We start from the raw sequence: 47222 nt of genomic DNA on the forward strand, positions 1-47222 counted from the left end.
TAAAATAATATGTGCTGTTAAATCTAATGACAGCTTATTGGCAAGAGGAACTAATCAAATCAGGGGGCTGTAGACAGAGTTAAATAGTTCCTTGAAACGCTTGCTTACAGTAGTTAAAATAAGACATATCAATCGTTTAATCCGTATTATATATGTAATATTTCTTCGGTATTTTCTACCTCTACCAGTGTATTTTTTTCTTCGGTATTTTTAAGTTCAAGCGCTAGTGCATTTTTCCATTAACTACAAATAGATTTAAAAGTAGTAGACAGAACTATTTTTGAATGGTATAATTCAATTCTGGATCCAGCAAGTACGATGTAGGTTTGGAATCTTACTATCCTTGTAAAAAGCAAAAATACCAAAAAAATATTACGAAGGAGTTATCAATTTATGAAGAACAAAAAATATTTAAAACCAGCTGTAGCAATAGCTATGGCACTTTCTCTTGCGGCTTCGCCAACTTATTTAGGTATGACATCATCAGAAGTATCTGCAGCTACAAAGCAAGCATCAGCACCAGTTATTAGTGGAGAAGTCTTTGAAGATAGTAGTGTTCTTTCTGGTTCAACGACAGATAAATCTGCAACTACTGTAATTGTTACTTTTTCAAATGAAATTCAGCGGTTTGTGGGAGTAGTAAATGGAAAATTCTCAGTTAATATACCACCTGGCATTCTTGTCGCTGGAAATAAAATTTCTGTTAGAACAGCAAATAACAATTATAAAGAAAGTCTTACAACGGATGTAATCATCAAAGCTACTCCAAAAAATGAACCCGTAACACCTGCTACTCCAGCTCTAGCGCCTCAAATAGCTGGAAATGTTGATACAAGTAGTACTGTTCTTTCTGGTGTAACAACAGATGTATTGGCAATTACTGCAATTGTTACTTTTCCAAATGGAGACGTGCACATGGTAGGCGTACAAAATGGGAAGTTCTCAGTCAATTTACCAGCTGGCCTTGTCGCTGGAGGTAAAATTTCTGTTAAAACAGCAAATCATAAATTTGAGGAAAGTATTGCAACGGATGTAATCATTCAAGCTGCTTCAAATAATCAACCAGTAACGCCTGTTACTCCAGTTACTCCGGTAAAACCAGTAACACCTGCTACTCCAGCTCTAGCGCCTCAAATAGTTGGAAATGTTGATACAAGCAGTACTATTCTTTCTGGCGTAACGACAGATGTATTGGCAATTACTGCAATTGTTACTTTTCCAAATGGAGACGTGCACATGGTAGGCGTACAAAATGGGAAGTTCTCAGCCAATTTACCAGCTAGCCTTCTTGTCGCTGGAGGTAAAATTTCTGTTAAAACAGCAAATCATAAATTTGAGGAAAGTATTGCAACGGATGTAATCATTCAAGCTGCTAAATAATAACTCTCAAAATAATCAACTAGATCCAACACCAGTAGAATCTGTTATTCTAGCAGAACAAATTTTAGTGCTAACTAATACTTGGTATCACTCCCATACTGTGGAGCAATACCAAGTATTTTCTTAGTGTCAGCTGTAAATCTTAACCCCATTTGTGATAAAAAAAAAAACGGCAAAATAGTATGGAATCATACTATTTTGCCGTTTTCAGTTGCGTGAGATGTACTATTTATCAGAGTTTGTAATTATATAGGAGTTCCATTTGTAGCTCTCTTTACAAATTTTAAAATGAAGCTTAAAATAAAAGAACGAACATATGTTTTTTGGAAATGTTACCACGCAGCCCAATTTGAAACAAAAAATTAAAAAACACTACCTGATTTGCCAAAGTGCTATATATCGTGACAAAAAAGGAGCTATTTGGTTAGAGGTCCATTATCGCTTTATCCGACGGTCTTCATCATTACATATCGTTTGCTAATTCCGTCACTTTCACATGTTTCTTAAAGTTCTTCGCTAGTTTTTCATTGTAATTCGTGTTTTGATCCGTCCAGTATGTGCCTCGCTGCGTTGGCCAGCCAGATGTATTGGCGATATACGTCAGCATTTTGATGCCTTCTAAGCCTTCTTTTTGCGCGCGATCGTAGGCTCTTGTCATATTGGAAATGGCAATCTCGATATTCTTCTCGGGTTTTAACAGCTCTTCTTTGGTCAGTTCTTCTGGTGCCAAACCGCCGCGATGCAACTGGAATAACCCAAAGGAAGTCCCTGCATCTCCCACCGTTTTAGGATCGAATTTGCTTTCAGTTTCGGCAATCGATAGTGGTATCCAAGCTGGTATGTCATGTTTTTTTGCCGTTTCCTTGATCATATCCATTATAGCGACACGCTGCTGCTGTTGCTCATAGAAGTGAAACACAAGCGCGCCAGCCGCCAATATGCCTAATATAAAAATAAAAGTTTCTCTTTTCATAGCCTTAACCTCTCTATCCTTGTTGATTAATACATCGTTTGGTCTGGTTGCCAAATTTGCAGAATAAATAAGATTGCAAACACGAGGACAAGCACCATACTGACTACCATGTTTCTCATTTTCATAGCTGTCACTCCGCTTTCTCAAAAATAAGGTAAAATGTGATCCAATCGTCTTCAAGCTCCACTCCATAGTCAAATTCATGCTGCTCCATCAAGGTTTGTACGATAGCAAGACCAAGTCCCGTTCCTGAAAAATTCTTATTACGCGAGGCTTCCCTTACGTAAAACGGCTTCCAAATGTGCTCTAACGTCTCATGATTGCGAATCGACGTCTCATTTTTTATGGCAAAATACAGCTTGCCATCCCGTTCGGCCCATTCCACTTTGATTTTCTTCGTTGTAGCATATTTCATCGCATTCGTAATTAAGTTATTAAATACCATTTCCAGTTTGACACGATCTGCTAAAATTACTGTTTTTGGACTCGTTTCCGATTTCATTCGAATGTCCATGCCCATCGTCTCTTGATAATTCGCAAGCAAATCATCAAAAAGCGTCCGAACCTCGATTTTTTCAAGGTGTAGCGGGTCCGATTCCATTTTAGAAAAGCGCAAAAGTTCTTCGATAATCACTGATATTTGATTCGTCTGCTTCACAATGGTCTCCATATAGGTGCCATCATCTAAGCCGTCCTGAATACCGATACTATACGCCTTAATCAGTGCCAGTGGTGTTTTTAACTCATGCGTCAAATCCGCCATAAAATATTTCAAGTCTTTATTCCGGCGTAACAAAGCATGGTGCGCCTTTTTCAAATCATCACTCATCACATTAATGCTCGTCGCCAAATCTTCTAACTCATCTTGTGTTTCCACGGTTACTTTTTCAAATTCTAGTTTCGAAATCTGATCGGCAACAATTTTCAGTTCTTCTAGCGGTTTCGTAATTTTTCGTGATAAAAAACCAGTGAGCGCAACAACTAGAATCGAGCCGAGTAGCATGAGCATCAAGTTAAACTCATTAATAATTTTCGCCGTATCACTGTAATCTGCAATCGAAACCCCTGCAACAACAAGCAATCCGTCTTTCTCGTTCAAGCTGACTAAAAAACTCGACTTCTGCTTTCCTTGATCGTACAACTTCGTTAAAATCGCGCCGTTTTTCAATTCATCTAACGTATCCCCTGTCACCCAAAAGCGATTCAGCGCGATTTGCTTCCTAGCCAAATCAAGCGACAACATCTCATTTAGATCATTCTCGTTGTTATTCATATTTTCCGACACAATCGTAACATCATATTTCGCTTCCAGCTTTTCCGAATCATTCTCAATCTGATCTTTATCCCAATGCTCGACTTCTTTCATTGCCTGCGTCACTTTTTGCTTCATTTCATAATGATAATATTTAGGTAGAAAAAATTGGTTGACTAAGATAGACAGAGCAAATACCCCAATAACAACCGCGGAAATGCGCCATGTCAACTTACGGCCAAGCTTACTCATAGCCAACCTCAATACTATAACCCATGCCGCGGTGTGTTTTCACCAAACCATCGCCAATTTTCTCGCGAAGCCTGCGAATATGCGTGTCTACGGTACGTTCTTCCCCTTCATAGTCCATACCCCAAACAATATCGAGAAGCTGCGTCCGGTTTAAAATCGCGCCTTTATTTTGAGATAATACCCGCATCAATTCATATTCTGTTTTTGTTGCATTAATATCCACACCTGCTTTGAAAAGTTTCTTCGCATATGTATCAATCTTAATATCTGCAACTTGAAAGCAATTCTGAAAACCAGTTAAGTTCTTCGCTCGCGCCAGCAGTGCTTTAGGGAAAAATGGTTTTTTTACATAATCATCTGCACCAGCTTCCAGCGCGTAACACTCGTCCTCGCCTTCACTTTTTGCAGTCAACATCATCACCTTCACAGCACTGGATGCCTTGATTTCCTTACAGACATCCACACCATCCACACCCGGCATCATCCAATCGAGCACGGCCAAATCCAATTTTTTTCGATAAAATATATCCAAAGCTTCCTCGCCGTTTTCCGCCTGAAAAACCGTGAAACCTTCTTTTTCAAAATAAGCGCATAAAATTTTTAACATATCTTTTTGGTCATCTGCAATTAACACATTCATGATTCATCACCCTAGTGGTTCATTTTTTTCCATCATACCATAGATTTATGACGCGAAATTGACAAAATGAAAACCTTTAGAATTTCTTTAAAAACGGCAAAATCCCTCTAAGCCGTCTGGATAGGCTAGAGGGATTTTGATGCTTATTTAATTGGCAACAATATTCACCAATTTACCTGGTACAGCAATAACTTTACGGACCGTTTTACCGGCAATTTCTTCGCTTATTTTTTCGCTCCCGTATGCGATTGCTTCCAGTTCTTCTTTCTTCAAATCTTTGGCTACCGTGACTTTCGCTCGAACTTTTCCATTTACTTGTAGCACGATTTCTACTTCGTCTTCTACTAGTTTGGAAGCATCGAATGTTGGCCAAGCTTCGTATGTGATTGTTTCTGTGTGACCAAGCCGGTTCCAAAGCTCTTCTGCCAAATGTGGTGCGATTGGCGAAAGGAGCTGCACAAAGCCTTCTGCATAATTTTTTGGCAGTGTTGTTGCTTTATACGCATCATTTATGAAAATCATCAATTGAGAGATCCCCGTATTGAAACGCAGGTTTTCATAGTGTTCTGTCACCATTTTCACCATTTGGTGGTAGGATTTCTCAAGATCTACATTGGCTTCATCTGTAATTTTAGCGTTCACTTTTCCTGTTTCTTCTTCTATGAACAAGCGCCAAACGCGATCGAGGAACTTGCGAGCTCCTTCCAAACCGTTTGCATTCCATGGAATAGAAGCTTCGAGCGGTCCCATGAACATTTCGTAAAGACGCAATGTGTCAGCACCGTACTGCTCTACCACGTCATCTGGATTGACCACATTACCGCGAGATTTACTCATTTTCTCGTTATTATCGCCCAAAATCATCCCTTGGTTAAACAGTTTTTGGAACGGTTCTTTCGTTGGTACTACACCAATATCATATAGGAATTTATGCCAGAAGCGCGCGTAAAGCAGGTGCAATACGGCATGCTCAGCGCCACCGATATAGACATCCACTGGCAACCATTTTTCAAGTTTCTCTTTATCTGCCAAAACCTCGTTATTTGTAGGATCAATATAACGCAAGAAATACCAGCTTGATCCAGCCCATTGCGGCATTGTATTGGTTTCACGGACACCTTTACGGCCGTTCGCATCCACCACGTTTACCCAGTCAGTCAAATTCGCAAGTGGTGATTCGCCAGTTCCTGATGGCTTAATTTCTGTTGCTTCTGGAAGGAGTAGCGGCAATTCTTGTTCTGGAATCGTTGTCGTTTCCCCATCTTCCCAATGGATAACTGGAATTGGTTCGCCCCAATAACGTTGACGGCTAAACAACCAATCGCGCAGACGGAAACTGATTTTACGTGTGCCCGCTTTATTTTCTTCCAACCAATCAATGATTTTACTAATCGCATCATCTTTACTCAGACCGTTGAGGAATTCGGAATTAATATGATCCCCGTCGCCTGTATACGCTTCTTCTTCCACATTTCCACCTGCAAGCACAGCTTTGATCCGCAATTCAAACTGCTTAGCAAACGCGTAATCGCGCTCATCATGCGCCGGAACAGCCATAATCGCACCCGTTCCGTACTGAATCAAAACATAATCGGCAATCCAAATTGGCATCTCTTCACCGTTCACCGGATTAATCGCATAAGCACCTGTGAAAACGCCCGTCTTATCTTTCGCAAGATCCGTGCGCTCTAGCTCACTTTTTAGCTCGACTTGTTTCTGATACGCCGTCACCGCTTCTTTTTGGTCAGCCGTCACAATTTTATCAACCAAGTCGTGCTCTGGCGCCAAAACAGCATATGTTGCTCCGAAAAGTGTATCTGGACGCGTCGTAAATACCGTAAAGCTCGCATCCCTATCCTTCACCGCAAACGCAACTTCTGCTCCTTCCGAGCGGCCAATCCAGTTGCGCTGCATGTCTTTAATGTTCTCCGGCCAATCCACCAAATCCAAATCATCTAGCAAACGATCCGCATACGCCGTGATTTTCAGCATCCATTGGCGCATCGGTTTACGAAAGACAGGATGTCCGCCACGTTCACTTTTGCCATCGATGACTTCTTCGTTCGCGAGTACCGTACCAAGCGCTGGACACCAGTTTACCGCAACTTCGGCCTCATATGCCAATCCTTTTTCGTAAAGCTTCGTGAAAATCCATTGCGTCCATTTATAGTAACTCGGATCAGTCGTATTAATTTCGCGATCCCAATCATAAGAGAAACCTAGTGACTTGATTTGACGCGTGAAATTCTCAATATTATGCGCTGTAAATTCAGCAGGATCATTCCCAGTGTCAATCGCGTACTGCTCTGCTGGCAGACCAAATGCATCCCAACCAATCGGGTGAAGCACGTTAAACCCTTGCATCCGCTTCATTCGCGAAATGATATCCGTCGCCGTATAGCCTTCAGGATGCCCAACATGGAGACCTGAGCCTGATGGATAAGGGAACATATCAAGTGCATAAAAATTCGACTTATCCGCGTCCTCCGTCGTTTTGAAAACCTTCTCATCTTCCCATTTCTTCTGCCATTTCGGCTCCGTTTCTTTGTGATTAAATGTCATCATCCATACTCCCTTTCTATATTTGCTGCACAAAAAAATCCCACAGCAAAAAAAATGCTATGGGACGAGAGTTAAAAAACCCCCGCGGTACCACCCAAATTAGTGTCTCCACTCAACTCAAGCATTCCTTAACGCGAAATACACGGCGGTATCAAACCGCAATCTATGCTCACGAGGCAAGTTCGTATGTATTCGCGTGTGACTCGCACCAACCGTCACCTCTCTAAACGCCAATCCACCCATACTACTACTCCTCTTCACTTTGTTCATCAAGCTTCTATTGTAGCGCATAAAACCCGCTTTGACAACCCTCTAAATTGGAGCCTTATCTAGCGCGGTCAACCAAATCATCTCGACTTTATCATTCCAAAAGCCAAAGCGCAATTCGATATTATTATCCTTGTCCTCATACACAAGTTCCTGTTCATAGCGATCCGACCGCGTTAAATTACGATATGCTGAACCATACGTACTCGCCACTTTATCCACCGAATCCCCGAACTTAATACCGCGACTCGTCGTTAACTTATCGCTACCAAACTCGATATGGATAACACGGTTCTTGTCGGCTTTTTCCATTGAAACCCAGTACGTTGCCTTGTCCTGCTTCTTAGGAACGAGCATTTTGATTTCTTCTTCTAGCCCCTTGTTCGACGCTTTTTGCAGGTTAAAATCTTTTTTTTTGTGTTTCGCTCGAGAGGATTTGATCAATTTTAATACCATTCACCGCTTCCGAAGAAAGGTCTGTGGAAGCCACCTGTTTGTGGATTTCGTGATACGGACTGCCCGTCACAAAAAAAGTCTGCCTCAAAAAAATCGCCATTAACCCCGCCAGCAAAATAAGTGCTGCGACCCCGATCCAATGTTTTTTCAAATTAAATTTACCATAAAAAGCCGTGATAACCATCAAACAAATAACTGCCAACACAAGATACAGAATTATCATTTTTCCACTTCTTTCCCTTTTTTAAAGCCATGTACAATTGTTTTAAAAATAGCATAGATACTATAATAAATCAATTGCTAAGGATAGCTCGCGCAAAAGCCTCACTCCTTATTTTTGAAGCGGTTGGTATTTCATGAGTGGATAGAGCAAGAACCCTAGTAAAAACAGGCCTACACTAAGCACGAATACATGCCAGTCTCCCATACCACTTTTGATGATCCAACAGGAATAAGTCAAAGCAAGTGCTGCGATAAAAGCGTCGAAACAACGCTTAAGAACGCTATTCCCTTCATACGTTGCGCCAGTAATCGTTAGTTTTAACTGGAATAATGGCGAGATGAAATATTGAACGAGAAAAGCAAGCGTCGATACTTTGACAACAAAATCATAAGCCGCCGCGATATTTCCTGAGAGTGTAGAAAGAATAAATAATTGCGATGCGCAACATGTCAAAATTAACACAAGAACCGGCGTCCCATTTTTATTTGTTTTAGCTAAGAACGGAAGGAAAAGTCCGTTTTTGGCAGCTTGGTACGGCGCTTCTGAACTCATCATAATCCAGCCGATTGCGGAACCAAAAAGGCATACTAGCGCGAGCAAAGCCATCACTGCGGAGCCACCACTTCCGGTGACAACATTGAGTGCATCTGCTAGCGGGCTCGCTGAATGTAGTAATTTCGATTTTGGAATGAGACCAAGTGCCAGAATGGTAATCGTTGTGTACAGACAAACGGAGATCACAAGCCCCGAAATGGTTGCTGCACGAACCGTTTTCCCCGATTTTGCGCGTCCAGCAAACATCATGCTGATTCAATACCGATAAACGCCCATAACGTCACGATTGCTGCGCTGTTCACTTGCGATAGTAAGCCATGTTCTAAGCCACTAGTATCCACAACTGGGTGGTACCACTCGCCCATCACCGAAGACTGGAAGGCAAATAAGCCTACGACAATGAATAGAAAGAAGCCGATGATTTTTGCCGCTGTTGCGATGAAGTTGATCCGCCCAGCTCCACTCACACCTTGAATGATAATCAAGCATACACCCCATAGAAGCAAAGAGCACACTAAAAATGTCAATAATTGACCTACGCCTAAACTGTAAGAACCCATCGTAAATACTATTGTTTTGCTGTTTAGCACTGGGAAGAAGACCGATAAGTAGCCTGCGAACGAGGTGATAATGGATACGTTTCCTGCCCAGTTTGCCACCCAGTAGCTCCATACAGCGATAAATCCAGCGAGCCGTTTTAGCTTTGGATTTCCGAATAATTCGAACGCATGGCTTTGCGCACCACTTGTTAAGTCTGGTCGTCGCACAGCCAAATTTCCGAATACAAGCGCAATCATTAATACGCCCGTCCCTGTCAAGATCCACGCCAACATGATGCCTAGCGGACTCGCCACTTCTGCCATTTGTCGCGGCAGCATAAAGATACCTGATCCAATCATATTCCCTACTACTAACGATGTTAACACGAGATAGCCCATTTTTTTTGTTCGTTTTGCTCATTGTTCTCTGCCTCCAAGTCGATTTAACACATTACCAAGTTAAAGTATTTTTATATCATAGCACAATGATAACTCCTCCGCAACCCTGAAAAATATGATAAAATAGCAGAGATGATTATTTCAAGTTTGAAGGAGTTTGACAAAAATGAACCCATTTCCATATACGAACGATAATAAACGATACCATACGTGGAATTACTGTTTGCGTGACCACTTTGGCTATAAGGTTTTTAAAGTGGCGCTAGACGGTGGTTTTGATTGTCCAAACCGCGATGGTACGGTGGCGCATGGCGGTTGTACTTTTTGCAGCGCGGCGGGGTCTGGTGATTTTGCAGGGGATCGGGTGGATGATTTGCAAACCCAATTTCACGCTATCAAGGACCGGATGCACACGAAATGGAAGGACGGCAAGTATATGGCTTATTTTCAAGCGTTCACGAACACGCATGCCCCAGTTGCCGAACTACGCGAAAAATATGAATCCGTACTGACTGAACCAGGTGTCGTCGGGCTCTCGATTGCCACACGCCCTGATTGCCTTCCTGACGACGTTGTGGACTATTTAGCTGAGTTAAACGAGCGAATCTACCTCTGGGTCGAACTAGGCCTTCAAAGCGCGCACAACGAGACAGGCGTGCTAATCAATCGGGCACACGATTACGATTGTTACGTGGAAGGCGTCGAAAAATTACATGCGCGCGGCATTCGTGTTTGTACGCACATTATCAATGGCCTACCTCGCGAAACACCAGAAATGATGATGCAAACCGTCCAAAAAGTCGTCGAAAGTGGCGTTGCAGGCATCAAAATCCACTTATTGCATTTGCTAAAAGGAACACCAATGGTCCAGCAATACAAAAACGGTGAACTGAAATTTTTAACAAAAGACGATTATGTCAACCTTGTTTGTGACCAATTGGAAATACTACCTCCTGAGATGGTGATTCATCGTATTACAGGAGATGGCGCGATTGAAGATCTGATCGGCCCAATTTGGAGCTTAAATAAATGGGAAGTTTTGAATTCGATTGACGCCGAACTCGTCAGACGTGATAGTTGGCAAGGAAAATTCTACAGCACTGTGAAGGTTGGTAACGAAGCATGAACTTAAGAGGCATTTTACCATTCAGTCACGACCTGTTAACTCGTATTATTTTGCCTGGTGATACCGTCATCGATGCCACTGTTGGTAACGGTCATGATACAACCTTTTTAGCGAATTTAGTTGGCGTAAACGGTCACGTATTCGGTTTTGATATCCAGCAAGAAGCCATTGACACCACGACAGAATTACTCACGGAGAAACGTGTCGCCAATCAAGTCACACTTCTATGCGAGAATCACGCAAAAATGACGGAGCTCCTGCCTAATCAAACGATCAAAGCAGCCATCTTCAACCTTGGCTATCTTCCAGGCGGCGACAAAACAATCACAACACTCGCTGACTCTACCATAAAAGCCATTGAAGGCGCCCTATCTATGCTTACCATCGGCGGCATTGTGATTCTAGTCATTTATCACGGACACCCCGAAGGCCAAACAGAGAAATCAGCCGTGCTAAACTATGCTGAAGCGCTTCCTCAAGAACAGTTTCACGTCTTAGAATACCGCTTCATCAACCAGCGCAACAATCCCCCCTTTGTAATCGCTATTGAAAAACGAAAAACAAAGCCAGTTTCCGCGAACTAATAACGGAAGCTGGTTTTTGTTTGAAATAATATTTCACTAATTGTATACTTAATTTAAAATATAAAGAAAGTACGGTGATTCACATGTTTGGTATCTCGATTTATTTATCCAGCAATCATGACTTTGAAACAACGATCCAACAAGCATCCAAAAACAGCTTTTCGCTCATTTTTAGTTCTTTACATATCCCCGAAGAAAATCCTGCAAACTATCGCCACCTACTCACAAGATTAGGCGCTGCGGCAAAAATGCACGAGATGCCATTAATCCTCGATATTTCTGCTGAATCACTGGCACACATTAGCCTCACGATTGACAATGCCGACCAACTAACCGATTTAGGCGTCACCGGTCTACGCGTCGATTACGGCCTCACCACAGACGAAATCGCAAAACTAGCAAAAAAAATCAAAGTCTACCTCAACGCCAGCACAATTGACCAACCCTTTTTAGAAGCACTTGTACAAGCTGGCGTTAATATCTCACAAGTCGAGGCCTTCCATAACTACTACCCAAAACCGCACACAGGTCTCGATGTTTCCTTTTTTCAGAAAACCAATGATTTTCTACACCATCACGGCTTAAAAATTGCAGCTTTCGTGCCTGGCGACGGTGAAAAACGCCAACCCTTATTCGAAGGCTTGCCGACACTCGAAAAACACCGCTACAGCCACCCATTCGCTTCTGCGCTTGAACTTGCAGCACTCGGCGTCGATCACATCTACATCGGCGATCCATCGCTTCAAACACAAACTGCCGAGCAATTCGCTACTTTCACCAAAAACGACATGCTCTTACTTGACTGCAAACTAGCATCAAACCTAGATCCATCCATCCAAAAACACCTGCTAACCCCAGACAATAACCGAATGGACCCAGCACGCGATCTCATTCGCCTAGAAAAATCTCGCCCAGCCCTGGCGAAGCTTGACATCGCACCCACCTCATCCAACGTCCGTCCCATCGGTAGCATTCTCATCGACAACAACCTATTCGGACGTTATCGAGGCGAAGTCACCATAGCCATTCGCGACTTGCCTAGCGAACCAAAAACAAATAATATCGGTCATATCGCTCCAGAGTCCATTGCTCTACTCCCCTTCATAAAACCTGGGCAGGCGTTTCAATTAAGACTGCGTAACTAATCGATATAACAAAGAAGATTCCGCTCAATTTAACAAGAGCAGAATCTTCTTTAACTTCATAATCCTTTATAATGTCAAAATTCACTGTACTGTTAATGATTTTTCAACATCTACGGCTGGCCCTCCACCGAAACGAGTAACCTTACTTGAACCAAACGGAGACATCACATTTTTTGTATCTAAAATTAAAGAGCTGTTTGCGAGTATCTGCTCCTTATCAAAAAGGTCATGACATGTCAACATGATAACCAAGTCATAGGATGCAAAACGATTGTAATCAAGCGGAATCGTTTCCCGTGTTACGCCGTTATAATCCCGGTACCTCGTTGCTAATGGATCACAAAAATCCACACTAGCGCCTGCTTTTACAAGATTTTCATAAACAGAAATACTCGGTGATTCACGAAGATCATCAATATTCTCCTTATAAGCCATACCTAGTAATAAGACACGCGAACCGCTCAACGCCTTTTGTATACCATTCAAAGTTTTCATCGCCTTATGAACAACATGCTCTGGCATTTGATGATTTGTTTCCTGTGCTAACTCAATAAAACGACTGAAAAAATTCACTTCTTTCGCTTTCCAAGATAGATAAATTGGATCTAGCGGGATACAGTGTCCCCCAATTCCTGGGCCTGGGTTAAATCGCATAAATCCAAACGGTTTCGTGCTAGATGCTTCAATTGTTTCCCAAACATCAATATCTAACTTTTCGCATAATAATGACATTTCATTAATAAAAGCTATATTGATACTACGAAACGTATTTTCAAGCAGCTTACTCATTTCTGCGACTTCTGTCGACGCTACTGGTACGACATGATCAATAACCTGTTCATATAAAGCCGTCCCAACTTGCATCGAAATTGGTGTCATACCACCTAATACTTTTGGCGTATTTTCTGTTTGGTATGTTTTGTTCCCTGGGTCAACTCGCTCTGGTGAATAACAAACGTAGAAGTCTTCATCTAACTTCCAACCGTCTTTCTCAATCGGTGCATAAAGCAATTCCTTAGAAGTACCCGGATATGTCGTGCTCTCCAACACTACAACCGTATTAGGTGTCATATTCGCTCGAATCATATCCACAGCGTTCACAATATACGAAATATCTGGTTCATACGATTTGGTCAAAGGTGTTGGTACACATATAATGATTGCATCTGCTTTTGCTAAGCTTTTAGAATCTGTAGTTGCAACAAGCTGCTCCTTTACAATCAATGTTGATAGACGCTCCGATGTGATATCCATAATATCGGATTGCCCTTGATTCACGAGCGTCACTTTCGACTCACTTGGATCAAAGCCAATGACTTGAAACCCAGCTTCGGCAAAAGAAATAGCCAATGGTAAACCGACATAGCCAAGTCCCATAACCGCAATAACTGCTTCCTTTTTATTCAAATCATTCTTTATTTTCTCAAATTTTTTCATCTCATTACCCCTTTTTATATGCCTTAACGCGTTCCCCATTTATCTACACGCAATGTTGCCAGCGCAGTTAAACGAACAATGTGAATAGTGAAAAAATGAATAAGCCCATAGATAGGCGCCATTAAATAACAAAGTGGATACTTAAACATATAATGCACATTCCTTGCATAAGCAGATAAACAAGCCAAAATTAAGTAAAATACCCAATCAACCCATGTTAAATCCCAGAAGTGCCAAATAATATTATAACCAACAGCAGCTAGAAAAATAAATCCATAGAACGATCTCAACGAAAGACCATAAAAAGACAATCGGGTGTGTGAAAATCATACGCATTGATATAAATGTCTCTCTAAAAAAAGATTTACTCCATCGTGTTTGTTGTTTTAAAAAGACACGCATCGAATCTGGAACATCCGTAATACATTCTGCTGTTGACTGATAAATCGTGATCCCCTTCTCAATCGCATAGTTTGTTAGACAACGATCATCTCCAACAGATGCTGGCACTCCAAGAACTTTTTGGTTCAAATATCGCTGCAGATTATCCATGACGACCTCGCGTCGGTAGCAACTAATTGGACCCGAGCAAACAAGAATATGTCCAGTCACTGACTGTGAGGCACGCTCCACGCGAAATGCATTATCATAACGCATGTCCAAAAGACGCGTTAACAAATTGGTATCACGATTACGCGCATTAATATGACCCGTCGCAGCCATCACTTTTTCATCAGCAAATGGTCGCATTAATTCATACAATGTATTTGGGAAAATCTCTCCATCGGAATCCATTGTGAAAAATATATCCCCAGTGGAGTGCTCAAAAGCATAGGCTTGTGCATGACGCTTCCCTTGGTTCTTTTCCATCTCGTGAATGATAATATTCTTCGTATTTGGCAAATTAGCTTCTGCTACGTATTTCCGCAAAGCAATCACTGCGTCTTTTGATTTACTACCGTCATCCACAAAAAAGATTTCATGTATTGGGTAGGTTTGTTTTTGAATCGTCTCCATCAACCGAAGAATTGCATCACTCGACTCATTATAAGCTGGAATAACAACCGTGACTTTCAAATTTGGCGGCTCATTTTTCTTTGGCTTGTAAAACATAGACAGTGTCATTTTAATAATAAGATAAATAACCATGCCCCAGCCATAAATACTAAATGACGTCGAGATATTCCCTGTTCTCCAAAAACCAATCATCTCTAGCATCGCTACGCAAAGGATAAAGCCAAATAGCGAAATAATAAATGATGATTTCTTCGTCCCCTCTTCAAACATTATGCCAACCCCCTTAATTAATAAAAAAACCGCAATATTATATTTAAAAAAATTCAATTAACCCGCTATTCAAAAAATAACATTATCTAACTCAATAAAATTCAATCCCTACATTTCCTGATACATTACCATCAGATTCAACTTGGTTCTTTGTATATTAGATTGAAATATCTTCTCAATTACTCAAACATGTTCTCAATTATACATACTGAGTCATCTATATTCAATAGTTTCTGAAATGTTTCACCTTTTATACATATTTGGCTTTTTTGATGGGGTTATGGGAGTTCAAATCCAAGTAATAATCTAGTTTTATATAAAATTAATTTTCTGAAAAATAAAAAATGAGACTGGGACATAAAAGAATCTTAAGATCCCCCTTATGTCCCAGTCTCATTTCCCATTCGTTAATTCTATCAATTGTTGCATAAAATCATGATAAAAATCAGGCGTATAATGCACATAAAACGCGCCCCACGGGTGATCCCGATCCAACATATACTCTTTTTGCGTCATATCTAAAATTTGAACAGAAAAATAGTCTTCCACGTACTGATCTAATTGATCCCAAAGCGCGTTTAAGCCCGCAATATCTACCGTCGGATATTTACGACTTTCTCGCCACTCATTCAGTGAACTGCCATCTGCAAACCGATCTGCAAATCGTGCTTTTACTAAAATAATCTTACAAAAAGGAACCTCCTCCTGTAAAAATTGAAAAAATGCATCCACATGCTGCGTCCAAGCTTTCCAATATTTCTCGTAATCCACGTCCAAAGTCCACTTTTCCTTGGCTAACTGGAGCACCGGCGTATCTTTAAATTTAGGATTATACGTAAAGTAGCCTTCCGCAACTTCTACAACTCCCAAATAGATGTCCGCATAGGCGTCCAACAACAGATATTCCGGCTTTCTTGTTTGAATCAAAGATAAAAACTCTTTCGTGTGCTCCGTTTTAAAATGCCAACTCGTAAAAGCATTCATTTCCGCCGTCGCTTCATCTTCAACCATTGGCATCTCCGGTGACATCAGACTCAGAAAACTGCACTGATGCTGATGCAGAACACATTCGAACACATCTTTATAGTACGGATTAAATGTCGTATTAAAATTATCTCTGGATAAGCATGAGCCTACAATCGCAATTTTTTTAGGTATAATGTTACTCGTCCCCTTCTTTATTCAGTTAGTGCGCTTATTTGATCTACAATCTTATGCAGATTATCTGAGGAAAGTAACAGCTCATTAATACATGTAATTTGTTCTATCATCGTATTTCGCGAAATATCGGCATGCTTGTGTACCGATGAATCAAACACGTTATGAATCTCAACCGAATCAGACGGAATTTGTGAGTACAAATTATAGTTAAAAGAAATGAGCGGATATCCAAAAATAATCCGTTTTTTCGTTGTCTCTTGATTCGCAAGTTTGATAAGATCATTCAAAATACTTCTTTTACGGAAATCACGTAAAAAATGCAGATCATTCTCTTGGTTGTATTGCTCGATACTAATAATTGGGTCCACCGTCACAGAATTGTAATCACCGAGTAAACTGTGGTATAGTGCACCAGTTCCACCTTTTGATCCACCGTATAAAACCACATCCTCTTTCGCAATGTGCTGCGAATACATGACATACTGAATCGCTTCTTGAATATCAGATTCCATGTTGTGGTAGTTAAACGTATTGATATAGTGACTGCCGTATGATAAATTCAAATCCATAATACGCATGATGATTGTATTTTTAACTAAATGCTTCTGCATACTCGGAAATGATGATGTAAAACAGCGGTGTGCAATATTCGCGCTATGATATTGTTCCTTCCCAGGCATTGGCGAAAAAATGACAACCAAACGCCTAGGTGCAAGCTTGTTCTCCCTATCCTCAGGTATTTGATCGAGCGAATAAAACAGGTCGCCATGCTGAACCAGGTCTTTTCGTTGCCAAATCGTATGCACATCTTTACGACGAATAAAATACGAAGATTGACCAGTATGCATATATAAAATATAATCGTGCGCTAAAACCGCTTTATACATATCTAAAATTGGTTGCGTCTCCCGTGACAATTCCAACATGTTTTTATTGGAAAATGTTTTAACGACCAATTTTGTTTTCTCATAATCACATTGAAAGTTATAAATGTCTGTAAATTCAATATCTTTATTTGTTGTCAAATAAGTTCACAGCCTCTCTTGCAAAAATAATTCGTGCATTAATTTTTCATTTGTAAATACGTTATCCTTGTTTAGCAAATTGTTCTGAATCGCTTTACAATAACTAAAAATGTTCGGATCCTCTTCTAAAATCGCCTGAGTGAGACTTTCCGTTGTATATGATTTGCCTTCCAACAAACAAGTCGTTTTCATATCAAAGTACCAGCCAACCTTCTTTTGATAGTTTTCTGAATCCTCTTGAAGAATAATAATTTTTTTATTGAGATGTGCATAATCAAAAATAGCAGAAGAATAATCAGAAATTAAGACATCGACTAAAATAAATAGTTCTTGAATATCTACCAGCTCATTAAAGAGACAATGAATCCGAGGATCTAATGATTTATACAGCCTACGAAGCGAGGTTTCAAGTGGATGCAATTTCACAATAACCTCATATTCTGGCGGCAAGTTTTCAATCAACTTCTTCAAGTCAATGCCGGTAACCTCTTCTCGCTCTTGCTTTCGCCACGTAGGGCAGAAAAGAATGAATTTTTTAGTCGCATCTAATGGTCGGTTGAAATACTTCAAATGCAGCCGCGCTTTTTCTCCATGCCTACTCCTATTTTGAATCAAATAAGCATTTCGAGGTGCTCCCATCTCCAGAATTTCTAATTTCGGATTTTCTTTTAATAAAAATGCAGATGCAAACAATTCCGTATTAAAAGCCGAAGAAGTTAGTAGATAATCCCATTTTTTCATCCTTGGCAGAAACGCACTTAATTCTTGTTGGCGATGTTTTAGATCCTCAAGATCGGCCACCATCTTCTTAAGCGGTAAACCATGCCAAGTTTGTATAATGACTTGATTTGCCCCTTTTCCAGCCTTATCTAACGGGTTTCCATTAACAATGATATATTTACACATCCGGAATTTTTGCAGATAGTTTGCGCTTCCCAACCTTAGCGCCTCCATACCAAAATGCCTAATTTCCATGTCCACCAACTGATTCACCGAACTGACGAATATTTTGGCATCCGGAATGTTTTGCTTTAGCCAAAGCGCCATATATTTTGGATCACCAGAAAAAGATTTCCCATGAAACGATTCGATAAAATACATATTGTCATTCACGAATGTTGTTCGCTGATACCGCTCTTTCCAAGCCTCGATACGATCCAGCATAGAATGAAGCATATTTTTAACAGAATGACTCGTCAAAAATTTCCCGATAACCGGCTTATCTTTTAAGTAACCATAAAGTTGATAAGCCATCGGAATCTGATGAACCGGACTCGTCAAGACTTCTGTCCAAACATCATCGACACTTTTTGTTGCGATGAAATGCTTCTGTTTTTGGCGTTTAAAGGTCGCTAATTGCTGCATATAGAGCGAAACATAGTTTTGAGGCTTCGCAATGACTGGTAACGCTTGACGATAGTTGATCCGCTCCGTAGATGCGATAAAATTCAGAACACGCGGCGCATCAGCTTGTATATCTTTCGTAATCCATTGAATATTATTAGGGTTACCATATACTTCTCTTAATACTCTGTCTTCTCCTGGAAATAAAATGGCTCGCTTCCCTTCTGCCAGCGCCTCTAATATGGAGTACCCGAACGTTTCATAACGGGATGTCGAAAAATAAATATAGTCTACCGGTGTCCCTTGATTAAAAAACACGTTGGCATGCAGTGAATAATTATTAATCAAATTCCTGTATAACATCTCCGACGGGCCATATCCTTGAATATACAGCTTGATATGCGTTGCCTTGTGGTAATGTACGAGGTAGTCTAAAAGCCGTATTGCATATGAGATATCTTTCACATCATCTTCAAAACGAGATAAAACAAACAAATTACTCGTAGGCTTTTGCGCTGTATTTTGTGGTAATGTCACATGATGTGTGCTAACGTGATGCACAAGCAAAGCATCGTATTTATATTTCATATGGAATTGTGTTTTGATAGATTCTGTCGCGACTCTTACATAGTCTAATGCGTGTAAATCGGTTACCAAATTATCAGGAAGTAAACTAAGCGGTGCATGTATTTCCCCTATGACCATCACGTGCGGACAATAATGCTTAATGAGTTGTGCCAAAGGAAAAAAGGTCTCCCGAGTAATTATATATAAATCAATCGTTTCATCTTTACCTAAATCTTGAATAGGCTTGAAGATCACCTGAGAGCTTAGTTCTTCCTGGTGGCGAAGACTTAAAATATCCGTAGGTGAAAAAGAGCGCGCGTTATAAATCACAATCGTGATCCCTTCTTGATTAAATTCCTTCGTTAAATTTAAATTACTCCGACTCGTACCACCTGGCGAAAAAACATTAAATCCGATAATCCCAACCTTCATCTCGATGACTCCTCATTTTCCAAAAAAATCTCTCTCCACTTTTTCATCATGTTTACCCTTATAGAAGAGGAATACCGCGCGTTAGGCCTCGATACTGCCGGCAAGCTGTTGTTTAATGTATGTCGTAGAAATATTTTTCGTTCGTTCCAGATAGCATACATTACAATAAGGCGTGAGGAAGTCAAACTGACCCTTCCAATCATCACCCATTACAAAAATATCAATTTGATTCGTTTGAATATCCGCAATCTTCTGATCCCAAGTTGTTTCAGGAATAACCTTGTCCACATGTTTGATTGCTTCGAGTAAATACTTACGTTGCTCATAGTTGTGAAATGCCTTCTTGTCCTTTAGCAGATTAAACTCGTCTGTTGATAATACGACTGTTAAGTGATCTCCTAGCTCCTTGGCACGCTCCAAAAGGCGAATATGTCCCCAATGGAGTAAATCAAACGTACCGTATGTGATAATTTTTTTCACGCATCATCTCTTCCTCTCCATACTTATGATAGTTCAACAAGTGCGTTTGTGGACCGCATCAACTTCAGTACATGAACAATAAAATAACAAAAATACTACAACAACTCGGCAACCATAAAATTCGTGCACTGCCATTTGCTCTTCGTCATAAATGATTCCCGCAAACCTTAGACGCTTTACTTGAACAAGTTGACATCTCACCTTTCACTCCATTATTACATTAAAGTGAGGTACGTTCCTCATTATACATACCAATTCATCGATACACAATAGCATTCTGAATCTTTCACTTTTTATACATATTTTTATGATTTTTGTGTAAATTACCTAGTTTTCAACCCATTTACTAGTTCATTTTTTTATTAAAACCGATTTTTGAATCTTATAGTCACTTATTTGGAATAAATCACTCTTTTTTCGTCACGATATAGAACAGCATGAAAAAGTATCCAACAACTATTTTCGATTCTATAAACCTATTTATTTCTTGTTTCATGAACGTGCAAAGATAATTTATCACCTATGCTCTACATTTTTAGGGCAACCTTAAAAAAAACGGGATAAAAAACTGAATATTCTTTCTTTTATGTTTAAAGAATTAATTATTACAAAGTAATGGCACAAAAATATAAGGCCCTCTCTGTGCTTTATTTTGAGCCAATCTTTCTGTTATCACTTACCGCTTCCCCACAAAACACCTATCTCCTTAATTGATTATACAGCCAAGTTTATATGTATTCAAGCCTTCAAACAATAATTCACAATATCTTCACAAAAAAGAGATAAAACGCTGAAATTGATCAAATATAAGCGTCCAAAAATTAACATTCTCTACATTTTTGCATCAAATCAGAAACTATTAGAACAGTACTTTCCCTTTATTTAGCCTGTTCCCCATTTTGCATTATTTAGCGTGCATAATGCATATATTCTAACAGGAATTAGCCATGTTGCATGGATAATAATATACATAGGTGATAATAAAAAACAAAGCCCCAACTAAAATACTCATGTAATGTATCTAGATGAAATAATAGTGACACTAAGAAAAACAACCATAAGATCAGTTCGCACGTTAACCAAAACAAGAAAATCGGTCTTTTCCAAACAAAGCGGTAGGCCCTAATACTTTCTACAAAAAACGATTTTGACCATCTAGTTTGCTGCTTAAAAAATTGTTTAGGATTCTCAGGCGCATCTGTTAAACATTGCGCTGTAGCCTGATAAACAATACGCCCTCCACCTTCATGTGCCATATTCGTCAATCTACGATCATCACCAATTGAATTTTTTCTTGCCGAAAGTTGTTTTTGTGAAATCATCTAAATTAGCCATGATAAAATCTCGTCTAAATACAGATAAAGCACCTGAATAAACTAAAACATCACCCGACAAACTTTGTGCACCACGCCCCACATAAAAGGCTCGAGCGTAGAGAGCATCTTGATATAATGTCAGGATGTTCTTATTTCCATTGCAAACCCTTACATGCCCAGTAACACCCCAAATATTATCTCTCGCAAATGGTTTCATAATTTCTTTAATTGTTGTTTTGAAAAAGTAACTATCACAAAGTCACCTGTCGCGTGTTTGAATCCCCATTTCTGCGCTTCTCGCTTTCCTTGATTTTTTAACAGTCATAACAGATTTAATGCGCGTATTATGATTTACATAATTAGCGATTTCTTGTGCGGCTCGGTAACCATCTTCCGTAGGACTAACCATCATCTATAAAGATAATTTCGTGAACCGTATACTCTTAAGCATTCCACAATTTGTATAGACAATGATGCATATATAAAAACATCAAGCTACTACAAATGGAAATAATCGCTAAAAACAGTAGCCGTGACCAATTTGTCTCCTCTTTTCGATATTTATATTCTTTATTTATGACCTGCTCTTTCGCCTCTACAGAAATCATTCTGCTTCCTCTTTTCGAGAAACAGAATATTAAGAAAATATATTTTTATAAGACTGTTTCAACTTTTTTGCAATAAATTTCATAATCTTATTTTCTTGACTCTACTTCTATTATTGATTATACAGTCAAGACTCTGCGTATTCAAGCTTCTATAGAAAAGTTCATTATATACACATAAAAACTCCTTTCAATCATACCGTATGCGTTTACATCATTTTATATATAATAATCATTACATAGTATATCAGAAAAAAAGCACCAGATCAAAAGGTCTGGTGCTTTAACTTATCATTTATTATTTCCCAAAATCATACTTATTTTCCACATAAACATCGTACCATATCATAAAAATAACAACCGTCCAAATTTTACGGCTATAATCTTGTTTGCCAGCACAATGGTCTTCTAGCAATTGCAAGACGTATTTCTTGTTAATTAAATGATCCGTTGGTGAATCACGAATAATAGCTTTCACCCATTGATTCATTTCGTCTTTCAACCAGTGACGGATTGGCACAGGAAATCCAAGTTTGCGACGATTTAAAACATGCTCTGGTACGAAGGCTTCTGCTGCTTTACGCAAGACGTATTTCGTCGTACCATTTGTCGTTTTCAGTGATGCCGGAATATCTTTTGCAACACGGAATACTTCTTTATCCAAGAACGGCACACGGACTTCCAGTGAGTTTGCCATCGTCATACGATCGGCTTTCAATAGAATATCTCCACGCATCCACGTATGAATATCAATGTATTGCATGCGTTCTACTGGATTGTAGCCCACTGTTTCCGCGTATAACGGATCCGTAATTTTTGTGTAATCATGGCCAGTTTGATATTTTGGCAACAAGATTTTTTTCTCCGCTTCTGTAAACATCTTCGCATTACCAATATAACGTTCTTCCATCGGTGTTGTTCCGCGCTCTAGGAAACTTTTACCGCGCATTCCCTCAGGCATAACATTCGCGACACCACGAAGCATCGATTTTAAAGCACTCGGCATTTTGTTAAACATCGAAAGTGAGTTTGGTTCATTGTAAATGTTATATCCACCGAAAAGTTCATCCGCACCTTCTCCTGATAAAGCAACCGTCACGTGTTTACGCGCTTCACGAGATAGGAAATAAAGCGGAATCGCAGCTGGATCTGCCAACGGATCATCCATATGCCAAACGATTTTCGGTAATTCATCCATGTATTCTTGCGGTGTAATGATGTAACTAATGTTTTCTACGCCTAATTTTTCGGCTGTTTCCTTCGCAACATCGACTTCGCTAAAACCGTCGCGCTCAAAGCCAACGGAAAACGTTTTGATCGCTGGATGGTATTCTTTTGCAATCGCCGCAATAATCGATGAGTCAATCCCCCCGGAAAGGAAGGAACCAACAGGCACGTCACTGCGCATGTGCATTTTCACAGAATCATACATCACATCGCGAATTTCTTTAATGAATGTATCCTCAGATTTAGCAACCGGCTGGAATTTTGCCTTCCAGTACTGGCTAATCTGCATTGATCCACCGATTTTCTTCGTGAAATAATGACCTGGCTCCAAGCGTTTAATACCTTGTGTCAATGAGTCCGGTTCTGGAACGAACTGGAAAGTCATATAATTTTGCAATGAAACCTCGTCTAGTTTCGTCGATGTCAACGCATGCAAGATTGATTTCTTCTCGGAGCCCATATAAAGCTTACCATCTTCTTCTGCATAGAAAAACGGCTTGATACCGAATGGATCGCGGGCAGCGTAAATTTTCTCTTCTTGCTTATCCCAAATAACAAAGCCAAACATACCACGTAATTGCTCTGCTGTTTTTTCTTTATACTTGGCATATGTAGCAATAATAACTTCTGTATCACTGCTCGTTTCGAAAGTCATACCTTCTTTCACAAGGCTTTCGCGCAGCTCCACATAGTTATAAATTTCACCGTTAAAAATTATCCAATAACGTTCATTTTCATACGTCAGCGGCTGATGACCGTTTTCTACATCAATAATACTTAGGCGACGGAAACCAAATTGAACATGCTCATCCGTAAAATAACCCTCATCATCAGGTCCACGGTGCGTGATCATGTCATTCATTTGTTTAAAAGTTTCCTTTTCCTCACCAGTAATCTCAGCAATGCGGTCATGTACGCATCCAATAAATCCACACATCGTCACATTTCTCCTCTATTTTAAACTATTTATGTCCTCTTTTTCAACAACGTCTATCATATCATAAATAGGGTTTGTTTGAACAGCATCGCGCAAAAAAAGAGCCAGAAAATCACGTGTTCCCTTGTGACCTTCTAAGCCTCTTCATAAAAAAACAATGTTTTCACTTTCACCATGATCCCATCGTGAAAGCCAAAAGCGACACCAAAATGCTCATATGCTAGGCAAAGCCGATTACCAGCGCGGGAATGTACAATTGTACACGTAGCACTGAACCCAGCCTTTAACAACACAGATGGGTGTTTGACGGCGCTCTAGGAGATATTAATTGTCTGTATGCTTCAATACTGGACGGTCATGTAGTGGTTGAATTTTGCGATTATTACCATCGTAGTATTTATTGAATTCTGCAATTTGTTCTTTGGAAACTTCTACTGGAGTAGACATGACATACCATTCCACGTTTTCAGATAATGGTGGTGTAGTCAAAGATCCTAGATAGTGATAATATGATTTGTTTGTTGGAAGTAAAGCTGCCACATCAATTGGCTCACTAACTGTTGTTTTTTCACCTTTTTTGACATTGTTTAAAATGCTTTGGAAGGCTGGATTTGCTTTACCTTCTTTAAAGAAAACGCCAATAACTGCTAGACGGCTATCTTGATTTTCATTTACAAAGTGGGCTTCGATTGGATAATGTTTCCCATCCACTGTATGCTCACTTTCTGCATGGAAATGGAATTGATTTAATTCAAATTTGCGCCCGTTGATAGTCGCTTGTCCACCGTCATCCACTTGAATACTATGGCCATTGTCTACTTCATCGGTCACTTTTTGATTGTAGTTTAATTCAATAGTCCCTGTGTCCTTCATTGGCTCTGTTTTTGCTGTTTCAATATTGATTGGGGACTGCGTATCGCCTGCTTCAAATTGCCACGATTTTTGATCATGGTAGTCTAAATGATCCTCATGTTTTGCTGTTGTCTCTGTTTTTGCTGTTTTTTCCTCTTTTTTTGTGTCGCTTGTATCGCTATTGCCACAACCTGCTACAAGAACAAGTGATGCCGCGATTGCTGAAGCTGCTAATAATTTTGTTTTCATGTTGAAAACTCCTTTCGTTAAGTAACTTAATTATTATATTACATAATGATTCATAAGTGTGTGTATTTTTTGTGACAAAATTATGGATTTTATATGAAAATATATAAATTTCGAGAAAAAACCTGACAAGATTGCTTATCCTGTCAGGTTTTCTCGATTATATATTAGTTCACTTTTGCAAATTCTAAAAGAAATTCTTTCATTTGTGCAGCCTTATCCACTCGTTCCCACGGTAAATCAAGATCTAATCTACCAAAATGACCAAATGCTGCCGTTTGGCGATAAATTGGGCGGCGCAAATCAAGCATCTGAATAATGCCTGCTGGACGTAAATCGAAAAATTGATTCACAGCGTTGATCAAATCTTGTTCACTGTAGTCACTCGTGCCATATGTGTCAATCGAAATTGAAACGGGGTGAGCAACACCGATCGCATAGGCCAACTGGACTTCCACTTTTTTCGCTAGCCCTGCTGCAACGATGTTTTTAGCGACGTAACGCGCGGCATAAGCGCCTGAACGGTCGACTTTAGTTGGGTCTTTACCGGAGAACGCACCGCCGCCATGACGGGCATAACCGCCATAGGTGTCCACGATAATTTTGCGTCCTGTTAATCCTGCATCTCCTTGAGGGCCACCGATAACAAAGCGTCCTGTTGGATTGATAAAGTATTTTGTTTCAGCGTCAAGAAGTCGTGTATCAATTACCTCTTCAATGACCAATTTATGCATGTCTGCTGCAATCTGCTCTTGTGCAATATCTGGATGGTGTTGTGTTGAAATTACGATTGTATCGATTCGAATTGGTTCGTTATTCTCATCATATTCCACCGTCACTTGTGTTTTCGCATCAGGACGTAAGTATGTCAATGTGTTATTCTTGCGTAACTCAGCAATTTTACGTGCGAGTGCATGTGCAAGTGAGATCGGCAGTGGCATTAATTCTTCCGTTTCATCTGTTGCAAAACCAAACATTAAGCCTTGGTCCCCCGCTCCAATCGCATCAATTGCTTCATCCGTGTGCCCGATGCCGCGTGATTCTAGTGCCACGTCTACACCTTGAGCGATATCCGGTGACTGCTCATCAATCGCGGTTAATACAGCACAAGTTTCTGCATCAAAACCATATTTTGCACGCGTGTAGCCAATTTCTTTAATCGTATCCCGCACAATTTTCGGAATATCTACATAGGTCGATGTTGAAATTTCTCCTGCTACTAGCACGAGCCCCGTTGTTACCGTTGTTTCACATGCCACACGAGCATCAGCATCTTTTGTTAAAATTGCATCCAAAATCGCATCGGAAATCTGATCCGCGATTTTATCCGGATGTCCATCAGAAACAGATTCTGACGTAAATAAATGACGGTTTCTTGCCATTCTTTATTTCCTCCTTTATTCTTCTCCATCGCGAAGTGGTTTGTAAAAATGCGAACAGCAAGTATTTCCATTCCAGTCTCGTTCACTCATTTTATAGACATCTAAATGATGCCAACAAAAAGCCTTCTCCCTATTTTGCCAATTGCGCGCGGAATAGAGAGAAGGCTATTATTTACAATACCTTCGCTCTCATCGATCAGGAAATCAATTCCTGCCACAGGTTAGCACCTTACAATACATGTAGGTTGCCGGGTTTCAAAGGGCCAGTCCCTCTACCGCTCTGGATAAGAGTTTAATTTAGTTTTCACATCATTGTAACATGTTTCATTAATCTTGTCACGCACAAAAATTACGAGTTGCACCCTCGTCCTTTTTTGCGAATATCACATGTCCGATTATCCGCAACGACTCGGTAGCCTAATCGTCCCGCAGGCTTAAAAATTGGAATGTACATAATCAACCCAATCAATCCGGTTAGTGGGAAACGTAACAACATTCGGCGAATTGCAAAGAACCCTTTTTTTGCGCTACCGGTTGGTGTAATCAAATGAATCTCGCGTAGCAATTCTTCTTGTGTAAAACCTGTGTCCTGTGTTTCTTGGAGCGGCTTCCACTCGATGACTTTCATCCAGTCTAATTTTTCAAACAGTCGTTTCGTGGCTTTACAAAATCGGCAATTTTCGTCATATAAAACAATGTCTTTCATTTAGATATGCCTCCTCAAATTATATTTCCTGCTTACCATTCTTGCAAAACTATGTTAAAATGAATTTTATACGTCAGGAGTTTCCTAGATTGTATGAATGCTCGGTTCACCAAAGGAGAAGAAACTATGATATTTTCAACGTTAACTTTGATTATTTTTGCGATTTTTATTATCGCTGTGTGCATTTTTGAATTTGTCTTAAAATGGCGCTGGTTCAAGTACTTTTTAGCAACGCTGGGCCTTGTCGCAAGTGGGATTATATTCTTTATTAGTTTTTATGGTGGCGGAGTTTCACAGGCAGAGATTGCCATATCCATCTTCATCGCGACGCTTGGCGAATATATCTTTTCATTGATTATTAGCATTGTCGCTTGGGTTCGCCGTATGTCGAATAAGAACAAAGAAGCATAACATTTATGAAAAGTTGAGTCTCTCCTATTTGTGAGGCTCAGCTTTTTTAGTTGCTGGAGTTCAGCGATACTAATTCATATGTAATAATGGTTGTATCGTTTTCCCAGATCAGCTTTTGTGGTACAGCAATACCGTTTGTTTCACTTTCTTTCGTTGTCCGGACTTCGATTGGCACATCAATTGGATAAATTCGATACCCATCCTTCACAAGCTCGAAAAAATTATCAGATAGACGTTTTTCCTTTCCCTTCGTTACGATCATCGTGTTTACTTCTAGTGGCATTCCCATGCATATTACCTCCAATTATTTATTTTTAGTTGCTCCAAAGCTCGCTTTATAACAACTTGCATGCCTTTATCGCGCATAAAAAAGCTAAAACATTCCTGCCTGACAATATCAGCTAAATTACCTGAAATAAGCGTTGGGCCTAGCGTTTCCATATAGTCGATTTGATTTACAAATGTCGTAACGTTTGCTAAATAGACCCGTTTTGTAAAAATACGCTCGGTAGTCTTCACTTTATATTGCGCTATAATATATAATTTGTCTAATTTGGCGCCGGTTTCTTCCATTGTTTCGCGTCGCGCTGCTTCCTCATTCGTTTCATTAGGCTCACCTTTGCCACCAGGAAACTCGATACCGCGCGTTTTATGCGTCGTAAATAGCCAGACATCATGAAATTTAGCGATGACGAGAACATCGTCTGCTTCTTCTGTCGCATCAAACTGGATCGATACCGTATTACCGAGCGAATCTTGATACGTATACATGCCACTCCTCTTTCTTTTTTTCAAATTTGTGGTACGATGAAGATATCTAATTTTACGATGAAGGTGATTTTAAAATGAAGAAGATCATGTTGGGCGGTATTCAGCTATATCGCAAATATATTTCACCACTGAAGCCTGGGACTTGCCGCTTCTATCCTACCTGCTCGCAATATGGGATGGAAGCTATCACAGAACATGGTGCGTTAAAAGGCGGTTGGCTAACAATTAGAAGAATTTCTAAATGTCACCCCTTCCATAAAGGCGGTGTCGATCTAGTCCCAATGAAGTGCGACCATGAGGGGCACCATTATCACCATTATAATGAAAAATAAGAGTAGGTGCAAGGAAGGTGTGCTTGTAACTGCTCTTATTCTTTCATGAAAAAATAATAAATACTTGTGTTTTCATCCTATATACGGTATTATGAATTTCTGATGTTAAATCGTAATGGCTACGATTTATTATTTTTAAGCATCAAATAAGAACGATTTCGATTTAGGAGGGTTACCTTTCATGAAGAAAATAGCCATTTTACTTAGTTCTATCCTGCTTGTTTCTATTTTTATGGTCGGGTGTGGCAACAGCGACGCGCAGACGAAAGATAAGGACAAGTTGACCGTTTATACGACGGTGTATCCATTACAATACTTAGCGGCACAGATTGGTGGCAATTATGTCGATGCGCATTCCGTGTATCCGGCTGGATCTGACGCCCACAGTTTTGACCCTTCACAAAAAGACATGATGAATATTGCAGATAGTGACCTGTTTTTCTATATTGGGCTTGGTATGGAAGGTTTTGTTGATAAGGCGAAACAATCGCTAAAAAATGAAAACGTGAAGTTTGCCGTGACCACCGATGGCTTGAAATTACCGGCTACGACTCATGAAGAGGACGAAGATCACGACCATGAAGAGGACGAAGACGGACATGATCACGGTGATGTGAATCCGCACGTTTGGCTTGATCCGAACTATATGGTAACGATGGCAGGTGTTGTCAAAGATAATTTAAGCAAAGAACTCCCAGAACAAAAAGCAACATTTGAAAAGAATTATGAACAGGTTGTATCGCAATTAAAAACGCTGAACAGTGACTATAAAACAATGGCCGCAAGCGCAAAGCATAAAGACTTTGTAACGGCGCATGCAGCCTACGGTTATTGGGAAAATGAGTACGGCTTGAAACAAATCCCGATCGCAGGTATTTCGACGAGTGACGAGCCTTCTCAAAAGAAATTAACCACGCTTGTGAACACGATTAAGAAAGACAACATTCCGTATATTTTATTGGAGCAGAATACGAATTCCAAAATTGCGGACGTGATTCAAAAAGAAACCAACACGAAAACGATGAAATTGCATAATTTAGAGACATTGACACAGAAGGATATGGATGCAAATCGTGATTATATGTCGATCATGAAAGACAATTTAGCTGCGTTAGACAAAGCACTGAATTATTGAGAAGAAGGCCAAGCGCTACATTATGCTTGGCCTTCTTTAATGTAATCTTTCTTTTAAACGATGGCGTTGCACTTTTTGCGAGGCCGTTTTTGGGAGCTTTTCTAAAAAGTAGAACTGTTGTGGTATTTTGAATTTGGCGAGGCGCTGTTCACAGAAAGTCAACAGTGACTGGCTCTCTATTCCAGTTTTTGTCACAACAAACGCGACTGGTACCTCGCCCCATTTTTCACTTGGTGTAGCAACGACTGCGACTTCAGCAACACTCGGATGTTCTAGCAAAACATGCTCGATTTCTGTCGGATACACATTTTCACCACCCGAAATAATCAAGTCGGAGCGCCTTTCGAGAACAAAAAGGAATCCATCTTCGTCGATGTAGCCGATGTCACCTGTTTGGAACCAGCCATCCGCGTCAAACGCCCCTTCTGTCGCCTTTTCGTTATGCAAATATCCCGCCATGATCGAGGGGCCTTTTAGCAAAATTTCATCGTGCTCGCCGATTTTGACTTCAGCGGGAAATAGGGCTTTTCCAGCGGAACCGATTTTTTGCAATGCTTCTTCTGGTGGTAGTGTCACGATTTGAGAAGCTGTTTCCGTCATGCCAAATGACTGCACAAGCGGGATTCCATTTTCAAAGCAGGCCTCCAGTAGCGATTGACTAGCAGGTCCACCGCCGAGTAACATACAGCGAAAATGAGGATGGTACGGCTCTTGAAAAACGTCCAACAAACGCTCAACCATCGTCGTAACCACTGAAATCATCGTAACTTCGCCGTTTCTCAGGAGCGCATCGGTGCGTCTGGCGTCAAAGTGTTCCTCCAAGTAAACTGGAATCCCATAAATCACCGAGCGCATCAAAATCGAAAGACCGCTAATATGGAAAATTGGCACCGCGCAAAGCCAGCTATCCGAAGCTTCCAGTCCAAGATTCAGCATCGAACCTGTCGCACTCCACCAATGGTTGCCAAACGTCTGCATCACGCCTTTAGGCTTCCCTGTCGTGCCTGAGGTGTACATAACCGAAGCAACCTCATCCATCGCAAAATTGGGAACAAGCGGGATATCCAAAACTGGCGCTGACATCACGCTACTAAATGAATTAGCCTCCACATCCAAGCTCACCATCTTAGGTGCAAACTCATCCGCATAAAAACAACATGCCACCCGCGCATCTTGTATCTGAAACACGATTTCCGTTGCCGTTAACCGATTGTTCAAAAAAACAGTCCGCGCCCCTATTTGTTGTAGCGCATGAATCATCAAAAAAGTATCGCGATCATTTCTTCCCAGCAAAGCGACATACGCTCCTTGACGCACGCCAAACCCGCCAAGTTTCCCAGCCACCTTTTGCACCGCGTCATAAACCTCTACAAAAGTTTCTTGTTTATCATGAAAAACAAGCGCGGTCTTCTCTGGAGAAAGCCGCACTCGTTTTTCCAACCAATTGGTTAGTTCCATCATTTTTCACCTCAAGGGAATTTCGGAAATTGATCGAAGTCGGGATCACGTTTTTCTTTGAACGCGTCACGTCCTTCTTTTGCCTCGTCCGTTGTGTAGTAAAGAAGCGTGGCGTCACCAGCCAACTGCTGAATTCCAGCCAGGCCGTCCGTGTCCGCATTAAATGCCGCTTTGATAAAACGAAGCGCCGTCGGACTCTTCTTCAACATTTCCTTCGCCCAAGCAACCGTCTCTGTTTCTAGATCAGCCAGTGGTACGACCGTGTTAATCCAGCCCATTTCAAGCGCTTCGTCTGCAGTGTATTGACGGCACATAAACCAAACTTCCTTCGCTTTCTTGTGCCCAATCACGCGCGCCAAGTAGCCCGAGCCATAACCAGCGTCAAAACTGCCCACATTCGGCCCTGTTTGACCAAACTTCGCGTTGTCCGCTGCAATTGTCAAATCACAAACGAGTTGCAACACATTCCCGCCGCCGATCGACCAACCTGCAACCATCGCGATTACTGGTTTTGGAATCACCCGAATCAAACGCTGCAAATCAAGCACGTTAAGGCGTGGAATATTGTCCTCACCAACATAGCCACCGTTCCCGCGAACCTTCTGATCGCCACCAGAACAGAATGCTTTGTCTCCTTCTCCTGTTAAAATAATCACGCCAACCTTCGAATCCTCGCGCGCAATCGTAAACGCATCAATCATTTCAATCACCGTTCTCGGCGTAAAAGCATTGTGGACCTGCGGACGATCGATCGTAATCTTCGCGATTCCCTCAAATGTTTCGTACTTAATCTCCGTATAATCCTTCTCTTTCTTCCACTCAAAACCCATTATTTCGTTCCTCCTCTAATTCGTAACCAATTGCGGACCGCATAGCCAAAGCTCTCCGGCTGCTCGATATGAATCGTATGCCCCGCATTTGAAAAAGTAATATATTTTGCATCGGGAAGCGCGGTTTTCATTTCCAGCGCAATCCCACAAAATTTCGGATCCTTCTGCCCCGCCAAAAGTAGCGTCGGCACCTGAAGCGTCGGCAACTCCTCCCATAAAGAAGGCTGCGCGCCTGTCCCCATACCGTTAAGACTTCTAGCTAAACCGTGTGCCCGCTGATTCAGGCGTTCTGCCCGAATCTTGCGTTGCGTAGCTTCCGAGAGATGTTGCTGTGTCGCAAAAAGCGGCAACTTCTCCCAATCTGTCACAAAATTTGCGACGCCTTGCTCAGCGATTTTTTGCGCAAGTTCTGCGTCCTTCAAAACGCGTAAAGCCCGTGCCTCTTCTGATTCCAAACCCGGCGAAGCACTTTGCAAAACCAGTGTCTGGATGCGATCGGGATAGAACGTCGCAAGCCCCAACGCCAATCTGCCACCCATCGAATATCCGAGCACAGATGCCTTTTCAGCGCCGATCCTGTCTAAAATAGCGATTAAGTCAGCAGCCTGCGACTCCATCGAATATCGCGACGTATCAAGCGGCGCATCTGTCGCACCATGCCCAAGCAAATCCACTATCACACAATGCCAATCCGCCGACAACATCGGTAAAACCGCATCATACGTCGCATGCGATCCTGTAAAGCCGTGAAGCAACAACAAGGTTCCGCGCGACGATGCATCCTGATTCGTCTCCACAACATGGTATTCCACATCCCGAATCCGCATCTTTATACCAACTCCGCACGAATCGCCGTCTTAATTGCTTCCCATAAAGCCCGATGACTATCCACATTTTCATACCGATTCGTCTTCACCTCAATGATATCCAGCCCCTTATGGAAATGAGCCTGATCAAACGCATCATGAAGCTCATCCCAATTCCGCGCCTCATGAAAATCACCTTCGTAAAGCGCCGCAGCATAACGGAAATCAATATCTGCTCCCGTTCCAAACAACGTCTCAAAATACTTTGGCTCAGACGCTTGTGGTAAGAACGAGAAGATCCCGCCACCATTATTATTCACCACAATGATCGTCAAGTTTAACCCATATTTTTTCGCCATCAAAAGCCCATTCATATCATGATAAAACGATAGATCGCCAATCAATAAATACATCGGCTGTTCCGTCAAGCTCGCACCAAGCGCCGAAGAGATCACACCGTCAATACCATTCGCACCGCGATTAGCAAGCATACGTATCTGTTTATCCACCTGTGCAAAATACGTATCGACATCACGAATCGGCATACTGTTACCGATGAACAAACCTGCCTTCTCCGGAATCCATTCACGCAGATCATACACAAGCTTTCCTTCATCCAGCACATCAAGCCTCTCCATATGCGCACTGATAACTGTTTTCACTTTTGCATTTAACGTTTTCCAAGATGCTGCCCAATCAGGCGCAGTCTTGTCTTGCCAACCATCCGTCAGCGCACCGACGAGGAAATGTTCATCGCAATGGATCATGTTGGTTACCGCTTTAATTGGATCTTTCCACGCCGCACCAGGATCAACGACGTAAAACATCACATCCTCTAGCGCCTCCAACCATTTCATAAGCGGTTTTGAAACCGGCATCGCACCAAAGCGAATCACGACTTCTGGCCGCAAAGCCGTGCGCGCCTCCTCCTCTTGCAAAATCGCATCATACTGGTCAATCACCGCATCACTAAGCGCGCCATAACTGCGTAACTGCGACAATGGATCCGCCAAAATCGGCCAACCAATTTGCTCCGCGAGCGCTACTAATTTCGGCGAAAAGGCCTTTTTATCCAGTGGTCCTGCGACAAAAACGCCACGTTTCCCAGCACACGCCTCAATAATTTGCGCGATCACAGCGTCTTCTAGCACCTCATGCGTATAATAAATATGCACATGGCGACGTTTCTTTTCCGTCACTGCAAACGGCGACGGCTCCAAAACCGGCATCAACGGTTCGCGCAACGGAAAGTTCAAATGAACCGGCCCACGCGGCGCATTCATCGCGATATCGACAGCCTTCGAACCGTGCCATTTTGCAAACCGCAACATCTCCGTCGAATTTTCGGGCATCGCCATATCCGTGAAATCTTTGACATGCGTCCCAAATAGGCGCACCTGATCCATCGCCTGCGGTGCCCCAACATTGCGTAACTCATGCGGCCGATCCGCCGTCAAAACAAGCAAAGGAACCTGCGACAAGTTCGCTTCTGCTACCGCCGGAAAATAATTCGCCGCCGCCGTTCCCGACGTGCATAACAAGACCACTGGTCGCTTCGAAGCCTTCGCAATCCCCAGTGCAAAAAATCCCGCCGAGCGTTCATCTACATCCACATAAATTTTTAGTGTCGGATGTTCTGCCATCAATAAAGCAATCGGCGTTGAGCGCGAACCAGGCTAATAACAGCTTCCTTCACACCAGCCTGTACCAATTCCTCAATAAAAGCCGCCAAATACTCCGTCATGACCTGTCTATGATCGTTCATGTACTTTACCTCCTAATACCCGCAACATCGGCTGAAACTTAATCGCCGTCTCCGCAAGCTCTTCTGTTGGTACCGAATCCGCCACAATACCGCATCCTGCATACAGCAGTGCATTCGTATCGACAGTGAGCGCTGAGCGAATAGCAACCGCAAACTCACCACGATCTAGCGGGTCAATCCAACCAATCGGTGCCCCGTAGAAACCACGATCCATCTCTTCTTTCAAACGAATGACCCCCATGGCCTCCGCTTGCGGCCAACCACCAAGCGCTGGTGTCGGATGAAGCGCCCGTAAGACATCCAGCAACTTCGCCTCGCCTCGGCGTCCCGAAACCGTCATATATAAATGCTGAATATCCCGATTCTTAAGCAATACCGGGCTCGCCGAAACCCGTACATCCTCACAAAATCGCGCCATCGTTTCCTTAATCATCTCTACAACAAAATGGTGTTCCGCCAAGTTCTTCGCATCACTAAGTAGCGTTTCACCGAACATCGCGTCCTCACTCGCCGACACGCCGCGCGCAATCGACCCTGCGACACAAGCAGACTCCAAATGAGACTCATCCGCCAACAATAAACGCTCAGGCGTCGCACCAAAGAAAGTACTCGCTCCATTTTCCAACACGAAACAATAACTATTCCCCTGCTGCTCCTCCATATTCGCAATGATAACACTACTCGAAAGGAATCCATCAAATCCAAGTCGCATCCGCCGAGCCAATACAACTTTCTGCATATCAGGCGTTTCTTGCAATAAGCTCACAACCTCCGTTGCAGCATCCAGCCAAGCCTCCTCCGCCAAACGCTCCTCAAAAATACAAGTCACTTCTGGGTCACATCCAACTGGCGACACGGCAATGTTATCCCACTGCGCCATCACAGTCTCCACTTTCGCATAATCATCCGCCTCTTTAAGCCACAGATTCACCGATAAATAGCAACGATTCTCCTTTTCCGTCACTAAAAAAAAGTGGCAAATAAAAAAATCCTTCCCCAAACTTCTCCCATTCAGGTGCTGTATCATGCTGATCATCAAAACGAAACCCACCAAAATAAACGGCTCCACAAGCGATTTCCTCACTGTTTGTTACCGTCTTTCTGAGCACCTGCTCTTTTCTCGTATGTAATGCTAAAAACCTCTCCTGCCCCTGCTCCACGCACAACTGATCCATAACACCAAGACCCGCAAGTCGCAGCGTCCGCTCTTTATTTTGCCAGAAAAAACGCTCGCCTTTAAAAAAATTATTCCCTTGATCAAAAATGCGCTTTGCCTCACCATCAGGAATCTCTGAAACCCAGCTTAATAACACATCATCCTGTTGCGAAATTTGTTTACGCTTTGCCTGCTCAAATAGCTCTATCGGCAATGTTAAACCCATATAACTCATCTCTCCTTCATTGCCTTCACTCACCCATCCATTATAACAAAAGCCATCCATTTTTACACCTCTAGACACTTTACAAAAACGGGAGCAATCAGCCTTTAAAAAAGAATTATCCCATAATTATTGACTAATAGCGAAATAATGCCTAAAATTGAACAAGTATAAAGCTTTTATAAAAGGAGAGAAACACATGGCACACGGTACAAAATCAGCTATTGTAAGACATTCTGGATTCCATAAATGGTGGATGTTACTACGTCCGCACACACTGGTCGCATCTTTTGTCCCAGTATTTTTAGGAACAACAGTCGCAATGAGCTACGAAAGTTTTCATTTTACGCGCTTTTTAGTCATGCTAATATCCTGTTTCCTTATTCAGACCTCTGCCAACCTCTTTAATGAATATTACGACTTCAAAAAAGGGCAAGACGATGAGCATACAGTAGGAAACGGCGGCGCAATTGTCCGAAACGGGATGAAGCCAGGCTTTATTTTATTCCTAGCCATTTTTCTATACGTATTAGCGATTCTTGGTGGTATTTACTTATGTATGGACGTGAATAATTGGTGGATTGGGTTACTCGGTATTATTTCGATGGTAGTCGGATATTTATACACCGGTGGACCATATCCAATTGCTTACACACCGTTTGGCGAGATCATGGCAGGCTTCTTTATGGGAGGTATTATCACATTCATTTCCTTCTATATTCAAGCCGGATTTATTAGCTCATTCATCGTCTACGTATCGATTCCAGTGATGGTGCTAGTTGGTAACTTATTACTCGCCAACAGCATCCGCGATTTGGAGCCTGACAAAGCAAACGGTCGCCTAACACTCGCGATTTTACTAGGCCGAAAAGGAGCACTGATTCTCTTCACATTAGCCTTTATTTTCGCGTATGTTTGGGAAATCGCGCTCATCTTTACGATCCAAGCAACACCTTGGATTCTGATCATTTTACTCAGCGTTCCAGAAGCCATCAAAGCCGTTCGCCGCTTCATCGGAAAAAGCGTACCGATTACAATGGTTCCTGCGATGAAAGCAACGAGTAAAGCACTCACACTCTTTGGAATCCTGCTTGCAGTGGCATTCCTCATCAGCCTATTAAGTGCAAATATGGTTGATTTTTAAAATAGGGAATCTAGAAAATTTAACAAAGAAAGAGAGACCGCATATCCTTTTCAATCAGGATATACAGTCTCTCTTTCTTTATAGCCTAGTACTCCATAATTTAAATTCCTAAACTTTACTTTGTAAGCTCTACAATTTTATATGATTTATGCGGTAATCTCACTTCAAGATAAAATTTGTCCCCTTTCACTAAAGCCGTACTGATACGCCAGCTATTATTTGAAAAAACAGAAGAATAAGCTGTACCATAATGCATTTCTGCAGTATAGATATCATTCTTCACAGCTACAATTTGATATTGTTGATAAGTAGCATTAGCAAAAATTGTTTCTATTTTCAAGCTATCATTTACCGCTACTGATTGAATCATACCCTTTAATAAATCTCTTTGTACGTGATCAAACAGACTCATTAACATTGCTTTTTGTTTGGTACTACTATAGTTATTGATATCTATTAAAATATCATTCAATCCCTCCTGGTTCACTGTATTTTTAATAGAACCTGAAACATCATACATATCTTCTAAAGCGTTTTTTATCTTTATCACTTTTCCAGAAATAACATTTACAGTATACGTTTTGTCAGGTAGCCTAAATTCGAAGCGAAGTATATCGCTATCCGCTAAATTTCCAACCGTTGTTTTCCAATTTAGATTTTGCGTGCTAGAATAATAGGGGTTTCCATTATTGATTTCCGAGATGTACTTTCCATTCTTCGTAAGTACAGTGTGATAATTTTTGTACACATTGCTTGCCCATGCCACATTTACTTGTTGATTTTTGTAGGAGATATCACGAATCAAGCCCTCTAAAAGTAATCTTTGTCCTTTCTCATGTAATTTCAACAAGGGTTCTTGATTCGAGCTTTTTTGAATCGCTTGTAGCAGGAGGTTTAATGTCCCTTGCCCTACGCCTTGTTGTAACTCCGATTGTGTGCTGTCTGTGAATAACTGATTTAATTGGTTTTCAATATTTTGATCATATGAATTATAGGTTTTTAACACATGGGCCCCTTCATGATGAACCACTACTTGAAATTGATCGGTAGATAGAACGGGTGTATGAATTGAAAAAACATAGCCTTCTCTTTCAATTTTCCGCTCCCCACCAGAAGAATTACCATCTATTACTTCGCCAATATAGTTGTTATTTTTCGTAACTACATACTTATATCCTTTTATCCAATCCATGTCTAACGTAATTTTTAATAGATTATCTCTCGATTCTATTTTTTTAACTACTTGTTTAAAATATGGCAATTGTGGCACATATTTCACTTGAGGTAAGTTGAGATGGTATTTTTTTGTATTTGTATTTTCCCAGATAGGTTCATCTAAAATAGGGAGCTGATTTAATAGCTCTTTCGTATCTGCATCCGCCAGAAGTCCCCACTTTTCAAAAAAAGGGATTAGATTAATTTGCGCTAGTTGTGAAGATTGGATAATGAGCACCTGTTTTTTCTCATCTGTTGAATTCGGCTGCTTTTCTAAAAGACGATATTTTTGGTGTAATTGAGGATAAAAGCTATCTCCAAAAACATCCATGAGTTGTCCATATAATCCCATTTTTATATTATTATCTTGTTTATCGTATTCCTTTTTTTCGATCGGCAGATTTAAATAGTTTCGAATAGCTGGATAGTGCGAATCAAGTGCTGTTAATTTCCCCGTGATTTCTTTTTGAACAGCCATAGAATAAATATTAACAGTGGATTCTGTTGCAGCACTCCAAGTCATAGGGGCTAACTGTCTTTGATGACCGCTCTCATGCCATACTCCCCAACCATTGTCTGTTGTTAAAAGGCGTTGTAAAGCAGCATCACCGTAAAATCCCATATACTCATTGGTAGCAAACATATACCCATGATCTGATTCTACAAAATGCTGTAAATGTTGCGCTGCCAAATAATCTTCGCGTCCTTCCACCACAGTCCCTTCTACCTTATTTTGAGCATCTAAAAACTGTTCATAATATGTCATTAGCTTCTCTGGATTCTTTACATATTTTTGGGCATTCGCATAGCTGACAGTGATCAATGCTTTTTTACTCACAAATTGTACAATACTTGCATTTTTATACTGTGCCATTTGCTTTGCAAAATCCTCATTAGTAGTCTGTTCTAATACGAAAAATGGTATATTATCATGCTTCGAGTTAACTGCAAAAATAATTTTTCCTGATTCTTGACGGTTAATAAAAGATAACACACCACTCCTATCAGCTGTGATAACATTTTCTCCTCTATCCACGCTAGTTTTCATAATTCCAGTAGGTGTCCCCGGAGTTCCAACAGCCAGTAGTATTCCCGTCGAGCTCCCTGTACCTCCAGAAACAGAAACCCTTATTTGTTCACCCTTTTTCACATAATATTGCGTTGGAGTAAGCTCTGAAAATTTACGTACTCTTTCCAATCGCTTCCTCTCGTTTTCAATGCTTCCCTTTCCACTTACTGTAACGATGTTCTTTGCTTCTTCCGCATGCACTTTGTGTGTGGTAATAACCAGCATACAACATGCAAATAAAAATAAAGATACTCCCCATATACAAACTTTAGTTTTCATTAATTTCCCCTTCTTTCTTTTGCATTAGATTTCCTCTCTATTATACCTTTATTAATTACTACATTTTAACCTATTTCTGGAATACATTCAGATGAAATTCACGGAATATATATATTATTCGCACAAAATGGACACATTTCAAAAAAGCAAAGTGTATAAACTAAATATCAATCGCACACCCTACTGTACTATTCAAATACTACCAAAATCAGTTTTTCCTTTTCATACAGCACTTTTACTAAACCAGAATACCTTCCAGTTTCAATTTGATCGCTGCTTGTTCCTATACAAAAAAGCACCCCCTGCGGATTCATTGTACATGAATTCAACAAGTAATGCTTTTTTATTTTATCCCACGATAGTAGGTCCGTTCCAATTCAGGTAACTCATCTTTTCGTTATACTGTTTGTTCACTAGCTTCTTTGCTCTGTACATATTTCGTTAATTCAATCGATAAATCATAGCGCAAGAACGGCGTTATAATGTAGACACCATTAAAATGTTCACAAATTGCATCGATAATTTCCTTCGCAATCGCCATCCCTTCTTCTCGCCCTGTTCCATTTTTATCAGCCTCTCGCATTCTTTCCCTGACCTCGTCTGTCAAACGAATCCCAGGAACTTCATTATGCAGAAACTCGGCATTTCGACTCGAAAGTAACGGCATTACCCCAACAAAAACAGGGACAGTAATACCCGCCTCGACTAGCGCCTCTTTCAACTGTACTGCTTTTTCCGTATCATAAATCGGTTGCGTAATAATATAATCCGCGCCATACTCGACTTTTCGTTCAATTAAACGCACCGCTTTATCTAACTTCAACACATTCGGATTAAAAGCCGCAGCTACTTGGAACCTAGCTTTCTCCTTCAGCGATTTCCCCGTGTATGAAATCCCATCATTGAATTTTTTTATCAGCTGTACAAGTTCTACCGATCGCAGGTCAAATACCGACGATGCACCTGGAAAGTCACCAACTTTACTCGGATCTCCCGTCACGGCTAGCACATCTTGAATCCCCAACTTATGAAAACCCATGATATGCGAATGCATCCCAATCAAATTATGATCGCGCGTCGTCAAATGGATCAGCGGGCGGATATCATACTCATGCTTCAGAATCGCGGCGAGTGCCATGTTGCTAATCCGCGGTGTCGCAAGCGAATTATCCGAAATCGTAATCGCATCCACGCCCGCCTCATCAAGCTCTTTCGCCCCTTCGAAAAACTTCGCCGTATCAAACGTCCGCGGTGGATCAAGCTCGACCAACACGGTAAACTGATCCTTCACTTTGTCTGTTAACCGAACGCCTGCATCTTCCGCCACCTCAAGTTCCGCTAGTTCCAAAATTGGATAAACCACTTTGGACATCACAGGTTCGAGCGATTTTAGACCTCTACGCAACGCCCGAATATGGTCCGGTGTCGTCCCGCAACATCCACCAATAAGCCGTACACCTTCTTGCCTAAAAATCTCACCATACTGCTCAAAATAATCGGTTTCTGTCTGATAGACGACTTTTCCTTCGTCCATCTGTGGCAAACTCGCATTCGGATACGCCGCCAAATAAGCATTTTCGAGTAGCGGCACACTCTCAAGTGCTTTGGCCATGTGATACGGACCAAGTCGGCAATTTGCACCAACCACATCTGCACCCAAATCCGCCAATTCCTGGAGCGCCGAAGCTAGCGTCTGCCCGCTTTGTAAAAGCCCTGGTTCATGCATCGATACATTCGCCACGATTGGCAAATCCGTTGTCTCCCGCGTAATTTTTAACACCGTTTTCAGTTCATCTAAATCATAATACGTCTCTAGCAAAATCGCGTCCACGCCTTCTAGTAACAAACAATACAACTGCTCCCGAAAACTACGCTTAATCTCCTCCATGTCTGGCGCCGAAATTCGGGCATCATTCGCACCATGAATCCCACCAATCGTCCCAAAAATATAAACACCCGTCCCGCGCGTTGCTTCTTTTGCATGCCGCACAGCCGCTTGGTTAATTTTTTTAATATCGTCCTGCAAACCGTAACGCGAAAGCTTGATATAATTCGCGCTATACGTATTTGTTTGGATAATATCCGCCCCCGCCTCGATGTAAGCCCGATGGATTGCAACGATATCATCTGGATGCGATAAATTCAATTCTTCAAAGGAACGGTCAACCCCATAAGAATAAAGTAGTGTACCCATTGCACCATCAGCAATTAAAACCTTTTCACTTAAATCGCGGCGTAGATTCATCAACGAGCACTCCTTTCTACTGTATACGCGAGCGCTTGCTTGAAGTCTGCAATGACATCAGCCACATCCTCAAGCCCCGCCGAAAAACGTAATAGTCCTGGTGTAATACCGAGTTTCAACCGTTCTTCTTCCGGAATCGCCGCATGAGACATCCTCGCTGGGTACGATAAAATACTCTCCACCGCACCTAAACTCACCGAAAAAACTGGCAGTTTCACATGATTCACAAACTGGCGCGCCGCCTCCTCACTTCCAAGATCGAACGATAAAACGGCACCTGCTGAATCCGCTTGTTGCTGTTGGATTGCATAATCCGGATGCGTCGTAAGTCCCGGATAAAAAACCGCCTTCACGCGATCATCTGCCTGCAAAAATTCCGCCAAGGTCTGCGCCGACGCCGTACCCACATCCATCCGAACCGCCAATGTTTTGAGACCACGCAATAATAACCAGCAATCTTGGACCCCAAGCACGCCTCCCGTTGAGTTTTGCATGAAATATACTTGTTTAGCCAACGCCTCATTATTCGTCACCACAAGCCCCGCTAAAATATCGCTATGTCCACCGATAAACTTCGTCGCGCTGTGCACCACCAAATCCGCGCCCAAATCAAGCGGTCGTTGCAAAGCTGGTGTCAAAAACGTATTATCGACAAATGTATAACAATCATGCGCCTTCGCAAGTCGCGCGACAGCCGCAATATCCGTCACACGCATCAATGGATTCGATGGCGTTTCTACATAAACCAGCTTCGTATTCTCCTGAAAAGCCGCCGCAACAGCATCCAAATTCCCCATATCAACAAATGTATGCGTGATTCCAAATCGTGGTAAAACCTGCTCCGTCAGACGAAACGTGCCACCGTACACATCACCAGAAATAATAAAATGATCGCCCTGCGACAACGTCAAAAGCGCAGCTGAGATCGCAGCCATACCCGTTGCAAACGCAAAACCATGCGTCCCATTTTCTAATTTAGCAATCGCCTCTTCCACGGCTTGACGCGTTGGATTCCCCGATCTCGCATAATCAAATTCGTGATAATTATCAAAATCCGGCTGATGAAATGTCGAGGACAAATGAAGCGGCGTATTCAGTGCCCCAGTCGCCTCATCGATTCCAAGGCTCGCATGCACCACCTTCGTATTAAAAGAAATATTCTCCTTACTCATGCACGCTCACCCCCTTCTTCAACACACTTGCAAATGCTTGATCCAAATCCGCAATCAAATCATCACTATTTTCGATTCCTACCGAGATTCGTAACAACTCATCCGTCAAACCATACGATTCTCGTAATTCCCTCGGCACATCTGCATGCGTCTGCGTCACCGGATACGTAATCAAGCTCTCCACGCCACCCAAACTCTCCGCAAAAGTAAACAACTCAAGGCTTCGTAATAGCGGCGAAACAAGCGTTGCATCCTTTATCAGGAAACTGACCATGCCACCTTTTCCTGGATAAAGTACTTTTGTCACAGCCGCGTGACCTTCCAAAAACTCCGCCACTTTTCGTGCATTTTTCTGATGTTGCTCCACTCGCAGAACGAGCGTCTTCAGTCCTCTCATCAACAACCAGCTATCAAAAGGCGAAAGCACCGCACCAATCGAATTATGGAAATCACGCAATTGTATCGCTAATTCCTCATCCTTTACGATCACTGCACCCGCCAACACATCATTATGCCCACCCAAATACTTCGTTGCACTATGAAAAACAATATCCGCACCCAGATCCAGTGGTTGTTGCAAAATTGGCGTCAAAAACGTATTATCCACAATTACCAGCAAACCATGCTTCTTCGCAAAAGCTACAACCTCCGCCAAATCAGTTTCCACCATCAAAGGATTTGTAGGTGTCTCAATGAAAACAGCTTTCGTTGCCGGTGTTACCAATCCTTCCAAATCAGCAATATCCGTTGTCTCCCAGTATGAAAAATCAATCTTATACTTCTTCGCAATCAATTCAAAATAACGATATGTACCACCATATAAATCACGCGAAGAAATAATATGATCGCCACTCGCAAACAACGTAAAGATAAGCTGAATCGCGCTCATTCCAGAACTTGTTGCAAAACCAGCCGTCCCATTTTCAAGCGTTGCAAGCGATTCCTCTAAAACTTCCCGCGTTGGGTTACCCGTTCTCGTATAATCATATCCCGTTGAAACACCTAGATCTTCATGACGGTATGCAGTCGACAAATAAATCGGCATATTCACAGCACCAGTCGCCCCACTTTTTCGATTTCCAATTTGCGCTACAATTGTTTCTTTGTTTAACTTTGTCAATCCAATCTCCTCCATCCAATTAAAAAGCGCCAGGAGTAGCAACATGATGCCGTTCCTAGCGCCTTATTTCCTATTATTTTGTCACTTTGTACTCTTCGCGAATCTCCTTCGTGGCATTGACCATGTCTTGCAGTGCCGCGATTGTTTCCTTCTCTTTACGCGTTTTCAAGCCACAATCTGGATTCACCCAGAATTGACGCGCATCGATTACTTTTAAAGCTCTACGAATATTGCCTTGAATCTCGCCAGTTGTTGGTACCCGTGGACTATGAATGTCGTACACACCTAGGCCAATCTCTTTATCATACGCAACTTTTTCAAACGTCTCGATAATCTCACCATGGCTCCGAGACGTTTCAATCGAGATCACATCCGCATCAAGCGCACTAATCGTATCGATAATATCCTCAAATTCGGCATAACACATATGCGTATGAATTTGCGTATCATTTTTAACCGAAGTCGTTGTCAATTTAAAAGAGTAAACGGCATCATCCAAATATTTTTTCCATCTCGAACGCTTCAGTGGTAAACCTTCACGAAGTGCGGGCTCATCGACTTGAATCACACGAATTCCAGCTGCTTCCAGTGCCTCCACCTCTTTGCGCAGCGCCAAACCAACTTGATTCGCAACCACATAATCCGGCACATCATCACGTACAAACGACCAATTGATAATAGTCACTGGCGCCGTCAACATTCCCTTCACAGGCCGATTCGTTAGCGATTGTGCGTAGACACTCTCTTTCACCGTAATCGTTTCCGTGAAGGCCACATCCCCATAAACCAATGGTGGACGTACCGCACGCGAACCATATGACTGCACCCAACCAAATTTCGTTGCTTGGAAACCATCCAACTTCTGACCAAAATACTCAACCATATCCGTTCTTTCAAACTCACCATGCACAAGCACATCTAAGTCTAAATCCTCTTGAATCCGGATCCAACGTTCCGTTTCCGCTTCAATAAACTTCTCATACTCCGCATCCGTAATCACTTTTTTCAACCAATCCGAACGTTTTTTCCGAACCTCAGGTGATTGCGGGAAACTACCGATCGTCGTCGTTGGCAATAAAGGCAACTGCAACCACTCATGTTGCAACCTGATCCGCTCTGCAAACGGTAAATCACGCTTCACTTCCACATTCTCCAAGTTGCGTATTGCTTCTTGAACCGCCGCATTATTTCGATGATGTGAACCATTTATAGCATCAAGTCCAGCCTTTGCATTCGCGAATTCCGCTGCCACATCCTCCGCATTAAGCGCCTTCGTCAACGCCACTAGCTCTGCCAACTTCTCATCAGCAAATGACAAACCTCCAAGCAACACCCCATCTAAATCAGGCTCACTCGCTTTAGTCACCGGCACATGTAACAACGAACTCGACGGTTGCACGATTAAGCGCTCTTTAGGTACCACTTTTGCAATCCGTTCCAGTAATGCCAATTTCGCATCCAAATCCGCACGCCACACATTACGCCCATCAATCACACCAGCAGCCAAAATCTTATCCGCTGGGAATCCAAATTTTTCTAAAGCCTCGATAGATTCACCATGATCATGCACAAAATCTACGCCAATCGCATCCACAGGTAGTTTCACAACCTCTTCAAAATAATCAAGACTTTCGAAATAGGTTTGCAATTCAATCTTCAATTTAGGTGCAACATTCTTGAATGAAGTATACACTTCCTCAAACCAAGCCAACTCCTCCTTCTCAAAACTAGTGGCCAAGTAAGGCTCATCAATCTGCACCCATTTCGCACCAGCCGTCTCAAGCTCCTTCAAAACCTGACCATAAAGTGGCACCAACTGATCTAGTAACCCTTTAAAATCATCGTTTCCCTTCGCTAATTTCAAATACGTAATCGGACCAACAAGAACAGGCTTACCATCAATCCCTAGCTCCCGCTTCGCTTCCTCGTAATAAAACAACGCACGATTCTCCGTCAATTGTGGTTTTGCATCCGAAAGCTCCGGCACAATGTAATGATAATTCGTATTAAACCATTTCGTCATTTCAGAGGCCACCGCATCATCCTTACCACGAGCAATCTCGAAATATGTATCTAGACCTACTTTCCCAGACTCATAATTAAAACGTTTTGGCACAATACCAAAAGTAACACTCGTATCTAAAATATGATCATAAAAAGAAAAGTCCCCAACAGGAATCAAATCAATCCCCTTATCCTGCTGTTTCTTCAAAGCATGTAAACGCAATTCTTTAGTTTCAGAAAGTAATTGCTCTTCTGAAATCTTATGGTTCCAATAATTCTCAAGCGCCTTCTTCCATTCCCGTTTCTCCCCTAAACGTGGATACCCTAAATTTGAACTTTGAACTTTTGCCATTTCACATCACCATTCCTTCTCTTTTTTTCATATAAAAAACCTCTCCAGTAAGACCAGAGAGGTTACGAATATCCGAAATACGAACACGTTTCACTCTCTTATCTTTCGAAGCATCACACTTCGCAGGATTTAGCACCTTTTCAAAAAAATGAAAGGTTGCCGGGTTTCACAGGGCCAGTCCCTCTACCACTCACAATAAGAGTTTCATATGAAATTGAAATTACATCCAGTTCGAATGTATTGAACTTATATTACCATCCCACCAAATTCCTGTCAACTAAAAAATTATCCTAAAGAAGAATTTTTTCTGCATATTCCCCCAAAAAACAAAGCTAAAGAAAGCCACAAGCAAGAGCCCCCGTAATAACAAAATAAAAA

The 47222-nt window shown here is 41.6% G+C and carries 38 protein-coding genes, 2 pseudogenes, 2 riboswitches and 1 other annotated feature; of the genes and pseudogenes, 8 read left to right on the plus strand and 32 right to left on the minus strand.

Annotation, left to right across the window (positions count from 1 at the left end; genetic code table 11):
• The first annotated feature begins 393 nt into the window (after positions 1–393).
• Positions 394–1380: a hypothetical protein gene (locus PGRAN_RS12655; protein WP_036067529.1), complete on the plus strand. Its 987-nt coding sequence runs from the start codon at positions 394–396 to the stop codon at positions 1378–1380.
• Positions 1381–1843: 463 nt separating this feature from the next.
• On the opposite strand, the gene PGRAN_RS12660 is transcribed toward PGRAN_RS12655, so the two are convergent.
• The 7 genes and pseudogenes from PGRAN_RS12660 to PGRAN_RS12690 form a co-directional block, all read right to left on the minus strand.
• Positions 1844–2353 carry a transglycosylase SLT domain-containing protein gene (locus PGRAN_RS12660; protein ID WP_036067530.1) on the minus strand — a complete coding sequence of 170 codons (510 nt, stop codon included), beginning with the start codon at positions 2351–2353 and terminating at the stop codon, positions 1844–1846.
• A gap of 130 nt (positions 2354–2483) precedes the next feature.
• Positions 2484–3857: a HAMP domain-containing sensor histidine kinase gene (locus PGRAN_RS12665; protein ID WP_036067531.1), complete on the minus strand. Its 1374-nt coding sequence runs from the start codon at positions 3855–3857 to the stop codon at positions 2484–2486.
• Complete coding sequence (locus PGRAN_RS12670; protein WP_036067533.1) at positions 3850–4497, minus strand: response regulator transcription factor; 648 nt, start codon at positions 4495–4497, stop codon at positions 3850–3852. Before PGRAN_RS12670 ends, PGRAN_RS12665 begins: the two co-directional genes overlap by 8 nt.
• Before the next feature lie 147 nt (positions 4498–4644).
• Positions 4645–7059 (minus strand): leucine--tRNA ligase, encoded by a 2415-nt coding sequence (gene leuS, locus PGRAN_RS12675; protein ID WP_036067534.1) that lies wholly within the window; start codon positions 7057–7059, stop codon positions 4645–4647.
• A 57-nt stretch (positions 7060–7116) separates the two neighbouring features.
• Positions 7117–7326 (minus strand) — a binding site (T-box leader).
• A 45-nt stretch (positions 7327–7371) separates the two neighbouring features.
• Positions 7372–7782, minus strand: coding sequence for a hypothetical protein (locus tag PGRAN_RS12680; RefSeq protein ID WP_036067535.1), 411 nt, complete (start codon positions 7780–7782; stop codon positions 7372–7374).
• The gene (locus PGRAN_RS12685; protein WP_036067537.1) at positions 7727–8005 is read right to left on the minus strand and encodes a hypothetical protein; all 279 of its coding nucleotides are present in this window, start codon (positions 8003–8005) and stop codon (positions 7727–7729) included. Before PGRAN_RS12685 ends, PGRAN_RS12680 begins: the two co-directional genes overlap by 56 nt.
• Positions 8006–8113: 108 nt before the next feature.
• Positions 8114–9498: pseudogene (locus PGRAN_RS12690) on the minus strand (amino acid permease).
• Between the two features lie 157 nt (positions 9499–9655).
• Here PGRAN_RS12690 and mnmL point away from each other — a divergent pair.
• From mnmL to PGRAN_RS12705, 3 genes are all read left to right on the plus strand, one after another.
• Positions 9656–10624, plus strand: a complete 969-nt coding sequence (mnmL, locus tag PGRAN_RS12695) for a tRNA modification radical SAM protein MnmL/YtqA (RefSeq protein WP_036067538.1) — start codon at positions 9656–9658, stop codon at positions 10622–10624.
• Complete coding sequence (mnmM, locus tag PGRAN_RS12700) at positions 10621–11208, plus strand: tRNA 5-(aminomethyl)-2-thiouridylate-methyltransferase MnmM (RefSeq protein WP_036067540.1); 588 nt, start codon at positions 10621–10623, stop codon at positions 11206–11208. The genes mnmL and mnmM overlap by 4 nt, the downstream gene beginning before the upstream one ends.
• An 83-nt stretch (positions 11209–11291) precedes the next feature.
• Positions 11292–12353: a MupG family TIM beta-alpha barrel fold protein gene (locus tag PGRAN_RS12705; protein ID WP_036067542.1), complete on the plus strand. Its 1062-nt coding sequence runs from the start codon at positions 11292–11294 to the stop codon at positions 12351–12353.
• Between the two features lie 81 nt (positions 12354–12434).
• Here PGRAN_RS12705 and PGRAN_RS12710 read toward each other — a convergent pair whose 3' ends face one another.
• The 12 genes from PGRAN_RS12710 to PGRAN_RS12760 form a co-directional block, all read right to left on the minus strand.
• Positions 12435–13790: a nucleotide sugar dehydrogenase gene (locus PGRAN_RS12710; protein ID WP_036067544.1), complete on the minus strand. Its 1356-nt coding sequence runs from the start codon at positions 13788–13790 to the stop codon at positions 12435–12437.
• 243 nt (positions 13791–14033) lie between these two features.
• Positions 14034–15077, minus strand: coding sequence for a glycosyltransferase family 2 protein (locus PGRAN_RS12715; RefSeq protein WP_241433350.1), 1044 nt, complete (start codon positions 15075–15077; stop codon positions 14034–14036).
• 393 nt (positions 15078–15470) lie between these two features.
• Complete coding sequence (locus PGRAN_RS12720) at positions 15471–16259, minus strand: DUF6270 domain-containing protein (protein WP_338151719.1); 789 nt, start codon at positions 16257–16259, stop codon at positions 15471–15473.
• Positions 16256–17263, minus strand: a complete 1008-nt coding sequence (locus PGRAN_RS12725) for an XcbB/CpsF family capsular polysaccharide biosynthesis protein (RefSeq protein WP_036067546.1) — start codon at positions 17261–17263, stop codon at positions 16256–16258. The genes PGRAN_RS12720 and PGRAN_RS12725 overlap by 4 nt, the downstream gene beginning before the upstream one ends.
• A 6-nt stretch (positions 17264–17269) precedes the next feature.
• Positions 17270–19606: a CDP-glycerol glycerophosphotransferase family protein gene (locus PGRAN_RS12730; protein WP_036067547.1), complete on the minus strand. Its 2337-nt coding sequence runs from the start codon at positions 19604–19606 to the stop codon at positions 17270–17272.
• A gap of 81 nt (positions 19607–19687) precedes the next feature.
• The gene (tagD, locus tag PGRAN_RS12735; RefSeq protein ID WP_036067548.1) at positions 19688–20086 is read right to left on the minus strand and encodes a glycerol-3-phosphate cytidylyltransferase; all 399 of its coding nucleotides are present in this window, start codon (positions 20084–20086) and stop codon (positions 19688–19690) included.
• Between the two features lie 941 nt (positions 20087–21027).
• A complete protein-coding gene (locus PGRAN_RS16650; protein ID WP_149024063.1) occupies positions 21028–21408 on the minus strand; it encodes a glycosyltransferase family 2 protein in 381 nt (126 codons plus the stop codon).
• Between the two features lie 437 nt (positions 21409–21845).
• Positions 21846–22010 carry a hypothetical protein gene (locus PGRAN_RS16855; RefSeq protein ID WP_159101148.1) on the minus strand — a complete coding sequence of 55 codons (165 nt, stop codon included), beginning with the start codon at positions 22008–22010 and terminating at the stop codon, positions 21846–21848.
• Between the two features lie 295 nt (positions 22011–22305).
• On the minus strand, positions 22306–24171 hold the full coding sequence (gene asnB / locus PGRAN_RS12745) for an asparagine synthase (glutamine-hydrolyzing) (protein ID WP_036067549.1): 1866 nt from the start codon (positions 24169–24171) through the stop codon (positions 22306–22308).
• 324 nt (positions 24172–24495) lie between these two features.
• Positions 24496–25272, minus strand: coding sequence for a carbonic anhydrase (locus tag PGRAN_RS12750; protein ID WP_036067550.1), 777 nt, complete (start codon positions 25270–25272; stop codon positions 24496–24498).
• 164 nt (positions 25273–25436) lie between these two features.
• On the minus strand, positions 25437–26651 hold the full coding sequence (metK, locus tag PGRAN_RS12755; RefSeq protein ID WP_036067552.1) for a methionine adenosyltransferase: 1215 nt from the start codon (positions 26649–26651) through the stop codon (positions 25437–25439).
• A gap of 186 nt (positions 26652–26837) precedes the next feature.
• A riboswitch (SAM riboswitch) is annotated at positions 26838–26942 on the minus strand.
• 58 nt (positions 26943–27000) lie between these two features.
• The gene (locus PGRAN_RS12760; protein ID WP_036067554.1) at positions 27001–27357 is read right to left on the minus strand and encodes a thiol-disulfide oxidoreductase DCC family protein; all 357 of its coding nucleotides are present in this window, start codon (positions 27355–27357) and stop codon (positions 27001–27003) included.
• Positions 27358–27483: 126 nt separating this feature from the next.
• Here PGRAN_RS12760 and PGRAN_RS12765 point away from each other — a divergent pair, with 126 nt between their 5' ends.
• Positions 27484–27768 carry a hypothetical protein gene (locus PGRAN_RS12765; RefSeq protein ID WP_036067575.1) on the plus strand — a complete coding sequence of 95 codons (285 nt, stop codon included), beginning with the start codon at positions 27484–27486 and terminating at the stop codon, positions 27766–27768.
• A 46-nt stretch (positions 27769–27814) separates the two neighbouring features.
• On the opposite strand, the gene PGRAN_RS12770 is transcribed toward PGRAN_RS12765, so the two are convergent.
• Together PGRAN_RS12770 and ytkD are read right to left on the minus strand one after the other, a co-directional pair.
• The gene (locus PGRAN_RS12770) at positions 27815–28057 is read right to left on the minus strand and encodes a DUF2584 domain-containing protein (RefSeq protein ID WP_036067557.1); all 243 of its coding nucleotides are present in this window, start codon (positions 28055–28057) and stop codon (positions 27815–27817) included.
• Positions 28058–28062: 5 nt separating this feature from the next.
• Positions 28063–28539, minus strand: a complete 477-nt coding sequence (ytkD, locus tag PGRAN_RS12775; protein WP_036067560.1) for an RNA deprotection pyrophosphohydrolase — start codon at positions 28537–28539, stop codon at positions 28063–28065.
• A 74-nt stretch (positions 28540–28613) separates the two neighbouring features.
• Between ytkD and yidD the strand changes: the two genes are divergently transcribed.
• Both yidD and PGRAN_RS12785 read left to right on the plus strand, forming a co-directional pair.
• The gene (gene yidD / locus PGRAN_RS12780; RefSeq protein ID WP_036067563.1) at positions 28614–28871 is read left to right on the plus strand and encodes a membrane protein insertion efficiency factor YidD; all 258 of its coding nucleotides are present in this window, start codon (positions 28614–28616) and stop codon (positions 28869–28871) included.
• A gap of 181 nt (positions 28872–29052) precedes the next feature.
• The gene (locus PGRAN_RS12785; protein ID WP_036067564.1) at positions 29053–30006 is read left to right on the plus strand and encodes a metal ABC transporter substrate-binding protein; all 954 of its coding nucleotides are present in this window, start codon (positions 29053–29055) and stop codon (positions 30004–30006) included.
• Between the two features lie 36 nt (positions 30007–30042).
• Here PGRAN_RS12785 and PGRAN_RS12790 read toward each other — a convergent pair whose 3' ends face one another.
• The 6 genes and pseudogenes from PGRAN_RS12790 to PGRAN_RS17340 form a co-directional block, all read right to left on the minus strand.
• A complete protein-coding gene (locus PGRAN_RS12790) occupies positions 30043–31464 on the minus strand; it encodes an o-succinylbenzoate--CoA ligase (protein WP_036067565.1) in 1422 nt (473 codons plus the stop codon).
• Positions 31465–31475: 11 nt separating this feature from the next.
• Entirely contained in the window at positions 31476–32294 is an 819-nt protein-coding gene (menB, locus tag PGRAN_RS12795; protein ID WP_036067566.1) for a 1,4-dihydroxy-2-naphthoyl-CoA synthase, read from the minus strand.
• Complete coding sequence (gene menH, locus PGRAN_RS12800) at positions 32294–33121, minus strand: 2-succinyl-6-hydroxy-2,4-cyclohexadiene-1-carboxylate synthase (RefSeq protein ID WP_036067567.1); 828 nt, start codon at positions 33119–33121, stop codon at positions 32294–32296. The genes menB and menH overlap by 1 nt, the downstream gene beginning before the upstream one ends.
• Before the next feature lie 2 nt (positions 33122–33123).
• Positions 33124–34865 (minus strand): annotated as a pseudogene (gene menD, locus PGRAN_RS12805) (2-succinyl-5-enolpyruvyl-6-hydroxy-3-cyclohexene-1-carboxylic-acid synthase).
• Positions 34852–35865, minus strand: a complete 1014-nt coding sequence (locus PGRAN_RS12810; RefSeq protein WP_241433351.1) for an isochorismate synthase — start codon at positions 35863–35865, stop codon at positions 34852–34854. The pseudogene menD and the gene PGRAN_RS12810 overlap by 14 nt, the downstream one beginning before the upstream one ends.
• A complete protein-coding gene (locus tag PGRAN_RS17340; RefSeq protein ID WP_241433352.1) occupies positions 35780–36247 on the minus strand; it encodes an isochorismate synthase in 468 nt (155 codons plus the stop codon). Before PGRAN_RS17340 ends, PGRAN_RS12810 begins: the two co-directional genes overlap by 86 nt.
• A gap of 196 nt (positions 36248–36443) precedes the next feature.
• Here PGRAN_RS17340 and PGRAN_RS12815 point away from each other — a divergent pair, with 196 nt between their 5' ends.
• Positions 36444–37388: a 1,4-dihydroxy-2-naphthoate polyprenyltransferase gene (locus tag PGRAN_RS12815; RefSeq protein ID WP_036067568.1), complete on the plus strand. Its 945-nt coding sequence runs from the start codon at positions 36444–36446 to the stop codon at positions 37386–37388.
• A gap of 115 nt (positions 37389–37503) precedes the next feature.
• On the opposite strand, the gene PGRAN_RS15850 is transcribed toward PGRAN_RS12815, so the two are convergent.
• The 5 genes from PGRAN_RS15850 to metE form a co-directional block, all read right to left on the minus strand.
• A complete protein-coding gene (locus PGRAN_RS15850) occupies positions 37504–39951 on the minus strand; it encodes a M60 family metallopeptidase (protein ID WP_077914683.1) in 2448 nt (815 codons plus the stop codon).
• 397 nt (positions 39952–40348) lie between these two features.
• Positions 40349–42196, minus strand: coding sequence for a bifunctional homocysteine S-methyltransferase/methylenetetrahydrofolate reductase (locus PGRAN_RS12825; protein WP_036067569.1), 1848 nt, complete (start codon positions 42194–42196; stop codon positions 40349–40351).
• A complete protein-coding gene (gene metC / locus PGRAN_RS12830) occupies positions 42196–43368 on the minus strand; it encodes a cystathionine beta-lyase (protein ID WP_036067570.1) in 1173 nt (390 codons plus the stop codon). Before metC ends, PGRAN_RS12825 begins: the two co-directional genes overlap by 1 nt.
• Positions 43361–44488, minus strand: coding sequence for an aminotransferase class I/II-fold pyridoxal phosphate-dependent enzyme (locus PGRAN_RS12835; protein ID WP_036067588.1), 1128 nt, complete (start codon positions 44486–44488; stop codon positions 43361–43363). The genes metC and PGRAN_RS12835 overlap by 8 nt, the downstream gene beginning before the upstream one ends.
• Positions 44489–44561: 73 nt before the next feature.
• Positions 44562–46844, minus strand: coding sequence for a 5-methyltetrahydropteroyltriglutamate--homocysteine S-methyltransferase (gene metE, locus PGRAN_RS12840; RefSeq protein WP_036067573.1), 2283 nt, complete (start codon positions 46842–46844; stop codon positions 44562–44564).
• Between the two features lie 95 nt (positions 46845–46939).
• A riboswitch (SAM riboswitch) is annotated at positions 46940–47046 on the minus strand.
• Positions 47047–47222 lie beyond the last annotated feature (176 nt).

The organism is Listeria grandensis FSL F6-0971 (assembly GCF_000525835.1).
Classification (GTDB): Bacteria; Bacillota; Bacilli; order Lactobacillales; family Listeriaceae; genus Listeria_A; species Listeria_A grandensis.

Coding starts and splice junctions, on each gene's coding strand:
- yidD (WP_036067563.1), top strand. CDS start 28,614: ATGAAGAAGATCATGTTGGGCGGTATTCAGCTATATCGCAAATATATT.
- leuS (WP_036067534.1), bottom strand. CDS start 7,059: ATGACATTTAATCACAAAGAAACGGAGCCGAAATGGCAGAAGAAATGG.
- PGRAN_RS12705 (WP_036067542.1), top strand. CDS start 11,292: ATGTTTGGTATCTCGATTTATTTATCCAGCAATCATGACTTTGAAACA.
- PGRAN_RS12685 (WP_036067537.1), bottom strand. CDS start 8,005: ATGATAATTCTGTATCTTGTGTTGGCAGTTATTTGTTTGATGGTTATC.
- PGRAN_RS12750 (WP_036067550.1), bottom strand. CDS start 25,272: ATGAAAACAAAATTATTAGCAGCTTCAGCAATCGCGGCATCACTTGTT.
- menB (WP_036067566.1), bottom strand. CDS start 32,294: ATGGGTTTTGAGTGGAAGAAAGAGAAGGATTATACGGAGATTAAGTAC.
- metE (WP_036067573.1), bottom strand. CDS start 46,844: ATGGCAAAAGTTCAAAGTTCAAATTTAGGGTATCCACGTTTAGGGGAG.
- PGRAN_RS12815 (WP_036067568.1), top strand. CDS start 36,444: ATGGCACACGGTACAAAATCAGCTATTGTAAGACATTCTGGATTCCAT.
- PGRAN_RS16650 (WP_149024063.1), bottom strand. CDS start 21,408: ATGATTTCACAAAAACAACTTTCGGCAAGAAAAAATTCAATTGGTGAT.
- PGRAN_RS12680 (WP_036067535.1), bottom strand. CDS start 7,782: ATGGTATTAAAATTGATCAAATCCTCTCGAGCGAAACACAAAAAAAAA.
- ytkD (WP_036067560.1), bottom strand. CDS start 28,539: ATGTATACGTATCAAGATTCGCTCGGTAATACGGTATCGATCCAGTTT.
- PGRAN_RS12770 (WP_036067557.1), bottom strand. CDS start 28,057: ATGGGAATGCCACTAGAAGTAAACACGATGATCGTAACGAAGGGAAAG.
- metC (WP_036067570.1), bottom strand. CDS start 43,368: ATGAGTAAGGAGAATATTTCTTTTAATACGAAGGTGGTGCATGCGAGC.
- PGRAN_RS12760 (WP_036067554.1), bottom strand. CDS start 27,357: ATGAAAGACATTGTTTTATATGACGAAAATTGCCGATTTTGTAAAGCC.
- PGRAN_RS12660 (WP_036067530.1), bottom strand. CDS start 2,353: ATGAAAAGAGAAACTTTTATTTTTATATTAGGCATATTGGCGGCTGGC.
- mnmM (WP_036067540.1), top strand. CDS start 10,621: ATGAACTTAAGAGGCATTTTACCATTCAGTCACGACCTGTTAACTCGT.
- PGRAN_RS12715 (WP_241433350.1), bottom strand. CDS start 15,077: ATGTTTGAAGAGGGGACGAAGAAATCATCATTTATTATTTCGCTATTT.
- PGRAN_RS12670 (WP_036067533.1), bottom strand. CDS start 4,497: ATGAATGTGTTAATTGCAGATGACCAAAAAGATATGTTAAAAATTTTA.
- metK (WP_036067552.1), bottom strand. CDS start 26,651: ATGGCAAGAAACCGTCATTTATTTACGTCAGAATCTGTTTCTGATGGA.
- PGRAN_RS12790 (WP_036067565.1), bottom strand. CDS start 31,464: ATGGAACTAACCAATTGGTTGGAAAAACGAGTGCGGCTTTCTCCAGAG.
- PGRAN_RS12730 (WP_036067547.1), bottom strand. CDS start 19,606: ATGAAGGTTGGGATTATCGGATTTAATGTTTTTTCGCCAGGTGGTACG.
- PGRAN_RS15850 (WP_077914683.1), bottom strand. CDS start 39,951: ATGAAAACTAAAGTTTGTATATGGGGAGTATCTTTATTTTTATTTGCA.
- PGRAN_RS12785 (WP_036067564.1), top strand. CDS start 29,053: ATGAAGAAAATAGCCATTTTACTTAGTTCTATCCTGCTTGTTTCTATT.
- PGRAN_RS12655 (WP_036067529.1), top strand. CDS start 394: ATGAAGAACAAAAAATATTTAAAACCAGCTGTAGCAATAGCTATGGCA.
- PGRAN_RS12710 (WP_036067544.1), bottom strand. CDS start 13,790: ATGAAAAAATTTGAGAAAATAAAGAATGATTTGAATAAAAAGGAAGCA.
- PGRAN_RS12825 (WP_036067569.1), bottom strand. CDS start 42,196: ATGAATCTACGCCGCGATTTAAGTGAAAAGGTTTTAATTGCTGATGGT.
- menH (WP_036067567.1), bottom strand. CDS start 33,121: ATGCGGATTCGGGATGTGGAATACCATGTTGTGGAGACGAATCAGGAT.
- PGRAN_RS12765 (WP_036067575.1), top strand. CDS start 27,484: ATGATATTTTCAACGTTAACTTTGATTATTTTTGCGATTTTTATTATC.
- PGRAN_RS17340 (WP_241433352.1), bottom strand. CDS start 36,247: ATGGGTTTAACATTGCCGATAGAGCTATTTGAGCAGGCAAAGCGTAAA.
- asnB (WP_036067549.1), bottom strand. CDS start 24,171: ATGTGTGGATTTATTGGATGCGTACATGACCGCATTGCTGAGATTACT.
- PGRAN_RS12665 (WP_036067531.1), bottom strand. CDS start 3,857: ATGAGTAAGCTTGGCCGTAAGTTGACATGGCGCATTTCCGCGGTTGTT.
- PGRAN_RS16855 (WP_159101148.1), bottom strand. CDS start 22,010: ATGATTTCTGTAGAGGCGAAAGAGCAGGTCATAAATAAAGAATATAAA.